Raw genomic sequence first — 56498 nt, forward strand, 5'->3', positions numbered from 1 at the left:
CGCGTAGGGAAGGACCTGACGGAACACTTCTCCCCCGCCGATCACATAGAGGCCGTCTTCGGGTATGTTCTCCAGCGCCTCCTCAACGGAATGCACGATGACGCAGCCTTCGGGCGCATAACCCCGCTGGCTTGTCAGGATGACATTCGTCCGGCGGTCGAGCGGCTTGCCGATCGACTCGAACGTTTTGCGACCCATCAGTATCGTATGACCGAGCGTCACCTTGCGAAAATGCTTCAGATCCGCCGGCAGCCGCCAAGGCATCTTGTTATCGGCCCCGATCACCCGGTTGCGCGCCATCGCCACCACCAGCACGATCGGCGGCTTGTCGGTGGGCGCCGGCATGCCCGGCTGGGCCTGCTTGAGCTCCTGGTTCATCTTCTCTCTCCTTCCGTCTCCCCGGCATCAGACCGCGATCGGCGCTTTGATGCGAGGGTGGCTTTGGTAGTCGACGATTTCGAAATCCTCATACCGGTAGTCGAACAGCGAGTCCGGCTTGCGCTTGATAACAAGCTTGGGCAGCGGGTACGGCTCGCGCGTCAGCTGCAGCTTCACCTGTTCGAGATGGTTCGAGTAGATATGTACGTCCCCACCCGACCAGATCAGCTCTCCGACCTCAAGGCCGCACTGCTGGGCCACCATATGCGTCAGCAGGGCATAGCTCGCGATATTGAACGGAAGGCCGAGGAACGTATCCACGCTGCGCATCGTGAACATGCACGACAGCTTACCGTCCGCCACGTAAAACTGATAGGCGAAGTGGCAGGGCGGCAGCGCCATCCGGTCTACCTCGGCCGCATTCCAGGCACTGACGAGGTGCCTGCGTGAGTCCGGATTCGTTTGGATCGACTCGACCACCTTGGCCACCTGATCGATCTTGCTGCCGTCCGGAGCCGGCCACGACCGCCACTGGGAGCCGTAAACCTCGCCCAGATCGCCGTTTTCGTCGGCCCACTCGTCCCAGATGGTGACGCCGTTCTCCTGCAGATAACGCACATTCGTATCTCCGCTCAAAAACCAGAGGAGCTCATGGATGATGGATTTCATATGCAGCTTCTTGGTTGTCACCATAGGGAAGCCCTCTGTGAGATCAAATCGGAGCTGACGGCCAAAGACCGAGATGGTGCCGGTCCCCGTTCGATCCTCTTTCGTAACGCCGTGTTCCAGTACATCGCCTAGCAGATCTAAATATGCTTTCATGGTTCACCTCTTGGGATTGCTTCTTCGCCTAGATGCGAGGATGATTTCTATCATTATATAACGAGACTGCCGGCATTTCATTCTTTTCGCGGCTATTCCCTTTGCTAGTCTCTCCCTATGCGTTCCCTTCCTTTTAAAGCTTCGTCGTAGACTTGCACGATTTTTTTAGGGGATACCCGTTTCCAGGCTTGGATCAGCAGCTCCCGGCATTCCTCCGGATCTACCCGATCCATTCGCACGACCATAAAAGCCAGGTGCTCGAAAGAATCCGGCACAAGATAGATGTCGGGAGCCATTGTCGTATAGAGAAACCGATCGTCCTTTGTCGTCTTGACCACCAAGGAGAGCCCGTCCTGCGGAAGGACCGCAAAAATTTTGTTCCTTACACGAAACGAAGGCTTTCCCCCGTGATCCCGCTCTTCCGTTCCGGGCAAGGACAGCGCCAAGCTTCGAATCTCATCCGTAGTAACCATTGTCCTCGCCTCCCTTGAACGTTGCGAGATACCAATGGTTGCCGAACGGATCTACCACTCCTCCGCTGCGTTCTCCGTAAGGCATGTCGGCCGGCTCGTAGAGGGAGACCGCGCCGGCCGCCAGCGCCCGCTTGTAGCAATCGTCCGCATCCGGGACGAAGACATGAAGCGTGTTCGTCCTCGGCGGGAATTTGTCACTGCCTTCCGACACTTCCACGATCGTATTGCAGAGGCAAATTTCCGAATGCGTAATTTGGCCATCCTTCCCTGTCCCTCTGTTCAGCTCCTCCGCATGGAAAACCTTTTTCAAGAACGCAATCAGGTCCTCGGCATGCTTGACCGTAAAATATGGCGTTAAGCTTCGGTAACCGCGCGGCGCATATGGGTCGTTCATGGATGGCTCCTCCTTCGAGCTCGGGGAATTTGGAAAGCTGCAAGCTGTCCTCTACATTCTAGTCTGCGCGAACGGACCCGTCTTGTAAAGAATGACCATACTTGACGGACGCTATATGATTGGGATGCCTGCCAGGGATCTGGCGGTATTCACTCTGTCGCGATTGTCCAAGACATCTCCTGCCGAATCTATTACAATTGTGCCCAAATTTAGATAAGGAAAGAAGGAAGCGTCATGAACAAATACGGCCTGTTCGTCCAATTCACGACCCATCCCGGCCAGCGAGACGCGCTGGCGGCTCTTCTGCTCGAGGCGGCGGCTGCCGCGCAGGACATCGCCGAATGCGAGCTGTATCTCGTCAGTGTCCCGGAGAGCGAGCCGGATTGCGTCTACGTGACCGAGGTCTGGAGCCATAAGGAAGCTCACGACGCCTCTCTCGAGGCGGAAGAGACCCGCGCGTCCATCCAGCGAGCGATGCCTCTGATCGCCGGCGTCGCGTCCCAGACGCTGATTCCGCTTGGCGGGAAGGGCCTCTAGCTGGGCAAAGCAGCTCTCTCCGACTAAACAAAAGCAGCCTTCCGGCATCTGCCGAAAGGCTGCTTGGCTTATGGTACGTTTCTGCTTGCACCGTGTCCTCTCTATTGGCCGCCGGAGCAGCCCTTTGGTTCCCGGCAAGCTAAAGCATCCGCTCTACAGCCTCGGCCCCCGGCATGCCGGCATGGATGCCGAGCGCTTCCGCTTCCTTCGTAACGGATTCGAGCGGCGCCGCGAGCAGCTCCTCGAGCGTCCGTACCCCGACGGCGCGTCCCGCGATAATCCGCCGATCGGCCAGCTTCTCGTTCAGCAGCGCGATATCCAGCGCCCCGCACATAATGTAGCCTTTGTCCGTCGCCACGGCCAGGAGCGTCGTCTTCGGCAGCTTCACTTCGATTCCCAGCGCCGTCCGGCCGCCAATGGCGATCGGCTTCAGTTGCATCATCCTCGCCCACTCCTTCCTCTGCCCCATCGCATAGGGCCTTTCCCTACAGCGTATGACGGACGTTCGGCGAGGGGTACGGGCCGAATGCCCGAAATTGCTAGTGATTCGTCTCGGGAGGAATGCTTGTCCCTCTCTACGACGCGATGGAGTCTCCATCAAGAGGATCGGGAGAAGAAGTGGCGAAGGTGTTACCTAACGGGATCAATCTAGTCTTTTGGAGAAAGGAGGCACCCGCTTGAAAGCAGGCATGACATTGTTATGGAGCGGTTTGTATACCCTCTTTGCCTGGTTCCTTCTTTATTTTTTTGTCCCTCCCTTTGCCTCTATTTTTAAGCTAACCGTATTGGCGACCGTTTTTGTCTTTTCCTTGATCGGCTGGGGCAGCTTGGTGTTTCGCGGCAAAGCCGGGCAACCGAAGCTGGTATTCGGTCTGGGATTTTGTATCTATCTCACTCCCCACTTTACGACTTGGCTTGGCTTGCCTTTCCTTATCTCGGATCCCGATCCGGATTATGAGATCCTGCTCATAACCCTTATTTATAGCATCGTGTTATACGGGCTGTGGATCTCCGCCGCGGGAGGCCTCTTTGGATTGCTGCTGGCAGTGGTGTTCGGAAGGAAGAAAAAAAAGCATCGGCGTGCTAAGGAAACCAACGGGTGAAAGATACACCAGCAGTTCACTTCCGCCTCCTAAACGAACATGCGCAGCACCATGATGGACACAATCCCCACCAAGACAGTTCCTAATAAGCTGCGCGACAAGATCGCCATTAGAAAGGTAGGAATTGCGGCAATGACCTCAAGGTTGGCTGGAAAAGGGGCTAGACTGCCGTCTTCCAGGAATAGCTCCTGCCCTACCAAAGCGGCCATAACCGCAATGGGAACATAATTCAGCCAGCGGATTCCCCAATCGGGCAGCTGGAGACGATTCAGAATAAGAAGCGGCAGCACTCTTGGAAGGAACGTCACTAGGGATGTCCCCAATATAATCAAAAAAATAGACCACCTTACTTCCATTTCTCCACCACCATTCCAATTGTTGCGGCAAGCAAGGTAGCTACGATGACGCCTGCACTCCCGGAGAACACCAAGGATACGCCGACAACAAGGACAACCGCACTTAGGGCAACGACAAGATCAACAGCGAGCTTCCTCCGGCTCGCCATCAGGAGAACCAACAAGCCGATAAACATGGCCGGCAGGGCAAAATCCAGGCCGAACTTTTCAGGATCGGTTATCCATTGGCCGAAAAAGGCTCCCGCTATATTGGCGGCAATCCAATTTAAATAAGCTGTCACATTCAGACCATGCATCCATCTTTCGCTGATTCGTTTCGTTTTTGCGGTCTGATTGATAGCCACACCAAAGGTCTCATCCGTCAGCAGAGACCCTACCAATACGTTTTTGAGAGGAGTCAGATGACGGAAATAAGGGGATAAGGCCGCGCTCAGCAGTAGGTGGCGCAGATTAACAAAGAAAATAGTAAACACAATAGAAGCGGCCGAGCCATGAGCCGCGATCATGCCAGCTACGATAAATTGAGCGGAGCCCGCATAGAGAAGCACACTCATGAGCGTGATTTCCATTAGGCTTAATCCGGATGTTTTCTCCACCACACCGGCAGCAAAACCAATGCTCAAGTAGCCGAGCAACGTCGGCACGCAGTCTTTGACTCCTTGCAGGAAGCTCTCTTCCCTTACTTGAATCCTATCTTTTGTTACGTCGAATTGCTCAAGCTCTTGCACCATTGATCCTCTCCATCGTTGTCTGTGTCTTGATTCTCGGTTCGCTCTTAGCTTGGATAATGGATGATCATGAAGCATTTGACCGTAGACGATCCGGAATTCCGATAGACATGGGGCCTGTCTGCCTCAAAATGTATCGAATCATCTTGCTTGACTACATAGGCTTCTTGATCGATGAAAACCTCTAACGTGCCTTCGCAAACCATAATGTATTCTTCGACTCCCGCATGATGAGCCTCCGCTTCATGGGTGCATTCCGGGTCCAGCTCGACCGCGAACACTTCAAACTGTTTTTTAACATGAAACGGAAACAGCGAATAAACCCGATATTTCCCCTCATTCTCCGAGAGGGGCTCTTCCTTGTCTTTTGAAACGATCGACACGGACGGCGCTTCTTCTTTCATAAGGGAGGAAAAGGAGACGTGCAGGCCGTTAGCAATTTTCCAAAGGGTGGTCACGGTCGGATTGGAGTCCCCCCTCTCGATTTGTCCCAACATCGCCTTGCTTACCCCTGTTCGTTCCGAAACTTTATCCAAGCTAAGATTCCTCTCTTTGCGGATGCGGGATAGGTTCCGGCCAATACTCAGGTTGATAGGGTGCATACTGCCCTCCATAATAGGGAATAATCGTTCGTTATAACATTCATATGTATACTATAACATACAAGATGCGGCAGGAACTATCTATCTGGTTTTCTATATAAAAAACCTTTGATCAAGACTCTTTCTTTGGAGACGGAGCTATTCTGCAGAAAAAAAGGCAGGCCCCTACGGGCCTGCCCTTGCCAGCCGTGACCGCTAACCTTGCTGCCGGTCCAGCAAAAAGAACAGATAATCGGTCGGAACTCCGGCATACCCTTGCTGCCTCAGCATCGCGGTCACATTGCCGCGATGATACGTCCCGTGGTTGACCACGTGCATCAGGATGGCGGAGAACTGAGTATCGAGACTCCCGTATGTGGGGTGCTCAATCGTCATCGCCTTATCCGGGTCGGGCGTACGCTGCAGCAGCTCACGGAACGATTCGGCGGCGCCGGCGAACAGCCGCCGCATATCGTCCACGGTTCTACCTTGCGCTTCCTCTCTCCAAGCCGGCATCTTCGGAAAAATCTCTTCGTTCGGCAATTCCTCGAGCACGGCCAGATAGAGCCGATCAAACAAGTACAGATGCGCCAGCGTTTGCGACACCGACGGGAACACGCTTGTCACTTCTGCGTGGAACGCCTCCTCCGGAAGCTGCTCCAGATGGGCGAACAGCCGGTCGTTCGCCCAAACATGGTAGTCGTACATTTGATACGGATGTGGCATAGGGAAATCCCCCTTTTCCTTGATTCGTCTTCTTAGCTGTGTCAGCCTTGTCTCTATCGTATACCAGGTTCGCTGACAATCGCTGTCAGCGAAGATCAGTCCGATTCGTCTATGTATTGGTTCGCGATTCCGCGGGCCAGCTCCCGAATCATGCGCCTCAGCTCCACCGGCTCAAGAATGCGAATAGCCGTGCCGAACGTTAATAGATGCCGGGGCAGGTACTTGTTCATGGTTGGGATGTCGAGCAGAAACCGCGCTTCCCGGTCGGTCCGTTCCGTTAAATAGTGGCGCAGATGCCAATGGCCGCAAACCGCGTCCAGCGTGTCGGGCTCCCCCTCGATACGGATGACCGTCAGCGGTCCCTCCGCCTCCCGCCCCTGCTTGGACTGCTCGCGAAAATAAGCGGACGCGGAGAAACGCTCCGGCGTCTCGAACCGTCCTTCGGTCGGCTCCAGCCGGGCGATCCGATCGACGCGGAACGTCCGCACCGCCTGCGACCGATGGCAGAACGCGACAGTGTACCAGACGTTTCGGTCGTAAGCGAGCCCGTACGGATCGATTTCGCGTTCGGCCGGCTCTGCATCCCTTTTGCGATAGGCGATACGGACCGTTTGCCCCTCCTTTGCCGCCTGCTCCAAATCTCGCAGCAGCGGTACGACGGAGGGCGGGCGCGCCGGAGATATGACATCCAGGGCGCTTGTCCGGTCGGACAGGTCTTGGCGCTGCTCTTCGTGCAGCCCGTTCTCCACCTTTTTGAGGGCGCTCTCGAGCTCCCCCGTATACGGATAGCCGGCGCCTTGTGCGAATTTATAAGCGTCCAGAAGCGCCTTGAGCTCTACGGATTGGAAGAACAATGGCGTCTCCTTGAACGTTTCCAGAATGCGAATGCCGCCGTCATGCCCCGATTCCGCGACGACCGGCACGCCGCTGGCGCTTAATGCGTCGAGATACCGGTACACGGTGCGGACGCTGATTTCCAGACTGTCCGCGATTTGCGCGGCGGTGAGCTTCCTTCCGGATCGCAGCATCCACAGCATGGACAGCATGTTATCCCACTTCGCCATTGGAAATCCTCTTTTCTATGTGAACAAATGAACTAGATTGGGGTAAGCCACTGTTGTTCTTGGCATATAAGGGCGTCCCTGATGGGACGCCCTTGGTCACGATGAACTCTCTATTCTCTAGCATACCATGGTTGTGAGGACTGTGACCACGGAAATCGTCGTCTCTCCGGTCTCTGGTTAATCCGTTCCCACGAACCTTCCCTAAACCCGGGTAAGCTTATCCGGGTTTCGTACGAAGTAGATTCTGGCAAGCTTCCCGTCTCGAAGCTGAAATAAGATCGCGGTTATGGTTTCGTTCCCCGAACGGAGCAGGATGCCGGTCTCGCCATTCGTAGGGACAAACTCGATAGGAAGACTCTCCTGGGAATCAGCCCCAAAGCTCTTGAACCCATTGAGCAGGACTCGGGCCACAAGATGACGTGTTTGTACCGGATGCTTGAACGCCGTCACTTTGCCGCCTCCGTCGGAGACGAGCATGACATCTTCGGTCAGGAGGGACAGGACATGCTCGAAGTCGCCCTGCTCAAGGGAGGCCACGAACCGGTTCATCCACTCCATCTCGACCGCCTTGGCCGTGACTTGCTCCTCCTCGGATAGTCCCATCTTGCTTTTCGCCCGGCTCATCAGTTTGCGGCAATTCGTCTCTGTCTTGCCGAGCAGTTCCGCTAGTTCCGAATAGTCGAAGCCCAGCGCCTCCCGCAGGACGAACACGGCTCTCTCTGTCGGCGTCAGCCTTTCCAACAGGACGAGCATGGCATAAGACAGCAGATCGCGGCGGACGACCGTTGTCTCGAGCGAATCCGCCTCCGGCGTTCGAATCGGTTCGGGGAGCCACGGACCGGTATATACTTCTCTCCTCTTCCGCGCCGACTTCTGCAGATTGATGCAGTGGTTGGTGACCATTTTGCACAGATAGGCTTTAGGCTCCTCCAAACGTTCGGGATGGACATCGCACGCTTTGACGAATACGTCCTGCACTGCATCTTCCGCATCCGCCGCTGATCCTGTCATTTGATACGCCAGCGTAAACAGCAGTGCCCTATATTGATCGTACAGTTCCTCCATCGGTCGTCTCACCTTTTTCTGGCTGTTAGAGATCGCCGTCTTCTCGTTTTGTTACTATCGAAGCGAGCTGGCTAACTCCCATGCCAGCTTCTTCGTTTTCCATGCAAGCTTTCCTGTTAGGATGAAATCAAGTCCCCATTTGCGCGCCCATACCAAACCGCGATTCTCCCCCAGCCCGATGCAAAAGGCATCCATCACTTCTTTGTGGCTCGGCGCGGGACGGCCCTCCAGATCGGCTATCACCACTTTGCCCAGTCGAGCCGCCTGCATCCCGCCTTCTTTGCACGTCATCTGATCCGCCCTGCCGGTTCCGGGATCGATGACTCTTGCGCAGTCGCCAATGCTGTATACGCCCGGCGCCCCTTTGACCCGGTAGCATTCGTCCACCAGCACTTGGCCCTCCGGAGTCAGAGGCAAGCCCATGGTGCGAAGGGCTGGATTCGGTATCAGACCGATCGTCCAAATACAGAGGCCAACCTTCAGGTTATCGCCGCTGCTGAGCGTCACCACTCCTGCTTCCTCCCGCATGGCCTTGCAGTTGTAAAGCACCGTCACCCCGCATTCACCGAGTATTTCGTTCAATTTACGGCCGACTTTTTCTGGTCCTTCCAGGAACAGCCGATCCTGTGCGCTCAGTAAATAGATAATGAGATCGGACGGATTCAGACCTAGCGTCGACGGCTCCTCGCGCATGGCAAACGCCAGCTCAGCGGATGTCCCGATGCCGCTGATCCCCGCTCCCGCCACCGCGATGGTCATCAGACGCTTCTTCTCCTCAGGGTTCGTCTCGATGGCCGCTTGCCGCAGGTTGGCGCGCCAGCGCTCTCGGATATCTGCCGCGGCTTGAGGGTCGGTCAAGTTAATGCCGCCCTGCTCGGGATCCGCTCGGCGAACGATGCTGCCGACTGCCATGACCAAAAGGTCATAACCGATTCGAGCATCCTTTCCTTGCGCGTCCGTATATCGAATTTGTTTCGTCCCGCTGTCCACGGACGTAACCGTCCCTTGCACGAATTCGACTCCTTCCGGAAACCAATGCGTCCAGGGGAGCATAATTTCTTCCCCGCTCACGGCCGGTCGGAACAACAACACCTTGCGCACATGACCGGGCTGCTTGTCGAGCAGAACGAACCGAATCCGCCGTCCGTTCGCCATTCCCCCGGTCGCTTCCTTTATTGCTTTGAGCGCCCCAAGCCCTACATGACCGCCGCCGATAATGAGACATGTCAATTCGTTCATCCTTCCTCAGCTCCTTAACGTTTTGCATATATAACAAGGCAGGGTGCTGATTCGTGACATCGGGACGATTTTCATGGCATGAGCTCTTCATCAGGGATTAGACCTGCGCGATAGCATGCTATAGAGGCCTTCCTGTGGTCTAAAGAAAAAGAAGAGCGCCTCGGTATGATGGGTGCGCAGGAGGTTATGGCCTCAGAAGCCCATCTAGGAGATCGCTCTACTAGAAAGTTTATGTGACAAGGTAACCAAAAATCAACTTATTTAACTAGTCTAATGTGAGTTTAATGGCACATTCTACACCTATTCATGAAGCAGCACTTGGTCTAGTTTCAAAATGCCGACCAGATCATGACCCGTTAAGCCAATCCCGACAAGAAAACTGCCGGACACTCCGCCAACGCGGTCTGGAGGAGGCTGAATATCCGAGAAGGTGGTCACTTTGTTCACCCGGTCCACGATAATCCCGACTGTATCCTCCTGATGATGGATCACTATAATGCGCGTCGTTTTGGAATACTCCTCTTCGGATAATCGAAATATATGACGCAGGCTGACGACCGGGACAATCTTCCCCCGAAGGTTAATCACGCCTTTGACATAGGGCATCACGTTCGGGATACGAGTGATCTCCTGCATCTTTATAATTTCATGAATGTCTTGAATAGGAATGCCGTATTTTTCATCTCCAATGCCACACTCTATATACTGCTCCCGCTCTGTTGCTGTCCGCATGGTCGTACTCTCCCCTTAAGACAATTTGAAATTTACCCCTGCCGGCGGACTCATTCTTATTTTACTTTAAAAATGGAGACAGCCTCGTTCAAGCCTTCGGCAAGCTGCGCGAGCGATTGCGAGGTAGCCGCAGTCTCCTCTGCTGCTGCGGCCGCTTCTTGACTTGCGGACGAAATGCTTTCAATGGAATGCATCACTTCGTTAGACTGGGCGGCTTGCTCTTCACTTGCGGCAGCAATCTCTCCGACTTTCCGCTCCGTGTCGTTAATCATCTCAATAATTCTTGCAAAAGCTTCTCCTGTCTCTTGCGTCTGATGGACCCCGTCGGATACGGCCGCAACACTCTTATAGGTGTTTTCCTGCATTCCTTTAATAATCAGGGTGATTTCCTTGGTTGCCGTACCGCTGCGCTCGGCCAGTTTCCGCACTTCGTCGGCCACAACTGCAAAGCCTCTTCCTTGTTCTCCGGCACGCGCAGCTTCAATGGCGGCATTCAGCGCCAGCAAATTCGTTTGCTCGGCAATATCGTCGATCACTTCAATAATTTCTCCGATTTTGTTGGAGTCTTCCTTTAAGTGCGACATCTGCAGATTTACTTGATTCATGCTTTGTACGGATTTTGAGACAATGATTCCTCCGTCTTGGGCGATGGAAGTGGTTTTGGCTGCTAACTCTGCCGCTTCCTCCGCGTTCTCCGCAACGGAATTAATGGCTGCCGACAATTCGCTGAACAGCTCCTGCATATACTGCGCCGCCTGCGCTTGCGTCGTGCTTCCGCCTGCAATCTCTTCCGTCGTAGAGGAAATTTGTTCCGATGCAGCGGCAACACTATGGGAGGAACTCATTATGCCGCCGATTAATTCACGTAAGCTGACAACCATTTTGTTGACGGAGGCCGATAGCTGCCCCAGCTCGTCATTAGAACGGATGGCCACCTCTTCCGTCAAGTCTCCCCCGGCGATTTTTTCCGTCGTTTTCGTTAATGCTTGAAGAGGTACCGTTATCGTTCGGACAATCCAAGTGACGAGCAGAATGCCGATCAAAATCGCAACTACAATCACAACGATAGTCGTATAAAGAATTCCTTGGGTTGCACTCGAAATTTCGGACATTTCAATGCCGCCGACAATTTTCCACCCGGTCAGTTGGTTGGTAGCATATACCGCCCGCTTGTTTAGACCTTGAAATACGTAATCGAGCGTACCGGAGTCCTTCTCATAAAATTTTGGCACAAACGACTCTTTATTTTCGGTACCCGCGGCAATCGTAGGATGGACAATATACTTGCGGTCCTTATCCATGACAGTTACGTAGCCCTTCTGTCCGATTGTGAAGCCGGCCACTTGCTGAGAAAGCTTAGCCAAATCGAGCGACCCGCCGACTACTCCCAAGCCGTCATCGCTTGCTTTTGCTATGTTCACCACGACATGGCCCGTCCCCACCGAAACGATTGGATCGTCCACAATCGCATTCCCCTTATTACTCATCGCTTTCGTGTACCAAGGCCGCTTGGTAGGATCAAATCCATCCATCTTCTGGACAGGGGAATTAATAAACAAACCATTGTTCATTCCATAATATACGGACTCGTATTCGGAGCTGACTGCCTTATAGGCATCCAGCACGTTTTGGATTTTAGCGCTGCCCGAATCATCGGTCATCATTCCGCTGGTCTGTTTTGCAAAATAGTCCATATCAGCCAAACTCGAGGTGATCAGATCAGTAATTTGATTGTTTACATACTGCACATTCTCGGTTGCGCTATCCATAATCTGATCAATTACCGCAGATTTTGCCTTTTGATAGGAAAACCAGCCGATCGTGACACACGGCAAGATAAGAATTACCAGGAAAGACGCAATCAAACGATTTTTTACAGTCAGTTTCAATGGTTTCAAGCTCCTCATTCTTCTAATTTGATATTCCTAAGGTCATGAGACATAAAAAAATACCCCTTTAGTGGAAAAGGAGCATTCGATTTCCCCAATTGGTAACCCGGCTGTCGTGGCAGTAGCGCTTTAGACCCGTGGTTTTGCGACCTTATCTTTCAATAAGTTTGCCTTTTTCAATTTTGGTTCAATAAAAACTTCTGACAAAAACCAGCTTTGTGATTTTCAAACGATTTGATCCAGCATTCAGCAAATGTTAATTCCAGTATGTGATTGATCAAATCTCCTTTGCTTTTGAAAGATTGGTAAACTGTTTAATAGAATCGACAGTTCGACAAATTATGAGTACGTAATCGACATTTTTCGTCATTCCTTCCACATATTACATGACAAAACGTTACTTTTCAAGCCATAAATTGGTGTTTATTCGACTTTTTATAGAACTTTATTCCTACTATCTAACATATTCATGGGATTTAGGAACCGGAATGTGTGTGTTTCGATTAGATATATATACCCATCCTGAGGTTCAAAATAAAAGTTCCAAGTGTACTCTCTTGCGGAAAAAGCTTGTCCTCCTCCGACGTCTTCTGCCCTCGTCGGAGGGGGACAAGAACATATATCGTTATTGGAAAAGAAAAAGTGTATAGTTAGTTGTTCTGTAACCCAAAGCTAAATAAGCTGCCGGATCAAGCCGACAGCTTTGAACTCCCGTAATCTCTCCTCGCTATTCCTCTCGGTCAGCAGCGTTCCTATCCTGCCTTAGTTTACGCACCTATGACGATCATTGGGTCCATGCTAAACTATCCGGTATAGAACGACATGCGCGAGGAAGCAGGGGTGGGACATGGAGATAAACCTAGCAGAGCGTTTGATTGCGGAATGGGCGGAAGAGAATGCCCAGGCGATTGGGCTAGCGCCGAATACCATCCGGTCGTCCTATCTCTATAACCCCGGAGGCTTCGGCAACTTGTCCATCTGTTTGACGGACGGCCGCACGCGGCTTCACGTCAAACTGGCACCGCCTAGAAAAGCGGAACGACTGCGGCAATGGGCAAGCATTAGCGATTATCTTACGGAGCATTACACGGCGCCCAGGCTTGTCGCTGAGATAGACACTGAGATCGTGCCTGGGTATCCGTACGGCCTTGTGTTCGAATATATCGAGGATGCCGTCTCGCTTGCGGACGCGCATTATCCCGAGGTCGTGCTGTCAGGCGTTCTGGAGACCGCCGCAAAGCTTCATCGCGACAACCGTCTTCACGCCATGCTGCCTCAGAATGAGACTCGCACCTATGCAGAGGCATTCGAAGATGAATACCTATCCCGATTTCGGGAGGATCTCGACGGAATCGTCGAGTCGCGCGAGCTGCTTAGAGATTTCGTGTCCGATGAGACGATCATGTGGTTTGGAGAAGAAATAGAGAGGCTGAACGAGACGGTCCGGCAAACTCCTGCCTTCCTCCTCCCAGCTGGCGACGTGGTGCATAACGATCTGAACGGCAACAACGTACTGACCTCGGGCATGGAACGCTTCCGGATCATCGACTGGGACGACCTGTCCGGCCGGGGCGACGCGGCGATGGACTATTCCGTCCTGCTTTGGCCGCTGACCCAGGAGCCGGCATGGCCCAAGTGGAGAGAGCACGTGCTGGCAGAGGCAGAGGCTGCGACCGTCCAGCGATTGGACCTTTATTTTCGCGCGAAGCTGTTCGACGACGTCCTCGACGTGCTGGCCGACTATGTCGAGGCGGAGCAGGTGCCGGAGCATCGGGACGCCACCCAGCAGAGGGCCAAGGCCGTTCATCTTCACTCCTATCCGCTGTATCTTGCCAAGTACGGCGCCGGATAAGGCGGGGCGGCCAGCTACCCGAGTTTCGAAGCTCATGAGCTATCTGGTAACCAAATAAACCGCCCCTATGAGGGCGGTTTCTTCAACTCTAATATCTGTTAGCCATCCATCTACTTCGTTGCACCGCGGAGCTCCGTTTTTTAGGGAAGAGCTTAAGTCTGGTTTTCCTTAAGATAAGTTTTTACGGTCGGTGGTTCATAAGAAGCAAATTGTTCAAGCAGCCGATTGGGTTCCATCTCTACAATTGCCATAGATAGGTACTTTTCGTGCAGAAATTGTTCCTTTGTCATATGGTTGAACAGCTCCACAAGAGGATCAAAGTAATGATTAATGTTTAGAAGACCACAGGGTTTTTGATGAAGTCCTAATTGAGCCCATGTAAATATTTCGAAGAATTCTTCTAATGTTCCCGGCCCACCCGGTAAAGCGACAAAGCCATCTGCAAGCTCTGCCATTGTAGCCTTTCTCTCATGCATAGAGTCAACAACGATCAGCCTGGATAATCCTTTATGCGATATTTCTCTCTGCTCTAGGAAACCAGGCATAATGCCAATGACTTGTCCACCTTCCTCTAAGACAGCATCCGCAACGGCTCCCATAACACCAACACTTGCTCCCCCGTAAACAAGGGTAAGATCCCGTTTCGCAAGTTCTTTACCAAAACGTATGGCATGTTCTATGTACACATTCGATGCTCCAGCACTGGAACCACAAAATACAGCTATACTTTTCATGATGACCGTCCCCCTAACGAATTCCACATATCTATTATACAAAAATCAAAACATGACTCCCGGTATTCTACCCGTTCGGAGCCTCCTCCAGGCTCCACTCTACGCGGAAGCCGCCCTCCGCTCGGTCTCCTGTTATCGTGATGCGATAGATGCCCGGCTTCCCGATCTTTACGATGTGCCGGCCGCCGCTTTCGTTCATGCCGACGAGTCGTCCCTGCTCGTCCATGACGTGATAGCCGTAGCCGCCGGACGATATAGCAAAGGTGACGGCGAACTCAAGCAGTTCCCCTTCCCGTGCGGCGACCGGAATCTCATGCCGGCCGTGAAACTGCTGGAAGCTTGCGGAGAGGGACGTCGCCTCGCGGGTTTCGGACCAGCCGCGCTTTTGCGTAAAGTTCCCTTTCCCCAGAAGAAAGAGGGAGAGCGGAAGCACGAGCCCGAACAGGAGGAACACGCGTCTCGGCCCTTGCACCAACAAGGTTCCTGCGTAAAACAGAAGGGCGCACAGTGCACCGATTATTCCGGCCAAGACAGTGTATTCGTCTCGTTCCAAGACGTTAAAGAAGGCATAGCCCGCCACGGTGTGAAGAACCGCTCTCCACACCCGCCTGTACCGAAGCAGCTTGACCGTGAGCAGATCGGCCGCCGCCGAGCAGACGATTACCATAGACGTAAAACATGCCCCAGACACGCAGATTGGATAGCCCTTCCCCGAACGCATAGAGATCGAAGCCGCCCAGCTGAAAGAGAATAAGAAAAAAGAGGGACGAGGCGAAGCCCGCTCCCGTAAGCTTCTCCGCCGCGTATGACAGGAAGCGGGACCAGGAACGGTTCTTCAAAACCAAAGGATTGCGACGTTCCCCAATAGGCTGTCTCGGCCCTCCGCTTCCTCGTTCCGCTGATTGATTTCTCATCCCTTTCCCCTCCCTTATGCAAAGGCTTCGCCGTTCAGCCCCCGCCGCTTCTCCCTAGCGGAGACTGGGCTCGAGCCGTTTTCGCTTTCGCTGGTCTTCGAGCAGCGCCGCCATGTAAGCCTGCATGCTCCGCGAACGCTCGGTTGCGAGCGCAGGATGCGCCAGATTGTGCGTTTCCAGCGGATCCGCCGTCAAGTTGTATAGCTCGTATTCCTCGGGCGCCGGTACTGTTTTGACCCGATCCGGGGGCCGGGCCGGCCAGCCGTATGCCGGCTCCTCTGCCGAACAGCTCTCGACTTCCCCGCTGCCCGGATCCATCCAGAACCGGGGATTGTCGAAGTACCGGGAATACTTCCATAGTTCCCGGGCGTCTCCTTCCCCGATTGCGGCGAGCACGGTTTCAATATGATTCGGCTGGCAGACGGACGGATACGGCCAGCCGAGCGGGCTGACCTGATGCTGCCCTCGCGTCACGTCGTCATCGCTCATATAATAGACGGGCTCCTCGCGAGGAAGAGTGTCCGCCTCTCCGCTACCCATAAGAAGGGGCGACAGATCGCGTCCGACGAGCGGATAGGCTTCCGTGAAGCTTGCGCTCAGCCGGCGCCGAATCGCGGCGGCATCCGCGCCTGCCAGACCAAGCATCGTCGGCAGCAGATCGACGTGGCTCGTCAGGGCATCGACCCGCATCCGCTCCGGGAAGAGCCGTTTGTTCTGAATGACGAACGGGACGTGCAGCATCTCTTCATAAGCGCAGTAAAATTTCTGATGGAGGCCTCCGTGCGCCCCGAGCAGCTCACCGTGATCCGAGGTGAACAGAACAATCGTGTCGTCCCGGAAGGAGGACCGGTCCAGAGCGTCCAGCACCCGGAGCATCTGCCGGTCCGCCTCCTTTTGGAGCTGGTAGTACAGCTGGCGGTAATGCGCCCGGTTGCCGATGGGCTGGAGAGCCCGGGGATAGATGCGCCGGTAGCTGGCCTGGCAGCGCGGCTTGGTCGCCAACGTCTCGCCCTCGGTCGGTGGCGGAGGAACCGGCGGCATCGGGTCTACGGCGAACCGGAAGACGGGCAGACGCTCCGTCAACGAGCCGTACAGCACGATGTCGTGCGGGTTCACGAAGGAGGCGACGACGAGCCACGGCTTGGCGCTGTCGTTGTGCCGGCTCTCTCGGTCCAGCGTCTCGAGGAGCTCCACCGCCTCGGCCCCATACACCTCGTCGCGTCCGCTTAGCCCGATCGCGGCGGAGGAGCCCGAGTTGCGCGGGTTTTTCCCGTGCGGCTCCGGACCGATCCAGCTTGAGAAGCCGTAGGGATCGAGCGGATCGGCCTGCCGGTACAGCGCCTCGCGAGCTGGGTCCGGCACTCCCGTCAGCGGATGGTAGCTGGGCACGCTGTGATGCGTCCCCGGCGTTACCAGATCGGCTTGGGTGACGTGCCACTTGCCTTTGTAATACGTCTGGTACCCCGCCTCGCGAAAATAATGCCCCATGGTAGGCACGGTATTCCGGCCAAGCCAGAACATATCCGAATCGAACGCTTCCTTGGCAACGCCGTTCGTCTGGCTGACGCCATGCAGCGAAGGATACTGCCCGGTCAGAAGCGTAGCCCGGCTCGGACAGCAGGCCGCACTGCCGATCGTATGCCGGTTAAACTGGACCGCATGCTCTTTCAGCCGCTCGTGGGCCGGGAGAGCCTGCCGGCGCCAAGCCTGCAGCTCCTCGCTCTCGTACACGGGAGGATACCGCTCCTCGTCGACCAGGATCAGGAGAAAATTAGGCGGTTTGCCGAACGGGCCCCGCTCGCGCTCATTCATGCTTCACACATCCTCGCAGGAAGATTCCTCCTAGCCTATGCTCTCCCTGCCAAAAAAAGCCGGCCGTTGCCGGCCGGCCTCCTTAGGCATCATAGTGGCTTGCGAGGAAGCGCTTGATCTCCTTGTTCATGCTGCGCAGCGCTTCCGGCGGTCGGAAATGCCCGCTCTCCTGAAGGTGCGTGCCCGTCAAATTCGGAATGACGGCCTGCGCGGCGGGCAGCAGAGCAGGGCCGGAAGAAGATATCCTTCGCACCCGTGATCATAGGCAATGGGGTTTCTATCTCTCTATTTTATACAAAATAGAAAACATCTGGTAAAGTGGGGAATAGCAAACCCAAGGAGGTGTTCCATGGCCGGTTATGGACAGGCCCTACTACTCGTCGCCCTCATACTCGCTTCCGGCTGGCTGCTCGTTCGTTCCCGCCCGGCACGGCCCGGCGGCAAGCTCGCCAGACTGACGCGCTGGGCCGGCGTCAGCCTTCTCGTCATGGTCCTCTTTTGCCTCCTCATGGCGGTTCTGATCTGGAATGCCGAGATAGAGAGCCGCCTGTACGGTCACTAGCGGGCCGTCCTGCCGTTTCGCTCCGTTCTATTCCTTCTTCCGCACCTGTGCGGAGCCCGGCAGCAGCTCCTTCTCGATCCGCTTCACGGCTTCCTCCGGCTGCTCCATCTTCATCCACATGAGCACCAGCCGCTTCTGCATCTCATCCAGCAGCCCCTGTCCGATTCCGAGATCCCGAATCGCATACGAATAAGGGAGCATGTCGACGAAGGCGTGATAATGCTCCGGATGAAGCGCCGGATTGAACAGCGTCCGGTCTTCCGCCACCCGGCGTCGCACCGGGATGGTGCAGCCGTGCCGCTTGAGCTGCTCCTGTGCGTAGGTCCCGGTCACGAAACGGATGAACCGCTTGGCCGCCGCCGCGTTGGGAGAGCGGGCGCTCACCGCCAGTGCGCCGCCGATCAGGAGCGTAGCCGGGCGTTTGTTGCCGGGCACGACCGGCACGACGTCCCAGTCCCGGAAGTGCGCCCCGAATTCGTTCATGAAGTGATACGTGCCGATGATCATGGCGACCTTGTCTGCCATGAACAGGTCCTCGACGATCCGCGTTCCCCCGTAGATGGAGGCCGGCGACACCTCCTGCTGGAACATCAGATCGAGGCAGTAGCCGAACGCCTCGACCGTCTCGGGGCTGCTAAAGAGCGAGCGGCCCTCCCGGTCGTAGACGCCTCCGCCGTTCTGCAGGAGAAACTGGGGCCAGCGGTTGTTCGTGATCGTGAAGCCGAAGCCGTACTGCCGTACGGTCTGCCCGTCCTCCCGGATCGTATGTCTCCTCGCGAAGGCAAGCAACTCGTCCCAATTCCGGACCTGCCATTCGGCGGCATTCGGTACGAGCTTTTTGTTCACGACGTACACGACAGGAGAAAAAACGAACGGAATGGCCCGCAGCAGCTCCCCTTCCTCGAACAGCCGCATCGCCTCGGGGTAGAGCTCGTCCCCGTCCGACCACTCGCTCCGCTCGCTCGGCAGCAGCTCGTCCAGCAGCCCCGCGTCAGCAAAATAACGGTAATGCAGATCAGAGATGACCATTAGGTCGTGCGCATCCCCATCCCGGAGCTTCTCCGACAGATATTCCGCATAGCCGTTCTCCGATACCAAGGAGAGGGTGATCCGGATATCCGGGTTGTCCCGCTCGAACACGGTGATCAGCCGCTCGAGAATCGGCTTCTCGTAGGAATCGCCGAAGCAAACGAGCTTCAGTGCCGTCTGCTCCTTCCAATACTCCGGCTCCCGAATCCGGTTGCCTTTGCCGGGGATTTTCTCGATCAGCCCTTCGTTCTCCAGCTCAGCCAGCACCTTGCGCACCGAGTCCCGGCTCATATTGTACAGCTTGCTCAGCGTGATCTCCGACAGCAAAAAATCGCCGGGCTGCAGGGTCATTCCGGTAATCTGGCTCCGGATGTCCTGCCGGCACCGCTCGTAGCGATCGTCGAAATCCGTCCTTTTTTTCAGCAAGTCAACCGCCCCTAGCTATACATAATTGTATAGTATACCACAGCTTCCTATCCTTGGCAGAGCGGTGGCTGCAGGTGCCGATCCAGAAAGGAGTAGGCGAGCTCACGCGCTCGAGAAGGAAAATCGTGTCCTGCCGGACCCATCCAAAATTCGAAGGAGCCGGGCTCTGCCTCCGCCTGATACAGAGCGTCCAGCTCGGTCATCGCCTCGGCGATCCCCTCCCAGTTCGGGAAGATCCGGTCGCGGATGCCGCTCCACAGGAACAGCGGGGTCGGCAGCGCCAGCGCCGCGATCTCGTGCCATTCGAACGGCACCTCGCCCCGCTCCAGCATGGCGGTGAGCTGGGGAAAGTGGGAGAACCAGTCCCGCTGCCCCCACCGGTTCGGGTCGGGATCGCCGGCGAACGAGCTGAAGCCGCAGCTCGACACGACCACGCGAACCCGCCGGTCCAGCCCGGCGAGAAACCAGCCGTTGTAGCCGCCGAGGGAGTGGCCGATCGCGCCGATCCGGCTGGCATCCGCATCCGGCAGCGCGGCCAGCAGGTCGACGGCCCGGATATGATCGGCGAGCATTTTGCCGACAGCGGTCCACTCCGGGTGCTGCTCGTAGAACGGAGCCGTCTGATAGGGCTCCGAGCCGGGGTACACCCGCTCGCCGGCCGTGATCGTATCGGGCGCCAGCACGATATAGCCGCGCGACACGAGCTCGAGCCCGTAGCGGCGGTTCTCCCTGCCGGAGGCCAGCGCGACGTCCTCCTTGCCCTCGGGCGAGGTCGGGTGCAGCGCCAGCACCGCCGGGCGCTTGCCCTCCCGCCCGAGCGGCAGGAGCAGCAGCGCGGTTACCTGGTCGCCGTCCCGGGTGGCGTACCGGATGCTCAGCCGGCGGTGGTCCTCCTCGGCCGCCTCCTCCAGCACCTCGTAGCCGGCGTCCCCTTCCGACGCTTCATAGAGCCCCTCCGCCGGCGGCTTGCCGAGAAAGCCCAGCCACTCGGCCAGAATCTTCTCGCGCTTTGCTTCCCATGCCTCGACAGGCGCGGACTCCTCCAGCAGCTTCGGCAACCGGCCTTTCGTCAGTTCCGCTAATCGATACGTCATCGCGCATCCTCCTTCTCTTGATACCGCCACAGCTCGGCCCCGCTGCCATAATATAGCGCGCCATCGATGTCTGCAAAGCCGCAGGTCGCCTCCTGCGGCAGGTCCACGACCTTCTCGGCCGTCCCTGTCTCCGGGTCGACGGAGAAAATCGCGCGGCTGAGCAGACCGAGCACGACGGGCTTGCCCTGGCGGACAGCCAGCAGGAGCCCGTCACGGACGACGCGGCCCCATGCCGACAGGTCCTGCTTGCGCAGAACCGTCCCCGTCTCGGGTTCGAAGACGAACAGCACGGCGTCCGAGGTGAGCCCGTACAGCCGGTCCCGCGCATCCGCGACGAGCAGCGAGATCTCGCGGGCGCCAGGCACGGGCACCCAGCGCTCGATTACGCGGCGGCTCGCCCAGTCGAACAGGTACAGCACCGCCTCCCGGGCGGCCGGACTCGCACCACCTGGTGTCTCGATGCTCGTGCCCCCGGCGACATCGCCGCCGCTCAGGGCGGCCAGGCAGAGCGTGCTCTGCTGCTCTATGAGCTCCTCGTGCTCGTACACCGTCACGTGCCGAGACGGTACATGGAGCACGCCGACCGCACCGCCCACCGCGCCGTAACCCGGAAAGCCGCCGTACAGCACGTGCTCGCCGTCCGGGTGCGCCAGGGCGCACCGCGGCCGGTGGATGCGCTCGTCCGCATAGACGAGCTGGGGATTGCGCGCCGGTCCGGGCTCCTCGCTAAGCGGGCGCCGGGTATCGAGGAGATGCAAGGTGCCGCCGGCATAGGCGGCACCCGCCAGGTAGCTCCCCTGCACCGCATAAGCGCAGATGTTGCCTCCCCCGCCCCGCTCGACGAGCTTGCCGCCGAAGCTGCGCAGCTCGTCCGTCTGCGGGTCGTAACGGTACAGGTGCAGCGGATGGTTCGACGTCCCGTACAGCCTGCCGTCGGGTCCGGCCGCCATCGGCGACAGCGCCGTGCCGTTTCCCTCGTAGACGAGAGGCACGACCGTGCGCGAGCCGTCGGCCTCCTCGATGACGAGCTCCCCTTCCGCCAGCTCGTAGCCGACGAGGCTCCGCCCGCCGCCAAGCTCCCGGTGCAGCTTGCGGTAGCCCGTCCCCTTGTACAGCGACGGGGGGACGCTTGCCGCCTCGACCGGCTCCGCCCGTCCGTCCCGCAGCCGGAACCAGCGGACGGGCGGCGCGTCCGGCCCGCTCTCCTCCATGCCGCTGTCGGCGCCCGGCAGCATGCCGTACACTTCTCCGTCCGCGCCGACATGGACCTGCCCGCTTCCCCTTACCGGCCCGTCGTCACCGCGAAGCGTAGCGACCTTGCCATCGGAGAGCCGGTAAGCGGCGATCCCCGCCGTGGTCGTCCCGAGACCGGCGTAGATCCAGCCGTCCCGTCCGGCCGCCAGCGTCATCGCGTACTTCTGCTCGGGATCAAGCTGCCCGAGGACGCGGCAGTCTCCCGACTGCGGATCGAGCCGCAGCAGCTGTGCGTTCGGATACGTCGTCGCATAGACGATTCCGTCCCCGTCCTCAGTGAACGCAAATCCCGCGATCTCTTCGCTGGGAGCCGGCTTCAGCCGGTGCTCGAACGTCTCCCCGAACGGATCGAGCACCGCCAGAAGCGGGCCGGCGCCCGTATAGAATCGGCCGTCCCGCCCGCTCATGGCGGCATACGGATACTCGCTCTTGCCTTCCTCGAACGCGAGCTGCCGGCAAGTCCCCGTCGCCGGATTCACCACCAGGGCGTACCCCCTGGCGACGAGCACGATTCGTTCCCGACCGTCCCCGTCCCGGCAGACCGCCGCCGACCTCGTCTCGTCCGCCCGCACCGGCACGCCGATGCGCCTAAACTGCTCTTCGCCGTTCATGCTTCCTCTCCCTCCGTCTGCCGCGGGCCTTGCGCCCGTGCCTTCCTTAGATACAGAACAAGATCGGGCGCATTCGCCCGATCCGTTCCGCCGCGTTTCTGTTACTTCCAGACCAAATCCTTGTAGCCGCGTTCCTTGATGCCGTCGTTCATTTCCTTAATGATCTGAGAGCCGCCGCGCTTCAGGTATTCCTGTACGAGCGCGTCCCAGTCCGAGAGCGGACGCTGGCCGGCGATCATCTTCGTCTGCTCGTTCATCATGAACGTGAGCAGTTCCGCGCCCTTCGTCGTCTCCGTCTCCGAGATGACACCGTAGTTCGGCGGATAGTAATGCTTCATTTTGCCGTTCAGATCCATCAGATCCTTCGTCAGCTGGATCAGCTTGGGCTCCGTATACGCCTTGTCGAACTCGGGATCGGTTCCGGCAGGCACCCAAGCTGTGTTGTCCTGGAAGTAAACGGCCGGTTCGAGTCCTTCCTGCGGCTTGAGCGTAACCCGCTTGCCGTTCTCCATCTTGTAGCCGACGCCCTCGCCGCCATAGAAAAAGTCAAAGTCCTTGTTCGCCGCGCTCTGCTGGGCAGCCGGATAGAATTTGCGGGAGAAGTCGTGAATCTCCAGTACTTTGTTCAGCTTGTCGGGATCCTTCGCGAGCTTGGCGTTCAGCGCGTTGAAGCGTGCGAAGCCTGTGCCTGCGGTGAAGCCCTGCTGGCCGTCCGGCTGCTTGAACGGCGCCAGCACCGCGAATTCGGCGTTCGGATTCAGCTTGAGCAGCCCTTCCATGTAAGGCTGAGACATGCCGCGAGGGGCGACCAGGAACACGCCCGCTTTGCCCGAATAGAACTGCGCGTTCGTATCGGCCCAGTTCAGCACGGCGAAGTCCGGTGTAATCGCTTTCTCTTTGTTCAGATCGGCAAAGAACTGGATGAGCTCCTTGCGCCCGTCGGAGATGATGCCGGGAATGAAGTTGCCGTCCTTGTCCTTATGATACCAGGTATTGTACTGCCAGTAAGGTCCCATCGCGAAATCCGGGTTGATATTCTGGCCCATCGCCAGGCCGTACGTGTCCTGCTTGCCGTTCTTGTCCGGGTCGTTCTTGGTGAAGGCGATGGCAACCTGCTTCAGCTCCTCGTAGCTCGTCGGCATCTTGAGGCCGAGGCTGTCGAGCCAATCCTTGCGGATGAGGAACGAGTTGCCCTCGATCGGTGCCCATGACGGGATGCCGTAGATTTTGCCGTTGACCTTGAACTGGTCCCATACTTCCTTGGGCACTGCCTTGAGCGTCGGATACTTGTTGATCGTCGCATCGTCGATCGGCAGGAACGCCCCCTGCTTCGCCCACTTCTGGAACAGCGTCATGTCGTTCGGGCGGAAGCCGATCATATCGGGCGCTTCGCCGCCCGCGACGACGGCGGTCAGCTTCTCCACGAAGTTTTCCTGCGGAACCTTCTCCACCTTGTAATCCACGTTGAATTTCTCGTTCAGCATCTTCTGGCCCGGTCCGTTCGCAGCCGCCGGATTGCCAAAGACATACGTGATTCCCGTGATTGCATGCTTTTTGTCGCTTGCCGCCGGGCTTTGGCCTGCCGCCGGGCTCTGACCCGCGGACGCGCCATCCTTGCCTTTGTCTCCTCCCGTGCTGCAGGCCGTCAGCGTCATCGCCGCTGCCATCGTCACGAGTACTAGTTTCTTTGTTTTCATACCGCTACCCCTCCCTATTCGTTGCCGAGCTTGCCGTTTGGTTCGATGCCGCCGGCCGGGCGATGGACCGGACGCTATCCCTTGACCGAGCCCAGCATCACCCCCTTGGCAAAGTGCTTTTGCAGAAACGGATACACGATCAGAATCGGGAGCGTTGCGAGCAGAATCGCAGCCATCTGGATCGTAATCGGAGGCGGCGGATTCTCCATCATCAGCATGACCTCCTGGCCGAGCGCCGCTGTCGGCTCGTTCACGATGACAATCTGGCGCAGGATGACCTGAATCGGCCACTTGGACGAGTCGCTCAAATACAGAATCCCGGCGAAGTACGTGTTCCAATGTCCCACCGCGTAGAACAGACTGAAGGCGGCGAGAGATGGTTTGGACAGCGGCAGAATGATCGAGAAGAAAGTTCTCAGCTCGTTCGCACCGTCGATGAGCGCGGCCTCGTTCAGCTCGCTCGGAATGCTAAGGAAAAACTGGCGCAGCACAATCAGGTTGAACGAGCTGATCGCCCCGGGAAGAATAAGCGCCCACAGCGAGTTGATGAGCCCCGTCCCTTTCACGATCAAATAAGTCGGGATCATGCCGGCCGAGAACAGAATCGTGAAAATGACCATCATCAGGATGACCCGCTGGCCGAGCGCGTTGCGCGTGAGCGCATACGCCATCGTCGCCGTGAACAGCAGGTTGACCAGCGTGCCCACGATGGTGACGTAGGCGGTGACGCCGAGCGAGCGGGTGAAGTTTTTGGACGCCAGAATCGTGTAGTAAGCGTCGGTCACCCATTCGCGCGGCCACAGGATCAGATCCCGCTCGAGCACATCCTTCAGCGAAGAGAAGGACACCGCGAAGATGTGCAGGAACGGAAACAGCATGGTTGCCGCAATGAGAAGCAGCAGGACGGCGTTGACGGCGTCGGCGAGCCGCTCGGATATCGTTCGTTTGATCATCGCTTGCTTCCCCCCTAATATAGGCCTTCTTCGCCGAACCGCTTGGCGGCCCGGTTCGCCAGGATGACCAGCACGAGACCGACGAGGCCCTTGAACATCCCGACCGCGGTGGCGAAGCTGACGTCGCCCTGCTGAATGCCCTTGAAGTAGACGTAAGTATCGAGCACGTTGCCCGATTCGGTATTGAACGGATTGAGCATCAGGAAGATCTGCTCGAAGCCGGTATCCAGCACGTTGCCGAGACGAAGAATGAACAGAATGACGATGACGCTGCGGATCGCCGGCAGCGTGACGTGCCAGAGCTGACGCCAGCGGCTAGCACCGTCGATGACGGCGGCTTCGTACAGCGCCGGGTTGACGCCCGCGAGAGCGGCCAGGAACAGAATCGTGCTCCAGCCGGATTCCTTCCAGATGACCTGCAGGATGATGACCGGCTTGAACAGCGCCGGGTCCGTCAGGAACGGAATCGCCTCCCAATGCAGCTTTTGGGTCAGGAACGTGTTGATCAAACCTTCGCCCCGCAGGAAGACAACGAAGATGCCGGCCACAACGACCCAGGAGAGGAAGTGCGGCAGATAGACCATCGACTGCACAATCCGCTTGTAGGTTTCGTTTCGGACCTCGTTCAGCATGAGCGCCAGAATAATAGAGATCGGAAACGCCATGAAAATCTGCAGGAACGAGATCTGCAGCGTGTTCCAGATGACCTTGATGACCTCGGCGTCCTCGAAGATTCTGGCAAAATACTTGAACCCGACCCATTCGTTCGCCCAGAGGCTCTCGTTAAACGGGTTGAAGTCCTGGAATGCGATGACCAGTCCCGCCATCGGGATATAACGGTAAACGATGTAGTAAAGCACCCCGGGCAAGAGCAGCAGGTAAATATACCGCTCCCGCCACATCCTCCGCCTTAGTTTGGTCCCCCGTCCGGCAGCCGGAGCGGTTCCTTGCAGCTGAACCTCTGTCGATTTCATGGCAGTCCGAATCCCCCATTTCCTTCCCAGCTTTCTGGTTAAACGCTTACAAAAGTAGGCCGCTTGCGCGGCTGCTCCGTTATCGGCTCTCCTGCGCCCCAGCTCCCTCCCCTTGCGAGACAGGATGGGCGCCTGCGAAGCCGGGCATAACAAACGCCCGCTCGACTTAGCTGAGAAACCGATTTGCAGCCGACTAGTTATAGACCGGTCGTCTACCTGTCTGTTACTAAACTATAATGACCACGGCAGAAGGTGTCAATAACCATTTTTGGGGCATCCGGCCATTCGCGGGTTGGGTGTTCGCCTTTAGCCGCTATTGCCTCCCGGAGCCGAGCCGGCATTCTTTCCCCCATTACGGCACAAAAAAACACGGCCTTCTCGGCCGTGCTTTAGGTGCCGCCCGGGCGGCTGCCTGCTTCTTGTTTTCATTCGAGCAGGGCTATTCCCTAATCCGATAGGGCATCCGTTCAAAAGGAAGCTGGTCCGGTACGGGCGACCTCGCTCGCTCCGGGATTACGATGCTCCGCTGCTCTTTGGAATGTGCGCTTCAAGGCAGAAGGTTTAGGCCCCGAAACGGGGAAAGCCCGCTAAGGAGCTGCCAGTTCCTCCATTGCCAACTCGCCCCCGCTAAACCCGGGCTTCCCGCTCGGCACGCGAGAGGATCGCTTCCACGGTCTCCTCCGGCGTCTGCTCGGTCGTATCCAGCCACATCCCGATGCGGGGTGTCTCCCGGCGAAGCTTGTCATCCAGCATCTCGACCGTCCACAGGCCGTAGCCTTTCTTGCCTCGAGCCGCCTCCCGATTCGCCACGGCCGATGCATCCGGCACCAGCACGACCACATACAGAGGCCGATGCCGGATCGAACGGACAACCTCCTCCAGATGTGCGCCGAGGATGACGTCCTGGAGGACGACGTCGAAGCCCTCCTGGGCGTAGGCTTCTGCTGCGCCGGCCGCTATCCGGTAACGGAGCCGCAGCTGGGCAACGGCTTCCTCCGAGTGTTCCGGCAGCATCTCCTCCCTGCCCGAGACGATCATCCGGCGGAAGGCGTCTCCCCGAACATGCACCCCACGGCCGAACCGCTCCGCCAGCAGCTGGGCGACTGTCGATTTTCCGCTTGCCATCACGCCCGTGAGGAGATAGATGCCGGGTTGGTCCGTCTTCCTTGTCCGCATGGCCCTTGCCCTCCTTTGTCCATTGTCTGAGCTTCGCCTCTCGGCTGCACCTATCCCCACGGCCGGCAGCCACCGTAGGATGCTTCCGCAGCCCTGAGCGCTCGTTTCCATTCTCGGCAAACGCTATTCCGCCCTGTTTCCTGTCCTCGGAGGCTATCCTTTGAGCGCGCTCGGCCAGATGACGTACCGGGTATCGTCCTTCTCGGCGCCTAGCCCCTTGAGCAGCTCCGCCGCCTCCGTCTGCTCCACGCGGAGCCCATTCCACTGCTCGACGACCAGCTTCTTGAGGCCGTTCTGCCTCATCATCTGCCGGAGCATCGGCGGGAGCAGCTCCCGCCAGGAGATCCCCGGCTCCGGCCGCCGCTGGGCTTCCCCGCTCCGCCGCGGGTGATCCGCCTCCCGGCCTTCCTCCTGCCCGGCCGTGTGCATCTCCGTGATGCGCCGGCCGTTATTCTCGATCCAGAGCACCCAGCGGCCGTCCGCCAGCAGGAGATAATTGCCCGGCTTCCGGGCAAAGGCAACCCCTTTGCGCTGCGGCCACGGCACCGAAGCGCCGTAAGGATTCGCCGGGTCGACCGCGGAGAGGAGAATGGCCTCGCCCAGCAGTGGTGCCGGCGAACGAAGCGCCTCCACCGTCTCGCGGGAGGCGAACTGCATCGCCTGGATGCCCTGGACGAGCATGCCGCGCGTCGCCACGCCCCATTCCTCCAGCTGCTTCAGCACGCCGGAGAGCGTCTCCCACGAATAAGGCGCGTCCTTGGCCGCCTCTCGCGTCAGCACGCCGTCCCGCTCGAGCAGATGACGCGCCCAGGTGACGACGTACGCCTCCTCGTCCCAGCCGGCAGCCGCTCCCTCCTCCAGCGCATACCAGCGGCCGAGACCGGCCGGCAGCCGCGCGTTGCGGGCCGAGCGGGCGCTTCCGCCTCTCGGGAGAGGGCGAAGCGGGGCGAACTGGTCGTTCGCGGCCCGGCCTTCCCACACGAGGTCAAGCAGCCGGATCGTCAGCTCGGACGGCACCAGCCCCGTCTCGCGGCTCAGCGCCGTCACGAAGCTCGCTCCGCGGCTCCGCAGCAGCGCAAGCAGCTCCGGATGGGCAGTCTCGGACCGCGGCGCCTCCGCCTGGCGGAGATAGGGCGCATACAACTCCCGCGCTTCCGCCAGAAAAAAAGCAACCCGCCCCTCCTTGTCTCCTTCCTCCCGGCGCCCGATCCACAGCACCTCGCCGGAAGCGCACAGTAAGTCCAGATCCTCTCGCCGGTAGGAGGCCATCCGCGCGGGAAACAGATATGTCTCCCAATGGGAGACAGGCAGGAACAGCCCCTGCAGCCGTGCGATCGCTTCCCGCAAGCCTTCCGGCCCTTCGCCCCGCTGTCCCGGCAGCAGCCCGTGCCGCTCGGCCAGCAGCAGAGCCAGCCGGTCGGCGGGCACCCGCTCGGCCTCGCGCCGGTACTCGCGGATCGTGAACCGGAGCATCTGCCCGGTCACCTTGGTGCTCGTCCACAGCTCCTCGTGCCCAGGCTCGGCGAACGGCGCTTCCTCGACCGCACGCTCGTCCCGCCAGCCGCGGATGACCTCCTGCGCGCGCCCGAGCGGCAGGCCATAGCGGGCCGCCAGCTCCTCCGCCGTGAACGCCAGCCGATGATCGGCGAATCGCTTAAGCAGGAATGACGCTTCACCTTCCTCCCGAAGCTCCTCATACCGCCCAAGCTCGTCGCGGCAGATCCACCGCTCCTCTCCCCCAAGCGGGATCGCGACCGCCTGACCGGCGTCCCGCAGCTCGCGGAGCCAGGTCACCGCCTGCGGTCCCGCGAGCCGGACGAGCTCGCGTTCCGTCTGGTCTCCCCGCTCCTTCAGCAGCCGGTAGAGGCTCGGTGCGTCCTCGATTTGCAGCCCCCGCCCTTCCTCGAGCCGCTCGCGTTCGCGCTCCACCGCCTCGGGACGGATGGCCCGCTTGACGCTCTCCTCGCCGAAGACGCGGGCGGCCAGCTCCTTGCTGACGCTCATCAGCTGCAGCTGCAGATCCTTGCCGAGCACGTCGGATTCGTACAGGGAGGTGCCGACGAAATCCATCAGGAACTGGGCGGCGAACGGAGACGGGAACCGCGTCTCGGCAACCGCCCATTCCACTTCGCCGGAGGAGACCGCATCCAGCAGCTGCCGGACATGCTCCATGTCCAGCGCATCCTCCATCGTTTCCCGCAGCGCCTCGCGGAGGTACGGAAACTGCTCCGCATACGGCTTTGCCTCCTTGAGCAGCTCTTCGCTGCGCAGCCGCATCTTCCACGCGGGCATCCGGGTGAAGCTGCGCGAGAGCAGCAGCGACGTCTCCGCCAGCCTGCGGAACGTGATGCCGAGGAGCGGAGTGGCCGGCACCGCCTCGAGCAGCAGTTCCTCCAGCGCCTCGCTCGAGACCTGCCGGACGAGCGATAGCCAGACCGGATTCCACTCCGGGAAGATGAACTCGATGCCGTTGTCTCTCGCATTCGCGTAATAGTCGAAGCCGATCACCCGCGAAAGCCGCGCCTGCAGCGCGAGCTGCCAGGTCCGGTTCACCTTGCGTCCGAACACCGAGTGCAGCACGAGATGATGCTGCCCCGCGTCGTCGACGAAGTGCTCCGCGACGATCCGTCGGTCGGTCGGCAGCGGGCAGACGGCCTTTTGGCTCCGCACGTAGGCGGCCAGCTGGCCGGCGGACGACGCGTCGAGCCGGTAGTCCCTCATGAGCCATTCCTCGGTCTCGGCGGCGGGCGCGCGGTCCAGCCGCTCGAGCAGCTCCCGGTAAAAAGCCCCGATCCTCGTCCCCAGCTCGAAGCTCCGGCCGAGCGCCTCCGCCCGCCAGAACGGAATTTCGCTGTACGCGTTGGCCGCTTCCGTCACATAGATCCGGTCGTGCTTGATCGAGCGGACCGTCCAGGAGCTCGTGCCGAGCTGGAACACATCGCCGACGCGCGTCTCGAAGACGAATTCTTCGTCGAGCTCGCCGAGATGCGTGCGCGTCTCCATATGGTGCACCGGATAGCCGCTGCTCTGCGGGATGGTGCCCGCACCCATGATGGCCGCCATTGGCGTGTTCTTGCGGCGGCCGATCCGGTCCGTGTCGCGGTTCCACTCAAGGAGCGGCCGGGCGAACGGATACAGTCCCGCCAGCACCTCCAGCACGGCGCGCAGACGGGCGAGCGGGTAGGTCCGGTAGCTGTCGCTCCGCGTCACGGTGCGGTGCAGCTCCTCGACCTCCCATTCGTCCGTGGCTGCCATGGCGACGATCTGCTGGGAGAGGACGTCCAGCGGGTGGCGCGGGATGCGGATCGCCTCGATGTCGCGGGCCGCGATCTGTCTCGCGATAACCGCAGCCTCTGGCAGCTCGCCCCGCGTCCGCGCGAGCAGGACGCCGCGGCTCGCGTCGCCGACCGAGTGGCCGGCACGCCCGATGCGCTGGATGCCCGCGGCGACCTCCTTCGGCGAGTCAATCTGGATGACCAGATCGACGTGGCCGACATCGATGCCGAGCTCGAGCGACGACGTCGCGACGAGGCAGCGCAGCTCGCCGGCCTTGAGCATCCGCTCAACCTCGAGGCGCTTCTCCCGCGAGACGCTGCCGTGGTGCGAGCGGGCCAGCGTGTAGCCCGCGTAGTCGTTCAGCCGCAGCGTCAGCCGCTCGCACATGCGGCGGCTGTTTACAAAGATGAGCGACGTCGCGCTCCCCTCCATCAGCCGGACAATTCGTTCGACGATGCTGAGCCAGAACATCTCCTTGTCCGGCGTCCGGGCGGACCGCTCCGGCAGCGTTACGAGCAGCTCGTACCGCTTGTCCGCCCGGCTCTCGACGACTGCCACCGGACGCGGGACGTAGCCGTATAGGTGTGGCGCATCCGTGGATTGGGAGGACGAATCCTCCGGCGCTCCCGGAGCTGCCTGCGGCTCTGCATTCTCGTTCACCCCGGCGCTTCGGTTATCCCTCTCCCCCGGAGCGTTCTTTCCTTCCGCACCGGCAGTGCCGGCCTCCGCTCCGGCTGCCGCGCCGTTCGGAGGCGCCCAGCCGCCCAGAAACCGGGCGACGCGCTCGAGCGGCTTTTGGGTAGCCGAGACGCCGATCCGCTGAAACGGCGCGTCCGTCCACGAGGCGAGCCGCTCGAGCGAGAGCGACAGGTGCGCGCCCCGCTTGTCGGCAGCCAAATCGTGAATTTCGTCCACGATCACCTGGCGCACCGACCGAAGCATCTCCCTTGCCTTGGCGGAGGTGAGCAGGATGTAGAACGACTCCGGCGTCGTGATCAGTACATCCGGCGGCTTTCGCAGCATGGAGGCGCGCGTGCTCTGGGACGTATCGCCCGTGCGGACCCCGATCGTCACCCCCGGCCAGTCCGCGCCCAGCTCGGCGGCCGCCGCTTCCCACTCCTCCGCGAACCGGAACAGATGATGATGAATGTCATTGTTCAGCGCTTTGAGCGGCGTTATGTACAGGAGGCGCACGCCCGTGGTCCGTTCGGCAGCTGCCCGTTCCTTGGCCGTCACGACCGCGTCGATACAGGGCAGCAGCGCCGCGAGCGTTTTGCCGGAGCCGGTCGGTGAGGCGATCAGCGTATGATGGCCGCCGGCGATCTCGGACCAGGCGCGGAGCTGCACGTCGGTCGGCTGGCCGAACGACTGGGCGAACCAGGCGGCCAGGACGGGATGGAACCGGTTCGCCTCATGGTGGTCAGGGTGCATCGCGATTCTCCTTTGCTTTTGAATTGTTGGCGAGCGCCAGCCCGCCCTTGTCCCTAAATTCTACCATACCGGACGCAGTCTCCCTATCCAACCGCAGCCGGCTGCCGACATGAACGAAAAAAAGCCCGCTTCCGCGGACTTTTCCGAGCTTCCTATGACAATTTACGGGCGGACAGGGCGAGCATCACCCAGCCGGCCAGGAACGACACGCCGCCGAACGGCGTAATGATGCCGAGCCAGGTCACCTGCGTCAGAGCCATCACGTAGAGACTTCCGCTGAACAAGACGATGCCGAGGAACAGAAGCCAGCCGGACCAGACGAGCTCACGCGCCTCTCCGATGCGCAGCGACAGCAGAGCGACCAGCACAATGGCGAGGGCGTGGTACATCTGGTAATCCGTCCCCGTCTCGAACGAGGCCAACAGCTTGTCCGGGATCGTCCCCTTCAAGCCGTGGGCGGCGAACGCTCCCAGCGCCACCGCGAGGAATCCGTTCAGGCTGCCCAGGATGAGAAATGTCTTTTTCAAGGTAGATCCCCCTTTTTAGCAGCATCATACCATACTTGAGGACGTATGTCCGCGCCTCCGCCGCTTGGTCATGGAACGGTCAAATTCTGTTCCCCTTCCTACATGGTCGATCCTGCCTGGAACGCCGTCCGACCTGTTCGGATCATCAAAGATTAGCGAAAGTCGTACCACCGCGAACCTTCCATGTCGCCTCCAGATCCGGGCGCCATCCTAGTGCCGCGGGTTCTTGCTAGCCGCCGCCTCCCGCTCCCCGCCTTTTCACGACCGGCGGAACGCCAGTGTCGCATTGACGCCGCCGAAGCCGTAGGAATTGGACAGCGCGGCATCGGGCGCAGCGGACCGTCCCTCCCGGCGGACAAGGTCCAGGTCGACCTCCGGATCCGGCTCCTCGCAGTTCGCGGTAGGAGGCAGCCATCCCCGATGCAGCGCCAGGCAGGTGATCGCCGCCTCGATGGCACCCGAAGCGCCGAGCGGATGGCCGTACAGCCCCTTCGTCCCGCTCACGGCGGCACGGCCTGTGCCCAGCACCGAGGCGATGACGGCCGCCTCGGTTACGTCGTTGAGCCGCGTGGAGGAGCCGTGCGCGTTGACGTAGCCGACCTCGTCCGGCGCCATCCCGGCGTCGCCCAGCGCGATCCGCATAGAGCGGGCAGCCTGGGTGCCGCACGGCAGCGGCGCGCTCATATGGTGCGCGTCGTTCGTCAGGCCGAAGCCCTCCAGCACGGCGTAGATCCGCGCGCCGCGGGCGCGGGCATGCGCCTCGTCCTCGAGGACGAGCACGGCCGAGCCTTCGCCCATGACGAAGCCGTCCCGGCTGCGGTCGAACGGCCGCGAGGCGCTGGCCGGCGTCCCGTTGCGGGTTGACATCGCCCGCAGCAGATCGAACGCGCCGAACGTCAGCGGCGCGAGCGGCGCTTCGGCCCCGCCCGCGAGGACGACGTCGGCCTCCCCGCGCCGGATGGCGCCGAGCCCCCGGCCGAGCGCGACCGCGCCCGAGGCGCACGACATGGCGTTGGTCTCGTTCGGCCCGGTGAAGCCGAACTCCATCGCCATGTTGCACGAGGCGGCGCCGCCGAAGACGGAGAAGCCGAGGCCCGGCGAGACGGCGCGGTAGCCGCCGGCCATGTAGCGGCCGCACTGCTCCTCGGCCTGGGTGATGCCGCCGAGCGCGCTGCCCATGAAGATCGAGGCCCGCTCCGCGTCCACGCCCTGCGGGCCCAGACCAGCATCCTCCAGTGCGAGCCGGCCGGCCGTGACGGCGAGCTGGGAATAGCGGTCCATGCGCTGGGCTTTTTTCTTATCTAGATACTGATACGGATCAAAGGAATCCACCTGCGCCGCAATCCGGCTCCTCAGCCCGTCCGGAGCGAACCGCCCGATCGGGCCGACCGCGCTCTCTCCTCTCCGGACGCCCTCCCACAGCTGCTCCGCGCCTGTTCCGATCGGCGTCACGCAGCCGATGCCGGTTACCACTGCCCGTCTAGTTGTCATTGCTCAGCCTCCTCCGCCTGTCGTTTAATCCCTGCCAATGTCTGCTCCGCAATCGCATGGACGAACAGCGGCCCGATGATCCGGTTCGCGATCCAGCGCCCGACGCCCGGCCGCTCCCACCGGTGGAGAATCGTCACCTCGGTTCCCCTCTCGGTTGCCCGCAGCCTCCACTCCACGTCCATTCCTCTCGTAATGCCGCGGATATGCCGGTAGTAGACGACGCCGGCCGCCTCGTCCACCTGCATCTCGCTCTCCCACCAGACGGGCCAGGTCAGGCCGGGAAACCGGCGCAGCGCGGCCATTTCGACCGTTCCCGGCTGGGTCCCGGCGTTCTCTCCGACCTTGACCCAGCGGTAGTGCGGCAGCCAGTCCGGCCATCGTCCGACGTCCTTCGCGTAGCGCAAAACGACGGGTACCGGGCAGGCCATCTCCGTCACGTTTCGGGTCTCCATAATGCAGATTCGCTCCCTTCTTCGGTCCATTCCTCTTGCTCGGTCTCTCCAGCTCCGGCCGCTGCCGGCCTGGACAGTCTTGTCTTAGTCTCCTTCGCCGGCTCTTCCCCGGTATCCCGGGGACAGTCGCCCACGAACCGGACCAGGCCGGCGAGCAGCGGCGGGCTCGCTCCGAGGAGACGCAGAGCCGCGTCGAACAGAGCGGGATGCCCTGTGCTCCAGGCGATGAGCCGCTGCAGCGCCGTCCCCGGGCTGAACGCCTTGCGGTGCCGGGCGCTGTAGCGCACGAACGCCCGGTCTCCGCCGCCGCCGAGCGCCTCCATCACGGCGTCGGCTGCCAGCTCCGCGCTTCGGAGCGCCCGGTAGATGCCTTGGCCGGTGAGCGGATCGTAGTAGCCTGCGGCATCGCCCACCAGAAGTGCACCCGGCACGGCCGCCGCCCGGACGGGACGCTCGAACGGCCCGCAGGCGAGGACGCCGCTTGCAGGCCGGGCGCTAGTCAGCCTCTCCGCCAGCTCCGGGAAGCGGGAGGCCGTTTCGAGGAGGAAAGCGGCCTTGCGGCCCGACGCCTGGCCGGCGGCGGAGGCCGGGACGACGACCGTCACGTTGGCGCGGTCCGGGCCGAGCGGAGCGACGCCGACGACGAGGCCGGGCGCCGCGAACATCTCGATGAGACCCGAGAGCCCGCCGACTCCTTCGAGATGGGCTGTCAAGGCGGCTTTGCGGCGCTCATGCGGCGGCCGCAGCGCGAGGCCGAGGCTTCGGGCGACTGCCGAGCGCAGCCCGTCGGCGCCGACGACGATCGGTGCCCGCAGCACCTCGGCTCGTCCTCCCGCCGTCCGCACGAGCAGGCCGCACGGCCGGCCCCCGACGTCCCGGCAGACGCTCTCGACCCGTACGCCGGTGCGAAGGTCGGCGCCGGCGGCCGCTGCCGCCTCCGCGAGCCGGGCGTCCAGCGAGTGGCGGTCCCAGGCGAGGCCGCTGTGCGGGGCCGGGAAGAGGCCGGTGATACTCGCCGTTCCGCCGTGCAGCCGCCAGCCGTGGATGCGCGGGGCCTCCGTCTCCGGCGGCGGCGAGACGCCCAGCCGCCGCAGAGCCGCCACCGCGCCCGGGTTCAGTGACTCGCCGCACGGCTTGGCGCGGGGGAAGCGGGCGGCGTCGAGCAGCATAACGCTGAGGCCCTGCTCCGCAAGTCGGCGTGCTAGGCTGCTGCCGGCAGGGCCGGCCCCGCAGATGAGCACATCGGCGTCGACCAGCCGCTCAGCCATGCGAGACAACGGCCAGCCGGAACGGAAAATGCCGGTGCACCACCGCCGGGACGCCGGCTTCGCGGACGATCGCTTCCGCCTCCGGCCGGGTGAACGCGCGCTGCACGGACAGCGGCCCGTCGTGCCGGGTAAGCGGATTGCGCCAGACGAGGCGGGCAAGCAGGCGTGCCGACCAGTAGGCGGCCGGCCGGCGCTCGAGATCGGCGACGACCCATCCCCGCCGCGTCACCCGTGTGAGCTCCCGCAGCAGCTGCACCGCGCCGGGCTCGTCGAGATGGTGAAGCGCCAGATTGCAGATCGCCGCGTCGAAGCTGCCGTCCGGATAAGGCAGGGAGCGCGCGTCAGCCTGCTCGATGACGATCCCGGGCCGCTCCGCCGTCCGCTTGCGCGCGACCGCCACCATCTGTGGATGGAGGTCGATCCCGACAAGCGACAGGTCCAGCCGGCGCCTGCTCCCCCATGCCTGGAGCGCGAGCGGCACGTCTGCGATCCCCGTCGCCACGTCCAGCACGCGGACCGGTCCCGCCTTCCTGTCCGCTCCGTCCAAGATGCTGCGCAGATGGCGGAACAGAACCGGGTTGCCGCCGAGGTACCGGTTGACGAACCAGACTTCGCGCAGGCTGTCCTCCAGCTCCCGCTCATCCAGCCGCTCGCCATCGAGCAGCTCGGGCTCCCTCCGTCTTTCCATGCCTTCGCCTCCCGTTTGGAAGATAGTCCCTTTAGTGTGAGGCGCGGGACGTCTTTTTATGCAGAAGCTGGGAGTTCAGCGAAAAAGGCTGCCGGCTGCTAGCCCCAGACGGCGGCTGTGGTTCTGCACTCGGCGGCCCGCGGCGAGGGAGTGACCAACCGGACGGGACAATGCTACAATGAAGACATCCGTAAGACCCGGTCCTATTCATCCAAAATGAACCGTTCCATCCTAGGTCTGTCCATCCTTTGAGGTCTGGTCCATCCATTGAGGCTCGTTCATCCATTAAGGACTACCCATCCAAAAAACGTCTATCCATCCATAAAGGAGTGCCCGCCATGTCCGCCTTGTCCCGTCTTTTCTCGCGCTTGTTCGGCAGCCGCAAGGTCACCGATATCCGCAGCTACCAAAAAAAGGCCCAGTCGGGCCAGCGCTGCTCGCTGTGCAAAAAAAGGGCAGCCCGCCTGACCTTCTACGCCGACGGAAGCGGGAAGGTGATCGGCGCCTGCCGCGACTGCAAAGCGAACGTGGAGAAGGTGGGCTTTTTGCCTCTGTAAGACACTCGTCTCTTGAGAGAAGGGCTCCGGACGTGAGGGGAGGCCGGTAAGGGGGAGGAATCCCCAAGACCAAGCATGTCTGTCTCCCCCAGCCTCGGCTAACGGCGGATGCCAGCAGCGGTGCGGCATGTGCTTCCCAACACTCGTTATCCTTGCGCCGGCTCCTCGTGCTTCAGCAGCTCCAGCCGGTTCCCCTCCGGATCCGTCAGCACGCCGATCGTTCCCCAGTGGAACGCGCGGACCGTTACGGCCGCTCCCCGGCTCCTCAGCTCCTCCACCGCCCGGTCAAAATCCCGCACATTCCAGCGCAGGACGGTCGGATTCTGCTCCCTCGTCTTCTCGTGGACGGACGCCTTGCCGCCCTCTTCGACCATCAGATAGGCGCCGCCGAAGTCGAACAGGGTCAGCCCCGGCTTCTGCCTCTCAACCTGCAGCCCCATGACATCGCGATAGAACGCCAACGCCCTCTCATACTCCTGCGTGAACAGAATGACGCCGTTTCTGGCCGTTTCCATGATTCTCTCTCCTTTTCCGATTAAACTTTTTTGGGGCCCGCCCCACGAGCCGAACTCCTCAACGGAAGCAGCAAAGTCCCCGAGGCCTGCGGTCTCTTACGCTTCCGCCGCCTGCGGTATCTCCTCCCGGCCCCGGAGAAGGCCGCCGAGCCGCAGGAACGTATCCAGCACGAAGCGGATCCTGTCCTCGATCTCAGGTGCCCGGATCTCCCCCGGCTCCCGCGCCGGATCGAACCATTGGCGATGCGCGCCGCCGATGGACAGCCAATCCGGGCAGTTGATGCCGTGCAGGTTCCGGACCACCGCCTGGATCTGCTGCAGCGAGCTGACCCCCACGGCGCCTCCCGAGGAGCTGACCGCCAGCACCGGCTTGCCGCTGAAGTGCTCCTTGCCCAGATGGTCCAGCGCATTCTTCAGCACGCCCGACATGCTGCCGTGGTATTCCGGGGTCGCGAGGATGATCCCGTCCGCCTCCCTCATCATTCGTTTCAGCTCCGCCACGTTATCCTTTCCCTCCGCCAGTCCTTCCGGGCTGTAAAACGGCAGCGGTGTCCGGTACAGGTCCATCCGCTCTACCCGGTGTCCCTTCTCCTGAAGGATCCAGCCGAGCGTTTCCGCCAGCCGCGTGCTCGTGGACGCTTCCCGGTTCGATCCTGTCAAGATGGCAATGTTCATGTTCCTTCATCCTTCCTTGGTTCCATAATGGGATTCCGACGAGACGAGGCCCGGGCCGCGAATCCGGCTCCGCCGCCTCGCTCGATGTGCTTTTATCTTACCGGGAAACGCAGGGGAGCGCGTCGGGAGGAAGACGGAACCCGGGACAAAAGAACGTCCCCTTTTGGACGGAGCTCCGGCTCCGTCCAAAGGAGGACGTTCTTGAGAATCTAGCGGCTCTCACCTCCGACCAAAGTCGGAGAAAGGCGGAAACGGAAAGAAGGGCACGGCAAGCACGCCGGGTTTTGGATCGTAGACAAGGTGCACGATCCTGCCTACCTCCCTCCTCAGGCATCGAGCCCATGCTTAACGGCAAAGATGGCCGCCTGGGTCCGGTCGGCGAGCCCCAGCTTGTCGAGCAGGTGGCTGACGTGGGTCTTGACGGTTTTCTCCGTGATGCCGAGCTCCGCTCCGATCTCCTTGTTGCTGCAGCCCGTCGCGATCAGGCGAAGCACCTCGCGCTCCCTCCTCGTCAGCTCCTCGGCCGGACGATCCGGCACGTCGGCCGCGTCCCCGGCAGGAGAATTCGAGAACAGATTGACCAGCTGGCCGGCGACTTCCGGGTGCAGCTCCACCTGTCCCTGGTTGACCCTCCGGATGGCCCGGACCAGTTCCTCCGGCTCGACATCCTTCAGCAGATAGCCCCTTGCCCCGGCGCGGATGGCCGGCAGCGCGTGCTCCTGGTCGGAGAACGACGTCAGCACGATGACCTTGGCCTCCGGCAGCCGCTCCTTGAGCAGCCGGGTCGCTTCGATGCCGTCCATGCCCGGCATCTGCAAGTCCATGAGTACGACATCCGGCCGGAGTGCGGCCGCCTTCTCGATCGCCTCGGCACCTCCCGCGGCTTCGCCCGCCACCGTAAGGTCCGGCTGCGTCGCCAAGAACAGCTGCAAGCCTCTGCGCACGACGGCATGATCGTCGACCAGCAGCAGTCGAATCGTCATCGGTTCTCCTCCTTCTCCGGTTCTCTTGTCTTGCGCAGGGGAATCGCCGCCTCGACGACTGTTCCCCCGCCGTTGGCGCGGCTCACCCGAAGCCGGCCGCCCAGCGATTCGGCGCGCTCCCGCATCGTGGAGAGGCCGATCGAATGGCCGGTTGGGGCAGCAGCGCGCGGTTCGGCCAGGCCCGGGCCTCGGTCGGCGACGCGGAGAATAACCTCGTTCTCCCGGACCTGCAGCTGAATGCGCGCCTCCTTCGTCCCTGCGTGCTTGCACACGTTGTTCAGCGCTTCCTGCCCGATTCGCCAGAGCGCTTCTTCCATTCCGCGCGACAGCCGTCCAAGTCCACCCGGCTCCAGCTCGACGCGCAGGCCTAGCTGCCGGCCGTATGCCGCAAGCGCCAGGCCGAGTCCGGCTTCCAGTCCCTCCGGACGCAGCTGGAGAATGAGCGCGCGCATCTCCTTGAGCGCCGACTGGGCAAGTCCCTGCATCTCCCGGACCGCGGCCATCGCTTCCTCCGGAGCGATGCCGGTCAGCATCGCCTCCGTGCCCCGGGCTGTCATCGACAGGGAGAACAGCATTTGGGAGACGGAATCGTGCAAGTCTCTGGCAAGGCGGTTGCGTTCGTCCCAGCGGGCGAGCTCCCGCCGCTGCTCCTCAAGCATCGCGCCCTCGAGCACAGAGGCGATATGCTCCGCCAGCGCCTCCAGCACCTCACGGTCGGGACAAGCCTGCTCACCCGTTATGTCGCAGCCGATGACGAGGAGCCCCGTCCGGCCGCCCAGTGAGACGCCTGCGGCCAGGAGAGAGGCAGGCGTATGGCCTGATTCCCCGTCGAGCCCGAGTCGCTTGGCCCATACGGCCGCGGCCTCTCCTGTCACGGAGGCCGAGTCTCCTGATTCGGCCGAGTGGAACGGCCACCCCTCCGCGCCCGTCAGCGGCTCCCCCAGCTCCTGCTCCGCGCGGGGAGGAGCCAAGCCAAGCACGGACCAGCCGTCCCCCAAGGGCGCCAGCAGCGCCGCGCACGGCCAGCCGAAGCTGGCAGGGATGAGCGAAACGGCTCGAGCCGCCAGCTCCTCCGCCCCGCCAGCCGAGCCCGCCTCGGTGCCGAGCGCCCGGCTGAATTCGCCGAGCGCCGCATAGAGTGCCGCCCTCCGCTGCTCGGCGGCGTACAGCCTCATCCGCTCAATGGCGCCGCCGATCTGGAACGCTACGGCCTGCAGCAGCGCAAGCTCCTCCGCTTCGAATCTCTCCCGGCCGCGGTCGGCCACGTTGAGCAGGCCGAACCGCCGGCCGCCGGAACCGAGCGGTATCGTCGCATGGTGCGTAATTCCTCCGGTATCGTAAGACTGCTGCTCCAGCGCATCCTCCAGCCGCTTGCAGCTCAGAATGTTGACCGCATTCTCGAGTCGGCCGTCGCGATACCGGTTCAGGCACCAGCAGGCACCGCAGCGCATCGGCAAGCATTCCTCTCGCTCCAGTGCCGGAGGCAGCCGGGTCGCCGCCGCGAAGCTAGGCGTGCCCGTTCCCGTGTCCAGGAAGATCCAGGCCGCCTGGAAGCCGGTCGCGTCGAGCAGCTTGTCGAGCACGATATTGAGCATGGGGATCAGCTCATTCGACCGGTTCAGCGTCTCCGCTATCGTCTTCAGAATGATCAGCTCTTGAATCCGGGATTCCGCCGTCATCTGTCTCCTCCTTTTCTTCGCGAGGCGCATGAGGCAGCAGCGAGGCGCCTGCGGTCCTCAAAGCGGAGCGCCAAGCAGCCCACAAAGCGCCATCCCTCCCCCTACCGAGGTTCGAACGTCTGACCGCGCCGCGGCGCTCCAGCCCTGGGCTGCTTCTACAGCTCGTGCTTCGCCAGCACCGCCTTGATGGCGAAATAATCCACCTCCGGCGGCAGCGCGTCCTTGAGGGGCCTCAGCTTGGCTGTCCCCAGCTCCTGGGCCGCCTCCAGAATGAGCGGCTCCTGGCCGTCCGGAATGAGCCGGCCCCAGTCGAGCTCGCGTCCTTCGGTGGCGCAGCGGAGTATATGATCCTGGATCGTCACCAGGCTCATGCCCCGCTCCTTGGCGATCTCGCCGGCCTCCATGCCGCCCTCCCACAAGGCGAAGCTCACCTCGTGGCTCGCGCGTCCGTCGGCATCGGTCCGGGAGGAAGCGCGCCCGGCCGCCGCCCGTGACCCGCCGCCAGCCTCTCCTGCCGAACGCATGCGGGCCGTGCCGCCGTCTCCCTCCTCGGCCGGATTCTCCTCGAGGAACGTCCGGACCGCCGAGACGAACGCGTCGCCGTATTTTTCCGCTTTCGCCTGCCCGACGCCCTTGACTACAAGCAGCGCGTCCATCGTCTGCGGCTGCAGCTCCGCAATCTCGCGCAGCGTTGCGTCGTGGAAGATCGTGAACGGAGGCACCTTCTGGCGCTCCGCCCATTCCTTGCGCAGTCCCCGCAGCCGCTCGAACAGCGCCTCCGTCCGGGAGTCGATCACCCGGGTGAGCGAGCCGGCAGCCGCGGGCAGCCGCTGCATCACCTTTTCGGTCCCCTGCAGCACCTCCTTGGCCTTGGCCGTTAGAGACACGACCGGATACTGGCTGTCCGAGAGGCTCAGATAGCCGTCGGCGACCATGATGTTGATCATGTTGACGATGTCCTTCTCCTTGTAGTTGTTCAGCGCGCCGTAGGTGGGCAATGCGTCGAAGCCGAACTGCCGGACGCGCGCGTCGCTCGCTCCCCTCAGCACCTTGGCCGTAAGCGTCACGCCGAACCGCTGCTTCATGCGGACGATGCAGCTGAAGACCTTTTGGGCCTCGACCGTCAGATCGACCGCCTCCCGCTCGTCCGTACAGTTGCTGCAGCGCCCGCACGGCTCGCTGTCCGGATCGCCGAAGTACCGGACGATGAACCGCTGCAGACACTCCGTCGTGTGGGCGTATTCGATCATGCCGTTCAGGTTGCCGTAGTCGATCCGCCGGCGCTCCTCGTCCTGGTCTCCCTGCTCAATGAGGAATTTCTGGGTGACGATGTCCTGCGGGGAGAACAGCAGGATGCATTCGCCAGGCTCGCCGTCGCGGCCCGCGCGGCCCGCCTCCTGGTAGTAGGACTCGAGGTTCTTCGGGAGGTTGTTGTGGATGACGTACCTCACGTTGGACTTGTCGATGCCCATGCCAAAGGCGTTCGTCGCAACCATAACGTCGAGCTCGTCGAACAGGAATAGGTCCTGCATCCGCATCCGCTCGTCATCGCTCATGCCCGCGTGGTACTTGCCCGCGCGGAGGCCGAGCCCGGCGAGGAACCGTTGGCAGTCCTCGACCTCCTTGCGGGTCGAGGCGTAGACGATACCGGCATGCTCGCGGTTTTTGCGGATGTAATCGGCGAGGAAGTCCCGCTTGGTGGCTCCCTTGACGACAGAGAACGCTAGATTGTCCCGGGCATAACCGGTCGTCACCCGGTACGGGTCGTCCAGGTCAAGCTGGGTGATGATGTCCTGCTTGACCTTGTCCGTCGCCGTAGCAGTGAAGGCCGCCATCACCGGCCGCGGGTGAATGTGGTCGCGCAGCCGCCGGATGAGCCGGTAGCTCGGCCGGAAGTCATGGCCCCACTGCGAGACGCAGTGCGCCTCGTCCACGGCGACGAACGGAACCTGGATCTCCTCCAGGAGCCGGAGGAACCGGTCGGACTCGAGCCGCTCTGGCGCGACGTACACCATCTTGTAGCGGCCCTCCAGAATGTCCCGGTGCCGCTCGCCCGCCTCCTGCGCCGACAGCGTGCTGTTCAGGAAGGTCGCCGGGATTCCCGCCTGGTTAAGCGCGTCCACCTGGTCCTTCATGAGCGAGATCAGCGGGGAGACGACTAGCGTCACGCCCGGCAGAACCGCCGCCGGCAGCTGGTAGCAGACCGACTTGCCCGCTCCGGTCGGCATGACGCCCAGGGCGTCCCTGCCCGACAGGATGGCGCCGATCAGCTCCTCCTGCCCTTTCTTGAACGAATCGTATCCGAATGCCTGCTTGAGCACTTGCTTCGCTTGTTCTATCAAATCGGAATCACCTGATATTCTTATAAAATCAAGCGGCTTAAGCCGCTCTTCTACCCTATCAAAACAGGGGCCGGTTGACAATGCGCGAGAACATTGGCGCTCGGGCGGCAGCCACCCCGGCTTGGCCGCCGGTCAGGCTCTTTCCCGCGCACAAGCCGGTCAGGGTTCCCCAACAAAAGAGAAAGGCCGTCCGAGCAGAATCTGCGCGGACGGCCTTATCATCGGCGTGCCCAACTTGCAGGCGGATCGCCGGCTCTCGAAGGGCACGATTGGTGGTCAGGAAATCAGCTTGAGGCCGACCGCCGCCGCCAGCACCATGCCGATGAACAGCAGCCGCCGGACGTCCCGGGATTCGCCGAAGGCCAGCATCCCGAGCACGGCGCTGCCGACCGTGCCGATCCCGGTCCAGATCGCGTAGGCGGTCCCCATCGAGATACTGCGCATCGCGACCGACAGGAGACCCAGGCTGAGTACGAACCCGGCCGCCAGAATCAAATAGCCCTGTATGCCTTTTTTCTCGTTCACGCGATTGATGCCGTAGACGCCAATCACCTCGGACAGGCCGGAAAGCACTAGACAGAACCATGCCATCAGGACCGCCCTCCTTTCGGCTCGGCTTCCTTCTCCTGCGTAATCGTCTTGAGCCCGATCACTCCACCGAGCAAGAGCGCGATGAGCAGGAGCTTGGCCGCCGAGACGGGCTCGTCGAACAGCGCCATCTCCAGCACGACCGTACCCGCCGTACCGATGCCGGTGAAGACGGCGTAGGTGGTGCCGACCGGCAGCCGTTTCGACGCACGGATCAGCAAATCCATGCTGGCCCCGATTGCGATCGCCGTCAGCGTCCACGTCCACCAATTGTAGGCGTGCTTCAGACCAATCACCCAGCTGATCTCGAAGAGCCCCGCGACGAAGACCATCGTCCAATTTCTGTTCATGCTGTGTCCCCCTTGTTCCTGCGCCGGGCTTGTCTGCGCGGAGGACGATAGAGCTTTAGTGTGCCCCTCGTCTGCTCCGGCAAACAAAGAAACCCGGGCAGATATCGTTAGATATCCTCCCGGGCTTTTTCCCCTCCGTGTACGCGGCTGTCGCCGCGCGTTTCCTCTCGGACCAGACCGGCACTGCCGCGGAACCCTAGGAAACCTATCCTTCCATTATGCCTATCTCCGGCGATTTGTCAATGGTAGGGACGAGCACTGGCAGCATAGGGCTAAGCGCGCGTCCTGCCGTCAAGGCTGACTGACGGGAGCAGGGTTCCTGTCCTCCCGCCGGCTTCGGGCCGGGCTGTTCGCCATGAAGAGGGCGATGCCGGCCAGCATGATCATGCCGCCGGTCACCTGCTGGACCGTGATGGCCTCCTGCAGCAGCCAGTAGGCCAGGATGGCGGTGCCGACCGGCTCCCCGATAATCGCCATCGAGACGGTCGACGCGCCGATGCGGCGGACGAGCCCGCTCAGGATCGACTGGCCGATCAGCGTCGGCACGATCGCAAGCCCCAGGAACATGCTCCAGTCCCATGCCCCGTAGCCGGTGAGCGGAACGCCCAGCACGAGCGAATAGCCGGCGAGCAGCAGGCCGCTCAGGCCATAGGCGGTAAACGAAAACGCCGAAAGAGGCAGGGCGCTCTGTATCGACTGCCCGACGAGAAAATAGCCGGCCATCGCCGCAGCGGCGAGCAGCGCCAGCGCGTCGCCGAGCAGGGCGGTCCCGCCGAAGCCGAGGTCGCTCCCGCCGATGACGAAGCTTCCCGCTATCGCAAGAAGCCCTCCGGCGAGAGCGAACCGCTTTTGCTTCTCCCCGAACCAGAGATAGGCGCCGAGGAACGAGAATAACGGCTGCAGCGACACGAGCACCGTCGAGCTGACGACAGAGGTGAAGCGCAGCGAGGCGAACCAGAGCAAATAGTGAAGCGCCAGGAAGCATCCGGCGAGCAGCACGAGGCCGAGCTGTCTGCCCCGGAGCTTCAAGAGCGAGCTTAGACTGCCCCGGGCGCTCAGAACGACAGGCAGCAAAAAAAGCGCCGACAGCAAAAGCCGGTAGGCGGCAAGCGCGGAAGCCGGCGCATCGGTCAGCTTGACGAAGATGGCCGAGGTGGACAATGCCGCCACTCCGGCGAGCAGGCCTACCGCGGTGAGTAGAGACGGTTTGGCGGGCAACGGTAAGACTCCTTTTCTGTTTGAAACTTATTGTGCGGAACGCCGGGTTTCCCCTCCCGGACGTGCGTTCTCTCTCATTGTACGCCACCTTCGTCCGTTTGCAAGAGTCCCTGCCCACCTTAGTCCAGCTTGCCTGCCCTGCAGCAAAACGACAAAATGCCCGTACGGCATTGCTCCGTACGGGCTGGGACGCGCCCTCCGGCGCGTCCGGTGCATCCGGCGGCTACAGAATCCGCTTGGCCGCGACGAAGTGGGTATCCCACCAGCCGCTTGCCATGCTCGAAACCGTGACGCCGATGCCTACTTTATATGTATGAAGAACCTTGTTGTCCCCCATATAGATGCCGACATGGCCGATCTTCTTGACGCCGGTCTTGTTCACGGTGCCCGGAGTGCTGAAGAAGACGAGATCTCCTTTTTTCAGCTGGGAACGCGGAATGACCTTGCCGAGATCTTGATTGTACTGGGATTGCGCGCCGCCCTTGGTCAAGGCTATGCCATGATGACGGAACACCCAGGAGGTGAAGCCGCTGCAATCGAACGTTTTGTCGTTTTTCCGACCCCCGCCGAATACGTAAGGCGTGCCCATATATTTTTTTCCATAAGCGATGATGGAATCTGCGGTCGGATTCGCGGTCGCCGGCTTGCTGTTGTTTCCGGACGGCGCCGTGCTTTGTCCCGACACCGAGACATATTTCGCCAGCGAGGAAACATAACCGAGGACGCCGTTTTTGTCTCGAATTTTGTACCAGTACCCGCCGTTTACTTTATCGAGGATAGTGAAGGTCTCTCCCTTTTGCAGGTAGCGGATACGGGATCCGGTCGATAGAGACGAAGTAGTGCGGAACGCAACGGACGAGACAACCGTCCCCTTCTGGGCGGTTTGGCTAACGGCGGCTTCAGCGGCGAACGCGGTCGGCATAGCGGCTCCGCTTCCCGCAAGAATGGACAGTGCAACAACGGAAGCGGCGAGAATCTTGGTGGATTTCACTTACAGTTGGAGCCCCTTTCGTTTGAATAGTCAGACAAAAGAAAAAAGGGTAGGCTAACAACCCTATCCTTTGTCTGACTCTAGTAAACCATTTTTCCTAGTCTTCGGAACAGCGCCAGGGGACTCATTGCGTCATAAGGCCTATGGTCTTACGTTTTCAAGAGCCGTTCAGGACGATTCCGACGATCTTTCCATAGTCTTACAAGCCATGGGTCATTGGTAGCGTTTTTAAGGAAAGTTCAGGAAGTTCTTCTTTGAAACTTGTAAATGTTTCCATCAGGGGAAACTCGTCCTTTGGATCCTTTCGGAAAGGAGAGACGGATGGAGAATCTCCTTTGTGTTCCCCGGCGTTCCGAAGTAAACTGAAAGAAGTGTCCGAAGTCGATTCCGGAGGTTCGAAAGGAGCGGATCGCATTGAAATCTTCCGCCATGCTGTCCTACTTCCTGTGCGGTCTCGTCATCACGACGATCGGGGCTGTGCTTCCCAGCATCCAGGCCCATTATTCGCTTACGTATACGAACGGCGGCCAGCTCGTGTTCGCCGGCTCGGCCGGCTTCCTGCTCGGCGTCCCGCTGTCCGCCCTGCTGCTGAGACGGCTTCACGAGAAGCGGGTGCTTACGGCGGCGGCGCTGCTCATCGGCCTGTCCCAGCTGGGCATGCTCACCCTGCCCCCGTTTGGCTGGCTGATCGCGCTGAACTTCGTGAACAGCATCGGGGCGGCCGCCATCGAGACGGTTGTCGCCACGCTTATGATGGAGGTCTTCGTCCGGCGCCGCGCAGTCGTCATGAGCCATCTGGAGGTGGCGTTCGGCCTCGGCGGACTCGCGATGCCGCTGTTCGCCAGCCTGCTTATTGCCAACGGTGTCTGGCGCTACTCGTTCCTCTTAACCGGCATATTGGCGCTGCTCCTGGCTCTGCTCTGGCACCGGATCGCGTACAGCCGGGAGGGCGCCGACCATACCGGTGCGGGAGACGCCGCTTCGCCCCCTCCCGCCGGGCTGACGAGACGGACGAAGACGGTCTTCGTCCTGCTGTTCTCTCTCCTCATCTTCGTCTATGCGGGTATGGAAGGGAGTCTGAACAACTTCCTCCCCTCTCTCTTCCTGGAGCTGATGCCCCTCTCGCCGGCCTCGGCCTCGCTCAGCGTCGGGGTATTCTGGTCGGCGATGGTGCTGGGACGGCTCGTCACCGGCTGGATCATCCGCAAGGTTCCGTATGGGGCCTTTCTGATGGGGAGCATGGCGGGCGCGCTGGCCGGCCTCGCGCTGCTGACGCTGGCCGGCCGCCCCGCTGTGGGCTACTTGCTCGTCGTGCTGCTCGGGCTGATGATGTCGGGCGTCTATTCCATTACGATGGTGTATGCGAACCACACGTTCCCCGGGCTCGCCCGCTTCATCACCAGCCTCATCACGGCGGTCGCCGGCATTGGAGGAGCCGTCAGCCCGGCTCTCGTCGGCTATCTGATGGACCAGACCGGCCCGCAATCCGCGATCTGGCTGCTGGTGGGCTTCGCCGCCGTCTTCCTGGCGGTGCTGCTGCTCGTCTTCCGGCTGTACCGGGCGACGACCGCGCGCCAGACGGCGAACGGTTAGCCCCCGCTTCCGCTCAGCGGGTGAGCAGGACCTTGCCGTCCCGCCCGGCGCGCGCCTGTTCGGCCCGGAGCGCCTCCCGGAACTCGCGGAGCGGATAGCGCCAGCCAACAGGCGGCAGCGCCAGCCGGCCGCTCTCGAGTAGAAGGGCCAGCTGCTCGAAGGCGCCGTGCCAGGCGGCCGGCGTCACACGTGCGTTCCAGTGCCGCAGGTGGAACAGCGCCGGCCGCACGCCGGTGCTCTGCGCAACGGAGGCCCAGTCTACCGGCTGCCCGGACAGAAGGCCGAGCGCGAGCACCGTCCCGCCGGGGCGGACGCAGGCGGCGAGCTCCGCACCAGAGTCTCCTCCGACCGAGTCGATTGCCGCCGCGGCTCCCTCGCCTTCGGTCCACTCGCGGACCTCGGCCAGCAGCTCCGCTCCCTTGGCGCTGCTGGCCCGCGACGCACCGAGCGCCAGCAGCGTCACCTCGTCCCGGCTGCTGCGGACCGCGGCGAACAGCCTATAGCCGAGCACGGGTGCGAGCTGCGCCAGCAGCCGGCCGAGCGCGGAGCCGCCGGCATTGACGACGAGCGGATCGCCCGGCCGGAGCGCGAGCACTTCCGTACAGACCAGCCAAGCGGTCAACGGGTTGATGTACAGCTGGGCGGCCGTCTCGTCCTCCATCCAGTCCGGCACGGGCACGGCCCACCTGGCCTCCGAGCGGACCAGCTCCTGCCAGGTTCCCTCCCCCCGGAGCGGAAGCACGCGCCGTCCGAGGAGCGAGCGAGGGACGCCCGGGCCGGTCTCCTCCACAATGCCTACCCCCTCGTAGCCGGGAATACCGGGCAGCCTCGTTCTGTGGGCATACACGCCCCGCACCGGAAGCAGGTCCGACGGGTTGACCGGGCGGGCCAGCATGCGGACGAGCACCTCCCCCTGGCCGGGCGGCTCTACCGGCATCCGTTCGCCGCGCAGCACCTCCTCCGGCGGCCCGAACGCCTCGTACCGGATCCGGTAGGCTTCCTTTTCCGATTGTTCTCCCATCTCGCCACTCCTTTAACCGAAATTTAACCTTCCCTGTCCTTTGGCTTTAACCTTGACCCAGTATAGTGGGGTTCGAGGTGATTTTCCATGAACGAATGGATTCTAGAAACGAACGGCCTGTCCAAACAATTGGGGGGCAGAGCCGTCGTCAACCAACTGAACCTGCAAGTGAAGCAGGGCGATATCTACGGCTTCCTCGGGCCCAACGGCGCCGGCAAAACGACGACGATCCGGATGCTGCTCGGCCTGGCCAAGCCCTCCGTCGGCTCTATCCGAATTTTCGGCAAGGACCTGCGCAAGGAACGGCTCTCGATTCTGCGTAAGGTCGGCTCGCTCGTCGAATATCCGTCCTACTACGGTCATCTGAACGCCATCGACAATCTGGAGACGGTGCGCCGGCTTCTGGACGTGCCGCGCAGCCGCATCTCCGAGGTGCTGGAGATCGTCCGGCTGACCAAGGACGCGAAGCGGGCGGTCAAAGGCTACTCGCTCGGCATGAAGCAGCGGCTCGGCATTGCGACGGCACTGCTCGGCCAGCCCGACCTGCTCATCCTGGACGAGCCGACGAACGGGCTCGACCCGGCCGGCATTCAGGAGATCCGCGAGCTGATCAAAAGCATGCCGAGGGAGCACGGCGTCACGATCCTGATCTCGAGCCACCTGCTTGCGGAGATCGAGCAGATGGCGACCCGGGTCGGCATTATCACGAAGGGCCAGATGATCTTCCAGGATTCCATCGAGGCGCTGCGGCGGCAGGCCAAGCCGACCATCCGGATCAGCGTCAGCCGCCCCGAGGAGGCGTGGCGCATGCTGCTGGCCAAAGGCCTGCCCGTGGACTGGGACCAGACCCGATTGACCGTCGGCGAGGTGAGCGACCGGACGGTCGCCTCCATCGTTGCGGCGCTCGTGCAGCAGGATCACGACGTTTACCGGGTCGAAGAGGAGAGAGTGTCGCTCGAGGACATCTTCCTCGAGATTACCGGCGGGGAGGGGAGCCTGTGAGCCTGCGCATCCTTTCCGCCGAGCTGCTCAAAATCCGCCGCAAGTTCATCTGGTTCCTGATCTTTCTCGGACCCATCGGCGTCGTCGGCCTGCAGGCGGTCAACTTCGGCCTTCGCTACGACTATCTCGTCGGCAAAGTATACCGGGACGATCTGTGGGGCGGCCTCATCGAGAATGTGACGATCCTCATGGTCCCTACGCTGTTCATCGGTCTAGCGATTCTCGCGTCGATGGTGGCCGGCATTGAGCACCAGACGAATTCCTGGAAGCAGACGCTCGCGCTGCCGGTGACGAGAACGCAGGTATTCACCGGCAAGTTCCTGCTCAATCTGCTGCTCCTGCTCGTCTCCACGACGCTCGTCGCCGCGGGCACCATCGTGCTGGGCATTGTGCTCGGCTTTGGCACGGGCATTCCGTACGGCGTTCTGCTGAAGGCATGCTACTATCCTTTCCTTGCCATCGTGCCGTTCATTGCTCTGCAGAACTGGCTGTCGGTGACGTTCCAGAATCAGGCGTTCCCGCTCACCGTCGGCATCGCCGGGATGGTGGTCTCGATGTTCTCCATCCGCTTCGGCGACTGGTTTCCGTGGAAGTGGCCTTATCTGATCAACGCCGCGAAAGAGCCGCTCTATTCGGTCGCCTGCGGCCTCGCGTTCGGCCTCGTCGTGCTGGCCGCCGGCCTCGCTCATTTCGTACGAAAGGATGTGAAGTAGCATGCTCGCGCTCATTCGTTCCGAATGGCTCAAAATCCGCAGGTCGGTCATCTGGCTGCTCCTGCTCGTCAGCCCCGGCCTTGCCGGGCTCATCGGCCTGTTCGGCGTGCGGGAGGAGCAGCCCGGCGGACCGTTCCCTTGGCTGATCGCGCTGGCGCTCATGACCGCCCTGCACGCCATGCTGTTCCTGCCGCTCCTGACCGGCGTCTATGCCGCACTTGTCTGCCGGTATGAGCATGCCGGAGGGGGCTGGAAGCAGCTGCTCTCGCTCCCCGTGACGCGGACGAGGGTCTACATCGTCAAATTCCTGTTTGTCATGGGGCTCGTCGCCCTGACGCAGCTGCTGTTCCTCGCCGTACTGCTCTTGATCGGCACGGCCAAGGGAGGGGGCGGTGCCATTCCTTGGAGCGAGCTGCTCGGCTCCGTCGGCCGCGGCTGGCTTGCCTGCCTGCCGCTGGCCGCCCTCCAGCTCGCGGTGTCGACGGCCTGGTCCAGCTTCGCGGCGCCGCTTGCCGTCAACGTCGTCTTCACCATCCCGAACATGCTGGTCGCCAATTCGGCCGACTACGCTCCTTATTATCCGTGGGTCCAGCCGCTGCTGGCCATGATGCCGCATCAGAACGGCTACGACTTCGGGGCGTTCACCCTTCCTTCCCTGACGCTCCTCTCCGTCGTGATGGGCAGCTTCGTCGTCTTTTTCCTCGGAGGCTGGGCTTATTTCGCCCGCAAGGCGGTATAGCGAAGCACTAAGGGGCTGGGACAGGGGCAGCGCGGCTGAGTTGTCTTTCGACGTCCGGGATAGGGAGCAGGGAATCTGAGGCGTCCCCAGATGCGCATGAACGGCATCACCGTTCGTTACGGGACGGCTGTCTGCTTTGCCGGTCTTTCCAGCGGCTTCCTTCTCCGATATAGTAAAGGAAACGAATCCCACAATTCGCATGCTAGGAGGAGAACGCCTTGCCCGGAGCCTATCAACTGGACATTGTCGGAGAGTCCGAGCGATTGGAGGTCGCAGCCCGACAGAGAATGGAGGACTGGAGGCGGCAGGCCGTCCGCTTCACCGCCGCCTACCCCGGAGCGGTGTACACGAACGGTCCCGACGCAGCCAAGGTCGCGTTGACGTTCGACGACGGACCGGACAGCGCCGTCACGCACCACATTGCCGAGATTCTGACGCAGTACGGCTTGAAAGGCAGCTTTTTCTTCGTCGGCAGCCAGGTGACTCGCTTCCCGGAGATCGTGCAGGCCGTCCATGAAGGAGGCCATCTGGTGGGCAATCACAGCTACCGGCATCCCCGGCTGACGGAGCTCGCGCCGGAGGCGGTACAGTCGGAGCTGGAAGAGACGCAGGAGGCGATCCAAGCAGCGATCGGCCGTACGCCCGCTCTGTTCCGGCCGCCGTTCGGCTCGGCCAATCCGACGGTCATCGAGGCCGCCCGGCGTCTGGGCTGCGCGACCGTTCTCTGGTCGCTCGACACGCTGGACTGGCTGCAGAAGGAAGAGGCCCACATCCGCCTGAACGTGGACCGTCACGTTCGCGGCGGCGAGATCATTCTGATGCATTCGAGCGCCGGCTGCACCGAGACGGCCAAGGCGATGCCGCGCCTTGTCGAGAGCCTGCTCAAGCGGGGGCTTGCCGTCGCTGGGCTCGACGAGCTGCTGGGCATTGCGGCGTACCGGGAGTCCGCCGGTTAGAGCAAGCGGACAACAAGAGGCTGACCCGCCCGTCATTTCCGGATGACGGCGGGCAGCCTCTTGTTCTCTTTTTACGCTCGTCTGGCCTTGTTGTCGGAAAGCCGGAAGGTGTAAGAAGATGGAGCTTGCCGCTTCCCGCTAGCTCGGCTCCGCGGCCAGCCGTCTCGCGAACTCTCTGGCACCGAGCGCTACGATCCGCCGCGGATCACGGGCGGGCACGATTGTGCAGGCAGCCCAGTGCTCCTTGAGTGTGAGCTCCTGGGCGACCGCCAGCGCCTTGTCCAGATAGCCCTTGTAGGATGCGGCGCTCCCGCCGATGACGATCCGGTCGGGATTGTACAGGTGCAGCACATTGGTCAGCGTCAATCCAAAGTAGTACCCGGCGCGGTCAATGATCCCCTCCGCCTTCTCGTCCCCGCGTTCCAGCGAAGCGAGGAAGGTCTCTACGTCCATGCCCGCCTGGCGGAGAATGGCGGCGCCGCCCGCCAGATGGTCCAGCTTCTGCGTCCCGGCGTCGGTCGGGAACATCGTGTAGCCGAGCTCGCCGGACCAGCCGCTCGCTCCTCCGAGCAGCTTCCCGTCCGCCACGACGCCCATCGCCACGCCGGTCCCCGCCATGATGACCGCCAGCGTCCGGGCGTCCGGATAATGGGCCGCCTCCGCCATGGTAGCGGCCTTCACGTCATTCAGCAGCCGGACCGGAAACCGGCCGTCCGAGAAATAAGCGGCCGTGGCGCCGTCCAGCGCCTTCATATCGCTGAAGGCGACCCGGTCCGTCCCGGCCACGAGTCCGACCAGCCCGATGCCGACTCCATCCGGCTCATACGGCAGCCGGTCCAGGAAGCGGTCCAGCTCCTCCTTCAGCCCCGCCAGCGTGCAGCGGTCATGACCGGTCGGCGTCCGGTGCTCGATCCACTCTCCCTCGTGCTCGGCCACCAGCATCATCTTGGTTCCCCCGATATCGACACCAACGAACTTGTTCATCGTCACGGTCCTCCCTCTCATTCCCTTGCTAATGGCTGCTCGTCCCGGCTGCCGGATTCTCTTTATCCTATTCTCCTCTGTCTGCGGATTTTCCTGTTTTCCAAGGGATGTTCCCCCGCGAGGGCCAATAGAAGCGCGGTTGGCTTCGGCAATTATGGGCGCTGCCTCGAGACTTCGTATAGACGAAAAATAAGCTTAATCCCTGGCTAGCAGGATTAAGCTTGCTCGACCGATTATCCCATCGCCTTGCCCACGGGATACTCCTCCGATTGCTTGAATTGTTCTTCCAGGCAGGCCATGACCGCCAAGACCAGGTCTTCGCGCCATGGCGGGGCAGCGACCTGTACGCCGACAGGCAAGCCCGCGCTGTTGTCGTCCACTTTGCAGGCAGCCTGTACGGACTTGTCTCCGCTTCGGGAGCGGACACCCGTTTCATTCGGGCGGACGCGAGTCGTGCAGACGACTCCTGCAGGCATGCCCAAATAGTTGTACAGCAGCGCGTACGACCCCTCATAGGACATCGGAATGGATTGGTCATGCTGCACGGATGGAGTGAGGAACGGTGGCGCAATCAAGACATCGACTTGCTGCCGCTCCATTTCTTGGAAAAATTTATCCCGGTAGGCCTCCCGCTTGCGAACGAGCTCGCGACGCTCATCTTCTGTTTTTAGACCCAGATAGGGAATGATATGCCGGCCAGCGATTGTTTGGCCCAGCAGGCGCAAAATCCCGGAAACGACCGCCTTCTTCCCTTTGGTGAGGCCGAATGACCGATGAACGCCGACCAATTGTGCCGACATCTCGTCTCCGTTCAAGGAGCGCTCGATTCCGGCAGCACCCGCGGCCGACATGAGCGAATAAAACTGGTGGAGAGCATATTCGGGCTCTGGCAGCTCGAATGGTTTGACGATGGCGCCGCACGATGCCAATGCGTCTGCCGCTTCCTTAACAGCACGTTGAAGAGCGGCAGCTGGGGCAAGAATGCCGTCTGTCGTATAGAAGCCTATGCGAAGGCCCTGCATGGAAGCGGAACGTGCCGCTCGTACAGGCGATCGCACTAAAGATTCCGGCGTCGACAAGACTTCCATGGCAAGAATAAGATCCTCCACCCACCGGGCCATCGGTCCCGTGCTCGCCATCATCGCCGCTTCCGGCACGAGATGGACAATACCCTCCGGCTTGCCCGAGGGAACGCGGCCTGGAGTAGGCTTCAATCCGTGAATGCCGCAAAAAAGAGACGGGGTGCGGATGCTGCCGCCGACATCGGTGCCGAGTCCGAGCGGCGACCCCCCGGCAGCGATGATGGCAGCTTCGCCGCCGCTGCTCCCGCCGGAGGACCGTTCTTCCGGCCGCCAAGGGTTGCATACCCGCCCGAAGACAGGATTGACCGATTCACAGCCCATTAACAGCTGCATGATGTTGCTTTTGCCGATGATAATGGCACCGGCCTGCTTGAGCCGGGCCACACTGGGGTCATCAGCCGGCGCCAGCCTGCCCTGCCGATGGGGCAGTCCCCACGTGCTCGAGGTGCCGGCGACATCGAGCGACTCCTTAATCGTTACGGGAACGCCGTGCAAGGGACCCAGTTCCGCTCCTTTCTCCCCCGCTTGCAGATCGGCCTCCTTCGCTGCTTTCCGGGCTTCCTCGAAAAGCGGAACAGCGATTGCGTTCAGCGAAGGGTTCGTTTCCACAATCCGTTCTATATGCGCTTCGACCAGCTCTTGCGAGGTCCAGCGTCCTTCGCGGATGCCTCTGGCCATTTCGGCCGCACCCAGGTGCAGCAAATCTATTCTTTCTGCGGCAACTCCCATTTTTCCCTACACCCTTTATGTTAGATATGTACGTCTCAGTTTAAAGGCTCCGGGATCCCCCTGTATAGTCTTTTTCAACAGCTCAAGCTGCGGATCGTTGCCCGTTGTGGAACCGGCGTGGAGAGACAAGCCGGCAAAAAGGCCGCCTGCCGGCGGCCCTTCCTTTGGTAAAACACGGGACTCAGATCGGACCACCTTCACCTGGCTGCTCTACTCAGCCCGAAATTCGCCCGGAAGCTCCTGCCGGAGGCCGAGAGCCTGCGCGACAATCGCCACAATCCGCTCCGAAGCCTGGCCGTCGCCGAACGGATTGACCGCACTCGCCATCCGGCTGTAGCGCTCCTCGTCGCGCAGCAGGCTGGAGGCGGCTTCATATACGGCTTCTTCCTCCGTACCCGCCAGGTAGACGGCGCCCGCGGTCACCGCCTCCGGCCGTTCGGTCGTGTCCCGCATCAGCACGAGCGGCTTGCGGAAGACCGTCGCTTCCTCCTGCAAGCCGCCGGAATCGCTCAGGATGAGGTGGGAGCGGGATAACAGATTGATCATATCGGGATAATCGATCGGCTCCAGCAGGTGGATTCGGTCATGACCGGACAACAGCGAGTAGGCGGTTTCCTGTACGGCCGGACTTAGATGTACGGGATAGACGACCGTCAGGTCGGGATGGTCGTCGGCCAGGCGGCGGATGGCACGGAACATCTGCTTCATCGGCTCCCCGTAGTTTTCCTTGCGGTGCGCGGTCATGGCGACCAACCGGCCGGGTCTCTCCGTCAGTTCGCGAAGCCGCTCGTTCCGGAAGACGTAATCGGGCCGGTTCGTGAGCAGAGCCGCGTCGATAGCCGTCTGTCCCGTCACGTAGATCTGCTCCGCGGGGTAACCTTCGCGCAGCAGCTTCTCCTTGCTGAGGGCGGTCGGGGCAAACAGCAGATCCGTCAATACGTCGACCAGCCGGCGGTTGATCTCCTCCGGCCAGGGCGAGTACTTCTTGTGCGAGCGCAGCCCCGCCTCCACATGGCCGAGCGGAATATGGTGGAAGAAGGCGACCAGCCCGCCGCATACCGCCGTCTGGGTGTCCCCGTGCACGAGGATGAGATCCGGCTTCTCCTCCGCCACATAGCGGTCCAGCCCCGTAACGGCCGCCGAGGTAATGTAGGCGAGCGTCTGGCTCTCCTTCATCAGCTGTAGATCGAGATCCGGCCGAATGTCGAAGGCGGCGAGCGCCTGATCCAGCTGCTCGCGGTGCTGCCCGGTCACGACAACCCTCGTGTCGAACCAGTCTGGATGCTTCCTAAGCTCCTGCACGATTGGCCCCATCTTGGTCGCCTCGGGACGCGTCCCGAAAATCACCATCACTTTCTTTTTCATTTCGATGACCCCTCTTCGTCTCTATTTGGTTTACTAGGAACGGTCCGGAATCGCCGGCCGTCTTCCGTATTTTACCATTCTCCGATTCCTTACGAAACCGCTTTCTCT

53 protein-coding genes and 2 riboswitches (1 of these 55 only partly in view) are annotated in these 56498 nt (G+C 61.3%); of the genes, 10 read left to right on the forward strand and 43 right to left on the reverse strand.

The genetic code is table 11. The features are described from left to right. The 4 genes from KJS47_RS08005 to KJS47_RS08020 form a co-directional block, all read right to left on the reverse strand. Positions 1–378, reverse strand: partial view of a dihydrofolate reductase gene (locus KJS47_RS08005; protein WP_249716169.1) — the 5' portion only. It extends 171 nt beyond the left edge of the window; 378 of the gene's 549 nt are visible here — the first part of the coding sequence; its start codon is at positions 376–378; its stop codon lies off the left edge, out of view. 27 nt (positions 379–405) lie between these two features. After that, a complete protein-coding gene (gene thyA, locus KJS47_RS08010) occupies positions 406–1200 on the reverse strand; it encodes a thymidylate synthase (RefSeq protein ID WP_213524289.1) in 795 nt (264 codons plus the stop codon). A gap of 104 nt (positions 1201–1304) precedes the next feature. Continuing rightward, on the reverse strand, positions 1305–1673 hold the full coding sequence (locus tag KJS47_RS08015) for an MmcQ/YjbR family DNA-binding protein (protein WP_213524291.1): 369 nt from the start codon (positions 1671–1673) through the stop codon (positions 1305–1307). After that, positions 1657–2067 carry a VOC family protein gene (locus KJS47_RS08020; RefSeq protein ID WP_213524293.1) on the reverse strand — a complete coding sequence of 137 codons (411 nt, stop codon included), beginning with the start codon at positions 2065–2067 and terminating at the stop codon, positions 1657–1659. Before KJS47_RS08020 ends, KJS47_RS08015 begins: the two co-directional genes overlap by 17 nt. Before the next feature lie 234 nt (positions 2068–2301). On the opposite strand from KJS47_RS08020, the gene KJS47_RS08025 reads away from it, so the two are divergent. Next, complete coding sequence (locus KJS47_RS08025; RefSeq protein ID WP_213524295.1) at positions 2302–2604, forward strand: putative quinol monooxygenase; 303 nt, start codon at positions 2302–2304, stop codon at positions 2602–2604. Between the two features lie 139 nt (positions 2605–2743). Here the strand turns inward: KJS47_RS08025 and KJS47_RS08030 are convergent, their stop codons facing one another. Then, on the reverse strand, positions 2744–3046 hold the full coding sequence (locus KJS47_RS08030; protein WP_213524297.1) for a YunC family protein: 303 nt from the start codon (positions 3044–3046) through the stop codon (positions 2744–2746). A gap of 235 nt (positions 3047–3281) precedes the next feature. Here KJS47_RS08030 and KJS47_RS08035 point away from each other — a divergent pair, with 235 nt between their 5' ends. Next, complete coding sequence (locus KJS47_RS08035; protein ID WP_213524299.1) at positions 3282–3707, forward strand: hypothetical protein; 426 nt, start codon at positions 3282–3284, stop codon at positions 3705–3707. Between the two features lie 29 nt (positions 3708–3736). Here the strand turns inward: KJS47_RS08035 and KJS47_RS08040 are convergent, their stop codons facing one another. From KJS47_RS08040 to KJS47_RS08080, 9 genes are all read right to left on the reverse strand, one after another. Continuing rightward, complete coding sequence (locus tag KJS47_RS08040) at positions 3737–4063, reverse strand: AzlD domain-containing protein (RefSeq protein WP_213524301.1); 327 nt, start codon at positions 4061–4063, stop codon at positions 3737–3739. Next, on the reverse strand, positions 4054–4794 hold the full coding sequence (locus KJS47_RS08045; protein ID WP_213524303.1) for an AzlC family ABC transporter permease: 741 nt from the start codon (positions 4792–4794) through the stop codon (positions 4054–4056). Before KJS47_RS08045 ends, KJS47_RS08040 begins: the two co-directional genes overlap by 10 nt. Before the next feature lie 44 nt (positions 4795–4838). Further along, positions 4839–5393 carry a helix-turn-helix domain-containing protein gene (locus KJS47_RS08050; protein WP_213524305.1) on the reverse strand — a complete coding sequence of 185 codons (555 nt, stop codon included), beginning with the start codon at positions 5391–5393 and terminating at the stop codon, positions 4839–4841. Between the two features lie 195 nt (positions 5394–5588). Beyond that, on the reverse strand, positions 5589–6098 hold the full coding sequence (locus KJS47_RS08055) for a DinB family protein (RefSeq protein ID WP_213524306.1): 510 nt from the start codon (positions 6096–6098) through the stop codon (positions 5589–5591). A gap of 95 nt (positions 6099–6193) precedes the next feature. Next, a complete protein-coding gene (locus KJS47_RS08060; RefSeq protein WP_213524308.1) occupies positions 6194–7162 on the reverse strand; it encodes a helix-turn-helix transcriptional regulator in 969 nt (322 codons plus the stop codon). A 201-nt stretch (positions 7163–7363) separates the two neighbouring features. Continuing rightward, the gene (sigJ, locus tag KJS47_RS08065; protein ID WP_213524310.1) at positions 7364–8227 is read right to left on the reverse strand and encodes an RNA polymerase sigma factor SigJ; all 864 of its coding nucleotides are present in this window, start codon (positions 8225–8227) and stop codon (positions 7364–7366) included. Positions 8228–8281: 54 nt separating this feature from the next. Beyond that, positions 8282–9466 (reverse strand): NAD(P)/FAD-dependent oxidoreductase, encoded by a 1185-nt coding sequence (locus KJS47_RS08070; protein WP_213524312.1) that lies wholly within the window; start codon positions 9464–9466, stop codon positions 8282–8284. Between the two features lie 300 nt (positions 9467–9766). Next, complete coding sequence (locus KJS47_RS08075; protein WP_213524314.1) at positions 9767–10198, reverse strand: chemotaxis protein CheW; 432 nt, start codon at positions 10196–10198, stop codon at positions 9767–9769. Positions 10199–10254: 56 nt separating this feature from the next. Then, the gene (locus KJS47_RS08080; protein ID WP_213524316.1) at positions 10255–12087 is read right to left on the reverse strand and encodes a HAMP domain-containing methyl-accepting chemotaxis protein; all 1833 of its coding nucleotides are present in this window, start codon (positions 12085–12087) and stop codon (positions 10255–10257) included. Positions 12088–12184: 97 nt separating this feature from the next. Continuing rightward, positions 12185–12269: riboswitch (cyclic di-GMP riboswitch) on the reverse strand. A 665-nt stretch (positions 12270–12934) separates the two neighbouring features. On the opposite strand from KJS47_RS08080, the gene KJS47_RS08085 reads away from it, so the two are divergent. Further along, positions 12935–13939, forward strand: coding sequence for an aminoglycoside phosphotransferase family protein (locus KJS47_RS08085; protein ID WP_213524318.1), 1005 nt, complete (start codon positions 12935–12937; stop codon positions 13937–13939). Positions 13940–14091: 152 nt separating this feature from the next. Here KJS47_RS08085 and KJS47_RS08090 read toward each other — a convergent pair whose 3' ends face one another. From KJS47_RS08090 to KJS47_RS08100, 3 genes are all read right to left on the reverse strand, one after another. Then, positions 14092–14673 (reverse strand): LOG family protein, encoded by a 582-nt coding sequence (locus KJS47_RS08090; protein ID WP_213524320.1) that lies wholly within the window; start codon positions 14671–14673, stop codon positions 14092–14094. A 67-nt stretch (positions 14674–14740) separates the two neighbouring features. After that, entirely contained in the window at positions 14741–15340 is a 600-nt protein-coding gene (locus KJS47_RS08095; protein WP_213524322.1) for a hypothetical protein, read from the reverse strand. 301 nt (positions 15341–15641) lie between these two features. Next, positions 15642–17399, reverse strand: coding sequence for a sulfatase family protein (locus KJS47_RS08100; protein ID WP_213524324.1), 1758 nt, complete (start codon positions 17397–17399; stop codon positions 15642–15644). A 349-nt stretch (positions 17400–17748) separates the two neighbouring features. Between KJS47_RS08100 and KJS47_RS08105 the strand changes: the two genes are divergently transcribed. Beyond that, entirely contained in the window at positions 17749–17961 is a 213-nt protein-coding gene (locus KJS47_RS08105; RefSeq protein ID WP_213524326.1) for a hypothetical protein, read from the forward strand. Between the two features lie 27 nt (positions 17962–17988). Here KJS47_RS08105 and KJS47_RS08110 read toward each other — a convergent pair whose 3' ends face one another. The 13 genes from KJS47_RS08110 to KJS47_RS08170 form a co-directional block, all read right to left on the reverse strand. Beyond that, positions 17989–19416 carry an extracellular solute-binding protein gene (locus KJS47_RS08110; protein WP_213524328.1) on the reverse strand — a complete coding sequence of 476 codons (1428 nt, stop codon included), beginning with the start codon at positions 19414–19416 and terminating at the stop codon, positions 17989–17991. Positions 19417–19463: 47 nt separating this feature from the next. After that, positions 19464–20510: an alpha/beta hydrolase family protein gene (locus KJS47_RS08115; protein WP_213524331.1), complete on the reverse strand. Its 1047-nt coding sequence runs from the start codon at positions 20508–20510 to the stop codon at positions 19464–19466. Then, positions 20507–22375 carry an NHL repeat-containing protein gene (locus tag KJS47_RS08120; protein ID WP_213524333.1) on the reverse strand — a complete coding sequence of 623 codons (1869 nt, stop codon included), beginning with the start codon at positions 22373–22375 and terminating at the stop codon, positions 20507–20509. The genes KJS47_RS08115 and KJS47_RS08120 overlap by 4 nt, the downstream gene beginning before the upstream one ends. A 101-nt stretch (positions 22376–22476) precedes the next feature. Further along, positions 22477–24072: an extracellular solute-binding protein gene (locus tag KJS47_RS08125; RefSeq protein WP_213524335.1), complete on the reverse strand. Its 1596-nt coding sequence runs from the start codon at positions 24070–24072 to the stop codon at positions 22477–22479. 74 nt (positions 24073–24146) lie between these two features. After that, positions 24147–25025 carry a carbohydrate ABC transporter permease gene (locus KJS47_RS08130; RefSeq protein WP_213524337.1) on the reverse strand — a complete coding sequence of 293 codons (879 nt, stop codon included), beginning with the start codon at positions 25023–25025 and terminating at the stop codon, positions 24147–24149. Positions 25026–25039: 14 nt separating this feature from the next. Further along, entirely contained in the window at positions 25040–25999 is a 960-nt protein-coding gene (locus KJS47_RS08135) for an ABC transporter permease (RefSeq protein ID WP_213524339.1), read from the reverse strand. A gap of 627 nt (positions 26000–26626) precedes the next feature. Beyond that, a complete protein-coding gene (locus KJS47_RS08140) occupies positions 26627–27175 on the reverse strand; it encodes an AAA family ATPase (RefSeq protein ID WP_213524341.1) in 549 nt (182 codons plus the stop codon). Positions 27176–27328: 153 nt separating this feature from the next. Beyond that, positions 27329–31882 carry a DEAD/DEAH box helicase gene (locus KJS47_RS08145; protein ID WP_213524343.1) on the reverse strand — a complete coding sequence of 1518 codons (4554 nt, stop codon included), beginning with the start codon at positions 31880–31882 and terminating at the stop codon, positions 27329–27331. A 152-nt stretch (positions 31883–32034) separates the two neighbouring features. Further along, complete coding sequence (locus tag KJS47_RS08150) at positions 32035–32409, reverse strand: DUF423 domain-containing protein (protein ID WP_213524345.1); 375 nt, start codon at positions 32407–32409, stop codon at positions 32035–32037. Between the two features lie 258 nt (positions 32410–32667). After that, positions 32668–33900, reverse strand: coding sequence for a beta-ketoacyl-[acyl-carrier-protein] synthase family protein (locus KJS47_RS08155; protein WP_213524348.1), 1233 nt, complete (start codon positions 33898–33900; stop codon positions 32668–32670). Further along, positions 33897–34352, reverse strand: coding sequence for an SRPBCC family protein (locus tag KJS47_RS08160; protein WP_213524350.1), 456 nt, complete (start codon positions 34350–34352; stop codon positions 33897–33899). Before KJS47_RS08160 ends, KJS47_RS08155 begins: the two co-directional genes overlap by 4 nt. After that, positions 34334–35620 (reverse strand): NAD(P)/FAD-dependent oxidoreductase, encoded by a 1287-nt coding sequence (locus KJS47_RS08165; RefSeq protein WP_213524352.1) that lies wholly within the window; start codon positions 35618–35620, stop codon positions 34334–34336. Before KJS47_RS08165 ends, KJS47_RS08160 begins: the two co-directional genes overlap by 19 nt. Further along, the gene (locus tag KJS47_RS08170) at positions 35613–36308 is read right to left on the reverse strand and encodes a methyltransferase domain-containing protein (protein WP_213524354.1); all 696 of its coding nucleotides are present in this window, start codon (positions 36306–36308) and stop codon (positions 35613–35615) included. Before KJS47_RS08170 ends, KJS47_RS08165 begins: the two co-directional genes overlap by 8 nt. Before the next feature lie 338 nt (positions 36309–36646). Here KJS47_RS08170 and KJS47_RS08175 point away from each other — a divergent pair, with 338 nt between their 5' ends. Next, positions 36647–36865, forward strand: a complete 219-nt coding sequence (locus tag KJS47_RS08175; RefSeq protein WP_213524355.1) for a hypothetical protein — start codon at positions 36647–36649, stop codon at positions 36863–36865. A 146-nt stretch (positions 36866–37011) separates the two neighbouring features. Here KJS47_RS08175 and KJS47_RS08180 read toward each other — a convergent pair whose 3' ends face one another. The 9 genes from KJS47_RS08180 to KJS47_RS08220 form a co-directional block, all read right to left on the reverse strand. Further along, positions 37012–37380, reverse strand: a complete 369-nt coding sequence (locus KJS47_RS08180) for a VOC family protein (protein ID WP_213524357.1) — start codon at positions 37378–37380, stop codon at positions 37012–37014. 96 nt (positions 37381–37476) lie between these two features. Further along, positions 37477–38055 (reverse strand): NADPH-dependent FMN reductase, encoded by a 579-nt coding sequence (locus tag KJS47_RS08185; protein ID WP_213524359.1) that lies wholly within the window; start codon positions 38053–38055, stop codon positions 37477–37479. Positions 38056–38381: 326 nt separating this feature from the next. After that, a complete protein-coding gene (locus KJS47_RS08190) occupies positions 38382–39038 on the reverse strand; it encodes a response regulator (RefSeq protein ID WP_213524361.1) in 657 nt (218 codons plus the stop codon). Next, positions 39035–40717, reverse strand: a complete 1683-nt coding sequence (locus KJS47_RS08195) for a GAF domain-containing sensor histidine kinase (RefSeq protein WP_213524363.1) — start codon at positions 40715–40717, stop codon at positions 39035–39037. Before KJS47_RS08195 ends, KJS47_RS08190 begins: the two co-directional genes overlap by 4 nt. Positions 40718–40872: 155 nt before the next feature. Then, complete coding sequence (recQ, locus tag KJS47_RS08200; protein ID WP_213524365.1) at positions 40873–43059, reverse strand: DNA helicase RecQ; 2187 nt, start codon at positions 43057–43059, stop codon at positions 40873–40875. A gap of 276 nt (positions 43060–43335) precedes the next feature. Beyond that, on the reverse strand, positions 43336–43650 hold the full coding sequence (locus KJS47_RS08205; RefSeq protein ID WP_213524367.1) for a DMT family transporter: 315 nt from the start codon (positions 43648–43650) through the stop codon (positions 43336–43338). After that, positions 43650–43997 (reverse strand): DMT family transporter, encoded by a 348-nt coding sequence (locus KJS47_RS08210; RefSeq protein ID WP_213524369.1) that lies wholly within the window; start codon positions 43995–43997, stop codon positions 43650–43652. The genes KJS47_RS08205 and KJS47_RS08210 overlap by 1 nt, the downstream gene beginning before the upstream one ends. Before the next feature lie 114 nt (positions 43998–44111). Continuing rightward, positions 44112–44208, reverse strand: a riboswitch (guanidine-I (ykkC/yxkD leader). A gap of 80 nt (positions 44209–44288) precedes the next feature. Then, entirely contained in the window at positions 44289–45215 is a 927-nt protein-coding gene (locus tag KJS47_RS08215; RefSeq protein WP_213524371.1) for a DMT family transporter, read from the reverse strand. 223 nt (positions 45216–45438) lie between these two features. After that, positions 45439–46206, reverse strand: coding sequence for a C40 family peptidase (locus KJS47_RS08220; RefSeq protein WP_213524373.1), 768 nt, complete (start codon positions 46204–46206; stop codon positions 45439–45441). 414 nt (positions 46207–46620) lie between these two features. Here KJS47_RS08220 and KJS47_RS08225 point away from each other — a divergent pair, with 414 nt between their 5' ends. Beyond that, complete coding sequence (locus tag KJS47_RS08225) at positions 46621–47799, forward strand: MFS transporter (RefSeq protein WP_249716170.1); 1179 nt, start codon at positions 46621–46623, stop codon at positions 47797–47799. 13 nt (positions 47800–47812) lie between these two features. On the opposite strand, the gene KJS47_RS08230 is transcribed toward KJS47_RS08225, so the two are convergent. Beyond that, the gene (locus KJS47_RS08230; protein WP_213524375.1) at positions 47813–48820 is read right to left on the reverse strand and encodes a zinc-dependent alcohol dehydrogenase family protein; all 1008 of its coding nucleotides are present in this window, start codon (positions 48818–48820) and stop codon (positions 47813–47815) included. Positions 48821–48907: 87 nt separating this feature from the next. Between KJS47_RS08230 and KJS47_RS08235 the strand changes: the two genes are divergently transcribed. From KJS47_RS08235 to KJS47_RS08250, 4 genes are all read left to right on the forward strand, one after another. After that, complete coding sequence (locus KJS47_RS08235; RefSeq protein ID WP_213524377.1) at positions 48908–49822, forward strand: ABC transporter ATP-binding protein; 915 nt, start codon at positions 48908–48910, stop codon at positions 49820–49822. Further along, positions 49819–50535 (forward strand): ABC transporter permease, encoded by a 717-nt coding sequence (locus tag KJS47_RS08240; RefSeq protein ID WP_213524379.1) that lies wholly within the window; start codon positions 49819–49821, stop codon positions 50533–50535. The genes KJS47_RS08235 and KJS47_RS08240 overlap by 4 nt, the downstream gene beginning before the upstream one ends. Before the next feature lies 1 nt (position 50536). Continuing rightward, positions 50537–51274 (forward strand): ABC transporter permease, encoded by a 738-nt coding sequence (locus KJS47_RS08245; RefSeq protein ID WP_213524381.1) that lies wholly within the window; start codon positions 50537–50539, stop codon positions 51272–51274. 218 nt (positions 51275–51492) lie between these two features. Further along, complete coding sequence (locus KJS47_RS08250) at positions 51493–52230, forward strand: polysaccharide deacetylase family protein (protein WP_213524383.1); 738 nt, start codon at positions 51493–51495, stop codon at positions 52228–52230. A gap of 138 nt (positions 52231–52368) precedes the next feature. On the opposite strand, the gene KJS47_RS08255 is transcribed toward KJS47_RS08250, so the two are convergent. The 3 genes from KJS47_RS08255 to wecB all read right to left on the reverse strand — a co-directional run bounded on the left by KJS47_RS08255 (position 52369) and on the right by wecB (position 56390). Then, positions 52369–53214 carry an ROK family protein gene (locus tag KJS47_RS08255; RefSeq protein WP_213524385.1) on the reverse strand — a complete coding sequence of 282 codons (846 nt, stop codon included), beginning with the start codon at positions 53212–53214 and terminating at the stop codon, positions 52369–52371. 233 nt (positions 53215–53447) lie between these two features. Beyond that, positions 53448–55025 (reverse strand): amidase, encoded by a 1578-nt coding sequence (locus KJS47_RS08260; RefSeq protein ID WP_213524387.1) that lies wholly within the window; start codon positions 55023–55025, stop codon positions 53448–53450. A 210-nt stretch (positions 55026–55235) separates the two neighbouring features. Further along, positions 55236–56390 carry a non-hydrolyzing UDP-N-acetylglucosamine 2-epimerase gene (gene wecB / locus KJS47_RS08265; RefSeq protein WP_213524389.1) on the reverse strand — a complete coding sequence of 385 codons (1155 nt, stop codon included), beginning with the start codon at positions 56388–56390 and terminating at the stop codon, positions 55236–55238. Between the last annotated feature and the right edge of the window lie 108 nt (positions 56391–56498).

This window comes from Paenibacillus sp. J31TS4, from assembly GCF_018403265.1.
GTDB lineage: Bacteria > Bacillota > Bacilli > Paenibacillales > NBRC-103111 > J31TS4.

What these genes read in the sequence shown, in the direction of transcription:
- wecB (WP_213524389.1), bottom strand. Translation starts at nt 56,390, where the DNA reads ATGAAAAAGAAAGTGATGGTGATTTTCGGGACGCGTCCCGAGGCGACC.
- KJS47_RS08025 (WP_213524295.1), top strand. Translation starts at nt 2,302, where the DNA reads ATGAACAAATACGGCCTGTTCGTCCAATTCACGACCCATCCCGGCCAG.
- KJS47_RS08190 (WP_213524361.1), bottom strand. Translation starts at nt 39,038, where the DNA reads ATGACGATTCGACTGCTGCTGGTCGACGATCATGCCGTCGTGCGCAGA.
- KJS47_RS08180 (WP_213524357.1), bottom strand. Translation starts at nt 37,380, where the DNA reads ATGGAAACGGCCAGAAACGGCGTCATTCTGTTCACGCAGGAGTATGAG.
- KJS47_RS08120 (WP_213524333.1), bottom strand. Translation starts at nt 22,375, where the DNA reads ATGAACGGCGAAGAGCAGTTTAGGCGCATCGGCGTGCCGGTGCGGGCG.
- KJS47_RS08135 (WP_213524339.1), bottom strand. Translation starts at nt 25,999, where the DNA reads ATGAAATCGACAGAGGTTCAGCTGCAAGGAACCGCTCCGGCTGCCGGA.
- KJS47_RS08195 (WP_213524363.1), bottom strand. Translation starts at nt 40,717, where the DNA reads ATGACGGCGGAATCCCGGATTCAAGAGCTGATCATTCTGAAGACGATA.
- KJS47_RS08155 (WP_213524348.1), bottom strand. Translation starts at nt 33,900, where the DNA reads ATGACAACTAGACGGGCAGTGGTAACCGGCATCGGCTGCGTGACGCCG.
- KJS47_RS08130 (WP_213524337.1), bottom strand. Translation starts at nt 25,025, where the DNA reads ATGATCAAACGAACGATATCCGAGCGGCTCGCCGACGCCGTCAACGCC.
- KJS47_RS08185 (WP_213524359.1), bottom strand. Translation starts at nt 38,055, where the DNA reads ATGAACATTGCCATCTTGACAGGATCGAACCGGGAAGCGTCCACGAGC.
- KJS47_RS08105 (WP_213524326.1), top strand. Translation starts at nt 17,749, where the DNA reads ATGGCCGGTTATGGACAGGCCCTACTACTCGTCGCCCTCATACTCGCT.
- KJS47_RS08125 (WP_213524335.1), bottom strand. Translation starts at nt 24,072, where the DNA reads ATGAAAACAAAGAAACTAGTACTCGTGACGATGGCAGCGGCGATGACG.
- KJS47_RS08165 (WP_213524352.1), bottom strand. Translation starts at nt 35,620, where the DNA reads ATGGCTGAGCGGCTGGTCGACGCCGATGTGCTCATCTGCGGGGCCGGC.
- KJS47_RS08140 (WP_213524341.1), bottom strand. Translation starts at nt 27,175, where the DNA reads ATGCGGACAAGGAAGACGGACCAACCCGGCATCTATCTCCTCACGGGC.
- KJS47_RS08230 (WP_213524375.1), bottom strand. Translation starts at nt 48,820, where the DNA reads ATGGGAGAACAATCGGAAAAGGAAGCCTACCGGATCCGGTACGAGGCG.
- KJS47_RS08090 (WP_213524320.1), bottom strand. Translation starts at nt 14,673, where the DNA reads ATGAAAAGTATAGCTGTATTTTGTGGTTCCAGTGCTGGAGCATCGAAT.
- KJS47_RS08235 (WP_213524377.1), top strand. Translation starts at nt 48,908, where the DNA reads ATGAACGAATGGATTCTAGAAACGAACGGCCTGTCCAAACAATTGGGG.
- KJS47_RS08115 (WP_213524331.1), bottom strand. Translation starts at nt 20,510, where the DNA reads ATGACGTATCGATTAGCGGAACTGACGAAAGGCCGGTTGCCGAAGCTG.
- KJS47_RS08075 (WP_213524314.1), bottom strand. Translation starts at nt 10,198, where the DNA reads ATGCGGACAGCAACAGAGCGGGAGCAGTATATAGAGTGTGGCATTGGA.
- thyA (WP_213524289.1), bottom strand. Translation starts at nt 1,200, where the DNA reads ATGAAAGCATATTTAGATCTGCTAGGCGATGTACTGGAACACGGCGTT.
- KJS47_RS08260 (WP_213524387.1), bottom strand. Translation starts at nt 55,025, where the DNA reads ATGGGAGTTGCCGCAGAAAGAATAGATTTGCTGCACCTGGGTGCGGCC.
- KJS47_RS08020 (WP_213524293.1), bottom strand. Translation starts at nt 2,067, where the DNA reads ATGAACGACCCATATGCGCCGCGCGGTTACCGAAGCTTAACGCCATAT.
- KJS47_RS08145 (WP_213524343.1), bottom strand. Translation starts at nt 31,882, where the DNA reads ATGCACCCTGACCACCATGAGGCGAACCGGTTCCATCCCGTCCTGGCC.
- KJS47_RS08205 (WP_213524367.1), bottom strand. Translation starts at nt 43,650, where the DNA reads ATGGCATGGTTCTGTCTAGTGCTTTCCGGCCTGTCCGAGGTGATTGGC.
- KJS47_RS08085 (WP_213524318.1), top strand. Translation starts at nt 12,935, where the DNA reads ATGGAGATAAACCTAGCAGAGCGTTTGATTGCGGAATGGGCGGAAGAG.
- KJS47_RS08100 (WP_213524324.1), bottom strand. Translation starts at nt 17,399, where the DNA reads ATGAATGAGCGCGAGCGGGGCCCGTTCGGCAAACCGCCTAATTTTCTC.
- KJS47_RS08160 (WP_213524350.1), bottom strand. Translation starts at nt 34,352, where the DNA reads ATGGAGACCCGAAACGTGACGGAGATGGCCTGCCCGGTACCCGTCGTT.
- KJS47_RS08015 (WP_213524291.1), bottom strand. Translation starts at nt 1,673, where the DNA reads ATGGTTACTACGGATGAGATTCGAAGCTTGGCGCTGTCCTTGCCCGGA.
- KJS47_RS08255 (WP_213524385.1), bottom strand. Translation starts at nt 53,214, where the DNA reads ATGAACAAGTTCGTTGGTGTCGATATCGGGGGAACCAAGATGATGCTG.
- KJS47_RS08245 (WP_213524381.1), top strand. Translation starts at nt 50,537, where the DNA reads ATGCTCGCGCTCATTCGTTCCGAATGGCTCAAAATCCGCAGGTCGGTC.
- KJS47_RS08055 (WP_213524306.1), bottom strand. Translation starts at nt 6,098, where the DNA reads ATGCCACATCCGTATCAAATGTACGACTACCATGTTTGGGCGAACGAC.
- KJS47_RS08060 (WP_213524308.1), bottom strand. Translation starts at nt 7,162, where the DNA reads ATGGCGAAGTGGGATAACATGCTGTCCATGCTGTGGATGCTGCGATCC.
- KJS47_RS08095 (WP_213524322.1), bottom strand. Translation starts at nt 15,340, where the DNA reads ATGGTAATCGTCTGCTCGGCGGCGGCCGATCTGCTCACGGTCAAGCTG.
- KJS47_RS08175 (WP_213524355.1), top strand. Translation starts at nt 36,647, where the DNA reads ATGTCCGCCTTGTCCCGTCTTTTCTCGCGCTTGTTCGGCAGCCGCAAG.
- KJS47_RS08210 (WP_213524369.1), bottom strand. Translation starts at nt 43,997, where the DNA reads ATGAACAGAAATTGGACGATGGTCTTCGTCGCGGGGCTCTTCGAGATC.
- KJS47_RS08070 (WP_213524312.1), bottom strand. Translation starts at nt 9,466, where the DNA reads ATGAACGAATTGACATGTCTCATTATCGGCGGCGGTCATGTAGGGCTT.
- KJS47_RS08045 (WP_213524303.1), bottom strand. Translation starts at nt 4,794, where the DNA reads ATGGTGCAAGAGCTTGAGCAATTCGACGTAACAAAAGATAGGATTCAA.
- sigJ (WP_213524310.1), bottom strand. Translation starts at nt 8,227, where the DNA reads ATGGAGGAACTGTACGATCAATATAGGGCACTGCTGTTTACGCTGGCG.
- KJS47_RS08050 (WP_213524305.1), bottom strand. Translation starts at nt 5,393, where the DNA reads ATGCACCCTATCAACCTGAGTATTGGCCGGAACCTATCCCGCATCCGC.
- KJS47_RS08040 (WP_213524301.1), bottom strand. Translation starts at nt 4,063, where the DNA reads ATGGAAGTAAGGTGGTCTATTTTTTTGATTATATTGGGGACATCCCTA.
- KJS47_RS08170 (WP_213524354.1), bottom strand. Translation starts at nt 36,308, where the DNA reads ATGGAAAGACGGAGGGAGCCCGAGCTGCTCGATGGCGAGCGGCTGGAT.
- KJS47_RS08030 (WP_213524297.1), bottom strand. Translation starts at nt 3,046, where the DNA reads ATGATGCAACTGAAGCCGATCGCCATTGGCGGCCGGACGGCGCTGGGA.